The organism is Paenibacillus sp. J45TS6, from assembly GCF_018403285.1.
GTDB lineage: Bacteria > Bacillota > Bacilli > Paenibacillales > Paenibacillaceae > Paenibacillus.
The window spans coordinates 57,672-115,342 of record NZ_BOSJ01000007.1 but is presented as its reverse complement, the minus strand read 5'-3'; the positions used below and the strand labels follow the sequence as shown (position 1 = coordinate 115,342).

Here is a 57,671-nt window from a genome sequence, read left to right as displayed (position 1 = left end):
TCCGATATTGTTTTTAAGACTCCTAATCTCGACCTCTCCTCGATTCAGGTAGATTCGTTTGATTGGTTCAACAACAATGCATTAACGATTACACAGTGCCAAAAAGTCATCAATCAATTGTATTTGCAATTTCGATCAATCAAGACAAGTAAAACAACTGCGTTTGTTACATTCTTAGTCGAGCCGGAACTGGTAGAACCATTATCGACAGCACTGATTATTTCGGAATTGCATAGACAGAAAAATGAGAACTCATTTCTTCTAGAATCTTTCATTACGGGCACGAAAATTAAAACAGTGGCTACCTCAGGGAAATCCCGACATCAACATTTTTTTAAGTTGAATCCATCCCTTGAACCCTTTAAAAGCTTGAAGTTTAACAACAGTACCATGACTTACCTTTTCTATAGCATTAGTGATGAAGACGGGAATGATTCTGATGTGGCATTAGAACTAACTCAGAGGGTAAGGTCCCATAACAGGGCTGAGACCACGGCTATTTATGTTCAAGCTACAAACAAAGACGGAAGCTTGAATCAAGTATCTTCCAACCTTTTCCGGCGAGGACACTTTGGGTGGCTCTATAACTACTTGATATTATTGGCCAACGAAAAAGATGATATGCCCCGTACAATGGAAGATAAAACACTGGAAATTTCAGCTATTCGAAATCAATTAGAGAGCCCGGCTAACACCGAATTATGGGCTCAATTTCTCTTGCAGATAAGACAAAAACGAAGCTCTGTTATGTCGCGATTGGCAAAGCTAAGTAAAGAATCCCTCATTGAATTAATAGTAAAGATTTTTAAAGGAGAAAAGCCTTCAAAAACGGAAAACGCCCAGTGCATCACGTCTCCAAATTGTGAATACCCACGATTGAATTCGTGTTATTCATGCCCAAACATCATTCCCAAAAATTACTTATTTATCGAACTTAGTGGTGAATTTGACCGGTTAATTAAGTCGATTGAAACCACTGAGCATAGTGCCATTCGAAAAAAGGAATCCTATTTTCTTTTAAATTTACTCCTCCTACTTGACGAAGGAATCAACTTTTTCGGGGAGGAATATATTCAAGCTTTTTTAAACATACAACATGTTCGCGGGAAACTTAGCCAACTGGCAGACAAAATATATATTGAATAAGGTGGACCTTTTGGAATTTAAACTGTCTGAAGAATTGTTCGGAAATTCAATGGTAAGCGTGATCGAACAAATACATTACGATAAAATGGAAAACAAATTATATCTGAGCACTTTTTCAGCCCTAAAAGAAAATGGGTATATTGTGGCAGACTCTTTCAATGATCATATATGGATTATGCCGTGTAAGATAAAGGCAAATGATTTTCAACTTGTATTCGATCTCGACATATATAGTGACCTAAATGAAGCTGTCAAAGCCTTCATCACCTTACGGAGATCATCCGGGGTAAGTGCGCATAAGTGTTATGATGAAGTCCAGTTGCTTAAAAAAACCATAAGATTATCCAATGGTTTGAAACAAACGATTAAGGTGAAAGACAAGTTTGTATCTATGTCAGAACCACGCGCCTATTCCCTTTCAAATGTCTTGAAGAACTTCATCAGCTTTTTTTCCTGCGAACAAGGAGAGGAATTACGAAGGATCTGCGATACCGTTCCTTTCGCAACATATGGGAATAGAGATTTGCCGCACTTCCACGATGTACTGGTTTTCAATGATATTGTAAATGATTTTTTTCAGACCAAGCCAATAGAACAGACCCTAAAATTTATGCCCATTATGTTTTGGTGGCTTATCACAAATATCTTGCCTCAGAGACCAACAGAGCTACTGTTAATGAATATAGACTGCCTTGAACATACAACTGAAGGAACCATGTGGCTTAAAGTTCCCAGAATCAAAAATGAAAGTGATTCTCCGGATAGAGTTATTCAGTATGATTCAATCCAGATAGATACTAAAACCTACCGATTAATTTCTTTCTACAAAATGAAGCTAATCGAATTTGGTATTGAGGACGACTACCTTTTCCCTAGAGGGTTTTATCAGCTGTTCCGGAAAAGACCAAAACGTCAAGCATTCAATCGAATGACACTATACAATTTTGATGTGTTACTGCAGGAGTTTTATAACGAGGTCGTTGAGGGTATGTATTCAGAGACAAACCTTGATAAAATTAAGCCTGGAGATACCAGACACTTCGCAATTATCAATATGTTTTTGCAAGGCTTTAACATGCTTTCCATCGCAAGAATGGCAGGACATGATGTTATTGCCACACAGGATAATTATTATTCACATGCCGAACATTTTTCTCAATCGTATGTCTATATATTGGCTCAAAAGATGCTGGAACGTAAGGTTTCAGACACTATGCCTGAAGGATTTATTGGATGGAAACGGGATGCATATGATAAAGGGAAAATTTACAATAACCAGGACACATTGAAAATGTTAAAAGTAGACTACGGTTATTGTAAGGAAAAGAAAGAAATCTTCCCCTCCTCGTGTGTCGAAGACTGTAGGGTGTGCAGCAACTACGTTTTTAAACCGGATATTGATAACTACGAACACGGGATTGAATGGCTGCAGGACTATTCCGGTGTCCTTAATCAGCGAATGAATGAAGTACACTTAATATTGAAGGAACAGTGCAGTTCATCACTCCTATCGAACCATCCTGCTTCTGCCGAAATTTCAAAGACAAATTCAATGAAACTGGTAAAATACATGAATCAGAAAGCGATTATTGATTCGATCTTGATGGAGGAAGACAGGTATGACTAAAGAACAAGAAGGACAGGCTGGAAAAGGCAGACCTTCCAATTATACTGACGAACAACTCAAGGAAATGGCGTTGGACATTAAAAAGAAATATAAAGGACGAAAACTAACTTACCTTTTATTGGAGAAGGAAACCGGCATCGGAAGGAATACGTGGAGCAGACGTATTCCTGAAACGATAGAAGTATTAAATAATCCTGTTCCAAGGTCGATTGGAATATCCGAAAGTGATGATGTTTACTTTCCGAATATTGAACAAATTTTTGACCATTATAAAAATGATAAGAACAAAATAATCAGCGAGCTTTATTTCATCGAAACGGCATTCTACGAACTTTATAATACGGTTAAGAATCTGAAAGAGGAGCTGAATCGAAGAAAAGAACACAGTGTCGAACTAAAAATAAAAAACGATGAAATACGGCTGTTGCAAGCACAGGTGAAACATTATGAACAATTATACAATCAGCAGATGGTTTCAAGTGCCTTTTCTCACCTGCAGTCACAAAACCAGGTAAAAGACAATCTACTACAGTTTGATAAAAACAACAGGAAACATGCGAGTTTGGAAAATTTAGAAACCCTTTTTGAAACGGAAGGATCTAATCCCTCCGAAAAAAATACAAGTCTATCTAAAATGGAAACCAGGTTCAGTAATATATTCAAAAAGGACCGTTAGGACCTCAAATTGTCGAGAAACCCAGACGTCTTGTGCCAAGACTATGGGTTTCTCTTATTTGGGACTGAGAAAAAGCAGGGGTGAGGGAGATTGCCCCTGCGTTACCCTCCTCGTGCATGTGGTGGACCTCCGTCATGCAACGCCACACCGCGCGCTGGACCTGGCGCGCGTGAGAATGGGACTTAAAAATAAAGTCTTAGACTGCCGCTGGTTTATTCAACTAACGTTTTCTCATTAATTGAATAAGAACAGCTTTTACCATGCGGAGAGCTTTGTCCTTGTGTCATTTTCGTTGGTTATATACTTAACTTTCTCATATCTTTTTTCTACCGCGTTTTGATATATCAGGTTAAGCATTTCGGTGTCCTTACAATAAACGGCGACATATGAAGAATCAACGACAAGCACAATCAACTGACACTGACTATTTAAGAATTCTTCATAAGTGAGTACATCTTTTGTGCTTTCACCTTGTGGGTATGCCTTAAAATCCGCGAAAATTATATATGAAAAGGTTGATTGAAGTATTTTGCTAAGGTCTTCTCCCTTCATTCCATACATCTCACCATGGAACAAAGGTTCCATGACCCCCTCAGTGAGTCGATATGCTTCTTCTCCTCCGTTGTACCAATCGAAGTTGCTTATGTTGAAAGGTTTCAGTGCTTCTCCGAGATGACTTCCCCATTCGTTAGGTACCTCAAACTGGATTCCTCTTTTCATATCTACACTCCTTTAGATTGTTAAACTATTCTGCCCGTTAGCTTAATGTGACATGTTACCCAATCTATAATGGGGACAAATTCTTGCCCATTTCCGTAATCGGTACTAGTTCTTGTCGTGGACACGGGACACGAACTTATACTCTTATCCCCTATAATAGCGATTTTCAATAAGCGATTCTTGATTCTGTTCCTCGAAAAAAAACGACAAAAAAACGTCCTGTGTCCAAGACATGTGAACAGAAGACGTCTTTTGGGGTTCCATAAAAAAAGAGAATCCCAGTTTTCATATATTAACCCTCCCAGCGGAGGAATTCCATCTGACAGTGCCTTTGGCTTTGCGAAGCAAAACAACGAAACAGTCAGCATGGAAGCCCGGAGCGCCTGCAACAGTCAGATGGAATTCCAGAGCGCCCGAATACCGGAGCGTTATGAAAATGGCGCCACTTCCGGCGTATATCCTGAAGGGATATTCGTCTCCGCAGACCGTTCTGTAATTACCTGCGGATACATTTTGTTAGGATCAGGTTGAATGATCTCATACTTGATGATCGCTTTGCCATTCTTACTAAGTTCTACATCTTTAATCTCAAGACCATAACCGGGATTAGGCAGTTCCAGACTAATTTTCACTTTCACCGTCTTCTCGTCTATCGTTTGGGAAGAGACCTCGGGTATCATTGCCTGCTGACCGCTTCCTGGCACAGTTCCCGGTGTTTCATCTGAGGAGCCGCCATTTCCGTGTCGATCGATGAACTCTCTTGCCTCATAGACCATTTCTGCCGCCTCCATTCGAGTGAGCGTATCATGAGGCCTAAATTGTTCCTCATTACTTAGGCTAATTACCTTCATATTCAGTAAATTCTGAATCGAAGATATATATTCAGGTTTGATCTCTTGCTCATCTTTGATGTGGTTGTAGAGTAAGATAACAGGATATTCACCTGTAGTGTTTATCCCTTCGAACAGGAGATTTGCAAATACTTCTCTCGTAAGAGCCTCTTCAGCGTCTCTCATTGCCGGTATGGACAAACCCTCTGCTCTTGCCGCATCATAAGCTGCGTGATACCATTTCGGGTTTCCCGACTCCGTCTTTTCATTTCCTGCGCTCAGATCAAATGCATTTACAATCATCTGAATACCCTGAGCTTCTGTTAAAGTACCAGCGGGATTGAACTTATTTGAAGACACTCCCTTCACAATCCCTTGATCTCGGAGCGCCTGAAGCATCTGAACTTGTGTATCTGATGTAACATCGTTAAAAGCATAAACAGACATTCCTCCAAGAACAAAGGTCAAACTTAAAGCTACAACTGAAGTTTTAACGGTTAAACGTTTCATCGTAACCTACCTCCATCATTTATGAACCTTTAATTCAATCACGTGAATCGATTTCCTGATTAAAGCAACTAGAAGTAATATGAAATTGATTCGTATATGTTCTATTCTCTAAACGAGAATGCTCTGAAATATGTTTCATTTGCAAATTCATTTGTGTAAGTCTACTTATATATTCCCCAAAGAAGAGATATCTCATTACAATCTTTTTAGCCCTGGGTTCGCCCTGCAATACAACTGTTTTTTAACCACTAAATGGTTTGACAATAATGCAAGTTTACTTAAGAATAAGATTATAATGTGCATCAAAATACATACATTAGAAAGGGCACGACGCTTTTTTAACAGAACAGCGTCCTGCCCTTTTGTGTCCACAAACACTGATTAAGGAGATGAGTGATCCGTGAATGATCGAAGTTTACTTCGTAACTATGTACAGTCCTACTGGCCTTCCTACCTTAGTGCCATTCTGCTGATCATAATCTCTAATGTTGATCAGGCTCTGCTCCCTCGTGTGGTAGGCCAATTTACAGACGAACTGCAAAGACAAACGCTCACCATGGATAAAATCATTCGCTATAGCTTACTGCTACTCATTATTGCAGTCTCCTACAATGCTTTATTCGGACTCGGTCAGTTTATGATTATGCGGCTCGGCAGAAGATTCGAGTTCATTACCCGGCAGAAACTTTTCGGTAAATTTTCGGAGCTCAGTGAAAAATATTTTGCAAAACAAGGTACAGGCAAGCTTCTCAGCTATGTAATGAATGATGTCACTTCCGTCCGAGAAGCCATATCTAACGGGATCAATCAGACTACGAATGCTGTATTCCTGCTGCTGTCTTGTGTAGTCATGATGATGATTAGCGGAATTCCATTTACGCTCATTGCGATTAGTGTAGGTCCTCTGCTGGCTATTCCTTTTCTAGTAGTGTACTTCGGACCACGTATTCGCAAAAGGTCAAAAGCTGTTCAGGAAGCGCTTGCATCAATGACAGAATCAGCAGAAGAACAGCTTGGCGGGATTCGTGTTACCAAAACGTTTGCAACGGAAGAAATCTCTCGGATCCGTTTTGGTGCTTCTGTAGATGCCATAAGGGATAAACAGCTGAAGCTGGTACGTCTCTCGTCTCTTTTCCAGGCACTGCTTCCGCTGCTCGGAGCATTTTCTCTCGTAGTATCTATTGTGGTAGGCGGATACATGACGATTCAGAACACAATCAGTCTTGGTAGTTTTGTAGCTCTGACCCTGTACTTGCGTATGATTATGGGCCCTCTCCAGCAGATCGGGAATGTGATTAATATGATGCAGCGGTCCGGTGCTTCTCTTGAACGTGTCAACAGCCTGCTCGCTGAAATTCCCGATGTACGGGAAACTTCGGATGCAAAACCGCTGAAGCAGGTAGAAGACATTCAAATTCAGGAACTATCCTTCAAGTATCCAGGCAGTAAAGAGTTTGCTCTTAAGGATATTAATCTAGTCATACCATCAGGAAAAACGGTCGGCATTGTTGGACGAACAGGCAGTGGAAAAAGCACACTCGTAAAACTATTACTCCGCATCTATGAACCTCCTGCCGGCACAATCAAAGTCAGCGGAACCGATGTCCGCAGTCTGACACTGGAAAGTTTGCGTTCCAAATTAGCTTACGTACCTCAAGACGGATTCTTGTTCAGCACAACGATTCGTGACAATATCGCATTCAGCAATCGAACGGCTACGATCAGTCAGGTGGAAGAACCTGCGAAACAAGCGATGATCTTCGATAATATCATTCAGTTCCCTAAGTCATTTGAAACTCCGCTCGGCGAGCGAGGTGTCACCTTGTCAGGCGGGCAAAGGCAGCGAACAAGTCTCGCCAGAGGACTGATGAAGAATTCACCTTTACTTATTCTGGACGACAGCATGAGCGCAGTGGATGCCGTAACCGAAACCGGTATTCTAAACCAATTAAAAAAAGATCGTAAACATAAAACGACCTTGATCATTTCGCACCGGATCAGTGCCGTGAAACATGCGGACGTGATTGTCGTTCTTGAAGAAGGACGGATTATGGAGCAAGGTACGCATCAAGAACTGATGAACCTCGAAGGCAGGTACGCTTCTCTTGCGCGTATACAGGAGGAGGGATTGCATCATGTCTGATACGATGATAAGAGAGAAACAACCCCGTACCCATTTGGATCTGGGCGAAAATCAGAAAAAGAAATCAAGTGCATTCCGCTCCATATTACGATATGGCAGGCCGCATCGTTTTACTTTTGTTCTCATCTTTTTCTGCTCCTTGCTTGGGATTGCTGCTGAACTTTCACAGCCGTATCTCATTAAAGTCGCTATCGATGACCATCTAGCACTTGGCCGAACTGGGCTTACTTTTCTCATTCAAATTGCCCTTGTCTATCTTGTCTTGTCAGTCATTAGTTTTGTATTCACTTATATTCAAAATAATCTGCTGCAGTATGCAGGACAAAACATTGTAGCTGCACTCCGTAAAGATCTGTTCACTCATATTACGAAGATGTCGATGTCCTTTTTCGATCGCAAACACAGCGGAAGCCTTGTCACCAATGTGTCGAGTGATACAGAAACGATCAGTTCTTTCTTTACACAGGTACTGCTCAGTCTGATACGAGATGGCATGATGCTTGTGATGATTATTGTTTTTATGTTCCAGCTGGACGTTACACTTGCTCTATATTCTGTAGCTGTTCTTCCGTTCATTGCCCTTGTGGCCGTCTTGTTCCGCAAATATCTACGTGAAACCTATCAGCAAGCAAGAACCCGCTTGTCGAGACTGGTTTCCTTTATCGCGGAGAACTTATCCGGCATGTTTCTCATTCAGGCTTATCATCAGGAAAAGGAACAAATGAAACAATTTAACGAGCAGAATGGGCAATACTTTTCGGCTAATGTAAGGCAGATTCGGTCTAACGTCATTTTTAACCGAACCTTTGATATTCTAGGGAATATTGCCCTTGTACTTATGATCTGGTTAGGCGGTAAAGCAGTCCTCGGTTCCTCACTGGAAGTCGGCGTACTCTATGCATTCATCAGTTATATCCGTCAATTCTTCCAGCCGATCAACCAAATTACGATGCAGTGGAATACATTCCAGTCCACTACGGTCTCCATGGAACGAATCTGGGCAATACTCAGCACGGATCCTGGAGTGAGAGAACCGGATACAAATAAGGCAGTCACCCTAACAACAGATGATGTGAACGGACGAATTGATTTTAACGATGTCTCATTTGGTTATCTTGAGGATCAGCCTATCATTCATAACCTGAATCTGACTGTACATGCGGGTGAGATGATTGGAATTGTTGGAACGACCGGTGCGGGTAAAAGTACAGTCATCAGTCTGCTGAATCGATTCTATGATGTGAATGAGGGCAGTATCGAGATTGACGGTGTTGATATTCGTAAAATGCCGCAAGAAACGCTGCACCGAATTGTCGGGCTGATTCAGCAGGACCCTTTTCTCTTCTCCGGCTCGATCATTGATAACATCCGGCTGTTCCGAGAAGATGTGCCCAAAGAGCAGGTTATCGAAGCCTGCAAATTTGTAGGGGCAGATTCCATGATTCGCCGTTTAGCAGATGGATATGATACGCATCTATCCGAAAGAGGCAGCGGGTTATCTGCAGGAGAACGGCAGCTGATTTCTTTTGCTCGTATTGTCGTGTTCCAGCCGCGAATTCTCATACTGGACGAAGCAACAGCGAATCTGGATTCACATACGGAACAATTAGTTCAGAATGCGCTCTCTTCTGTAGCTGCCGGGCGAACTACCATTATCATTGCTCACCGATTATCGACCATCATGCATGCGGACCGTATTCTTGTTATGCAAGAAGGCCGAATCGTAGAATCCGGCACCCATAAAGAACTAATGGAGCTGAGAGGAACGTATGAAGATTTATATCAACATGCACTTGAAGCAGGACGTGAAACGATATTTGAAGAAAAATCACGAAATGACGCCGGCTAAACTCAGCTTCGTTCGTACGTAAATACGCAAATAGTAAGAAGATGCCTCAGCAGCTACCATGCTTCTGGGGCTATTTTATTTTTAAATGAGAGCATTACGGAACCTTGGGCTTACACCTTATCTCTTTCCTAAGTCCTGTTTTCTGCTAATAAACCCATTTCCCGTTGCCAACCGGATGATTCTAACATTAGAATTATTGGGTAAATAAACCATATATTGATAGAGCCCTTCTTCTGTTTAATATCTTTGATGAGGTGAATGGTAGTGACAAGAATTGTAGTCCCCCCGGAACGTATTCTCGAAATCTCCAAACAATTTACGCAAGCATCCGAGAAAAGTAAAAGTATGGTGGCGAGTCTGAACGCAAATATTCTCTCCTTACAAAGCCAGTGGTCTGGCATAACTCAGGAACGGTTTTATCAGGACTTCCAGACCGCTCGTACCCAGATGGAGACATTTACTTCTAGAGTATCTTCGATTGGTACCGATCTTCATTCTATCTCTGTTAAATTTGCGGAAGCAGATGGTTCACAAGATACCGGAATCACGTCAGAAGGAAATAGCAAAGACGCATGGCAAGAACAAACGAAAGAGACCCTTTCGGATGCATTTGACAATGGTTCGAGTGCATGGAGTACCGTCAATGGTTTACGCGGAAATCTAGCTATGGCTGGGACTGCATTATACAGTGGACTAGCGAGCACACTCGTCTTAACAAAGACCGTTGAATTCAAACGGAGTGCTAAAAATCCAACCCGAGCAGTCATCCATAATGCAAAATGGGTAAACGGAAAAGGACCCGATACCTTCCTAAGAAATATGGCAAGAAGAATAGATAAACAATTTCGTCAGCCCGGTCTTGTCATGAAGGGATTGAAAGGATTCGATAAATGGGCCGGAAACCTCAAAATAGGGAAAATCGGGCTCGGTCTTAGTAAAGCAAGCAGTTTTCCAGAGTGGACTCGTAATGTGGTAGCTGGAGTACAAAAAGGCCAGTATGGAATGAAGATTTCAGCGATTCCAAAAATGATCAGCAAGAAACTCTTTCCTATTAACGTAGGACTTAATATTTTTGATGAAGGTATCAAAACCGCTGGGAAAATAAAAAGCGGAACCCTCACCGGAACAGACGTTGCCATATCTGCCTCCAATGTCGTTATTAAATCAGCAGCTGCAGGCGCAGGTGCCATTGTTGGCGGAACCCTTGGAACTGCATTTGGACCGGTAGGAACGGCAGTAGGCGCTTATGTTGGAGGTGCTGTGGGGTCATTCGCCGGTAAACATGTGGCAAGTGCAGCCGAAGGTGCCATCCGCTGGGCTAGCGGATTATTTAAATAATCCAGAAATACGAAGTTATCGCAAAGACCGGAGGTTGACCCATGCAATCGATATCCTATCGGCGAAAACTAGCTTTCGGTAAAGCAATGGGTTCCCTCATTCTCATTTCCGGCTGTTTTGTGCTCGTTTATGCCCTTTTTGAAGATAACCTGGGTATAGCCGAAGCCATTTACTATACTAGTGGTATGCTGATTGGTTTCTGGTTTTTCGGTCCCCAGTTCATTCGACTATTGATCCTGACCTTCTTTAAGAGACCTTTGTTCTCTTACGATCAAAACAATATCGTGCTGAATGACGGGACCCTCATTCCCTGGAGTTCAATTCAGAAAATAGAGCTTCACGATTCTTCCATGAACAAGTGGGCGCAATCAGTCCCTCCTTTCTATCGATTGAAGCTAAAAAATAGAGAACATGTGGATATTAACACCTACCATGTATTAAGTACTGACGAACTAAAAAGAACACTGAAAACACTTCGCCGTGTGCATAATGGGGCAAGTATAGAATAAATATACCCCATCTCATAAGAAACTGGAGGCTAAACCCATGCATTCGATATCCTATCGACGAAAACTAGCTTTCGGAAAAGCAATGGCTGCTCTCATTATTATTTCCGGCTGTTTTTTGCTCGTATATGCCCTTACTGGTGATAACCTGGGTATAGCTGAAGCCATTTACTATGCCAGTGGTATGCTGATTGGTTTCTGGTTTGTTGGTCCTCAGCTCATACTGATGCTGCGCTTTAGTTTCTCTAAGAAACCATTGTTCTCTTACGATCATAACCATATCGTGCTGAATGACGGAACCCTCATTCCCTGGAGTTCCATTCAGAAAATAGAGCTTCACGAATCTTCCATGAACAAGTGGGTGCAATCGGTCCCTCCTTTCTATCGATTGAAGCTAAAAAATAGAAAACATGTGGATATCAACACCTACCATGTACTAAGTACTGACGAACTAAACAAAACACTGAAACTACTTCGCGGTGTCCATAATGGGGCAGGCACAAAATAAGTACAAAACAAAAATATACAACTACATACCTGCCAATGTTTCCAATATTATTCATTATCACAGTTAATAGGAGGAATTATGGACAAACCACTAATTACGTTATCCATAGAAGAGTTTGGCTTTGCACTCGCATCAATGGGAGCAGAGGACGTAGCTGCCGGCTTACTGAAGCCGATGTACGGAGAACTATCAGAGCGTGAATGGGAACTGATCCTTCAGGCTGCTTCTCATAGTCTTCTTTCCAAAGGACTTATTGTCAGCTTAGAAGAGATGGAAATTGAATTCGTACCCGATCTGCTGGAAATGCTCATTCATTTTGCAAGAAGCCGCAGGATGCTCCGGGGCTATTCGCTTATGAATGATCAAGAAAAAGTGCTCACGATTCATGCTGGAGAAGAAGAACAGCGTGGTCAATACTTGTACCATCTCGCAGTAAATCAGCGAATTCATCTGTTTACTTGGACGGAACCTTCCGAATGGGAAGAAGAGTTATATCGATTCTATCTCAGTCAGGAGCGTTTACTTCCTGCAAAATCGACCAAGCTTCGTTTATCTGAGTCCAGATGGAATGCACTCACTGCTATTTCGCCGGATACAAACGTCTCCACTCTCTTAAGTGGATGGGCGATGACCGATCCTGAACAACAATTGATTCGGGCCTGGAGTTCTGCCTTCATAAAATCAGGAAAAAATCTAGATAATCTTAGCATTCTTCATTATGGTGATGAAGAAATGCCAACTCCAGAGCAGATGCTGTTACTGCTAAATGTAGAAGAGCATTTTTACAGTGTCCATAATATTCAGCCTGATCCTACGTCAGAGCCTGTCATTGAAATTGAGTGTTCCACCGAACACACACTTCGTAAGCAACTGAGAGATCTGATTGACAAGTTTGCAGCGCCTTCTTTTCAGCGATAATTCGATCTCTCCCTCCGATCCTTAGATCACAGTCCCAAATGTGGTATAGAAAATATCCATGTTTGGAAAAATACTGTTGATGTTCGTGTAAAGGAGGTGTTCCCATGCGTAAATCATCAAGCAATGAACCAACCAAAGCAGAGGTTAGCAATACGAAGCTGAATAAGCTGCCTGTACCAGGAGCTTTCGATACTGAGTTTTCTGCTGAAGAAGCGGCTGAAGTATTTGAAAAACAACCCTCCGCACAAAAGAATGAAAAACAGAATTAATTTGTATACTTGAACAAAATACGGATTAAAGATAAGCTTCGCAGCTGCTTCCGGTCGGGAGTACTGCGGAGCTTATTTTACATAGCTGACAGAACTGAATTTTATTAAAAATTAGTTATTGACCTATACGTTACGTATACGTTTAGGATGAGATTTGTAAGGAGGATTCATCATGGAATACACCGTTCATCAATTGGCAGAATTATCTGGGGTCAGCGGGCGCACACTCCGGTACTACGATCAGATTGGACTATTGCCGCCAGCCCGAATTAATTCTTCCGGCTATCGAATTTATGGAGAGAAAGAGGTGGACCGGCTTCAGCAAATCTTGTTCTATCGTGAGCTGGAAGTGAGTCTGGATGAAATTCATAAGATTCTGGAACATCCTGATTTTGACCCCGTGATTGCTTTGAAAGCACATTATCATAAACTCACTCAAAAACGTGATCATCTTGAACAATTGCTCCATACGGTGAAGGTAACTATTGAGAGTAAAGAAGGAGGAATAAAGATGCCAGACAAAGAGAAATTTGAAGGGTTAAAAGCCGAGCGAATTCGGGAGAATGAACGTAACTACGGTGCTGAGATCAGAGAGAAATATGGAGACCGCGAGATCGATGAAAGCAACGCCAGATTAAGAGGAATGAGTGAACAAGATTATCACCATATGCAGACTCTTGAAGTCGAAATCATTGATTCACTGAAAAAAGCACTTGAGACAAACAGCCCCGCATCTGAAGAAGCAGAACAGATAGTACAGAAACATAAACAGTGGCTGATGTATTCGTGGAGCAAATTCTCCGAAGAGGCATATCAAAACCTTGCCGATATGTATGTAGCAGATGAGCGGTTTACTTCTTATTATGATGATAAGGCAGGCCCCGGCGCAGCCCAGTTTCTAAGAGATGCTATACATCACTATGTAAACAAGTCTTAGAGTACGATTCTATATATTCTGTGGATTAGAAAAACCTCTGCCCCGAGAGATTCCCGGAGCAGAGGTTTTAATAAAAAGAATAAATAGTGTGTACTTCTTATACACTCACTTTGAGCCTGATCACGTTCCAGCTGGCTTTTCCAAGTTGTGAAGAAACGGTTGTTCCGTCTACCACTGCATTTCCATTCGTATGCGGAGCTACGCGGTTTGGATTCGCTGCTGTATTCACTGCTTTCAGATCGTCTGACTCCAGTACCGTGTGTTCGATCAGACGGCAGTCACCGAAACTGCGCAAATCTACTTCTACAGGAAGCGACTCTTCCAAATGACGATTGACAGCGAAGATCGTGACTTCTCCCGCCTCTTCGTTATGTATCGCAATTGCCTCCAGATACGGAACGTCCGTAATTTCTTTTGTATCATACTTAGGTGATTGGATCAGCGGAACGAGTGCCTGACCACGGCCGTACACGGATGTATGGAGATACGGATAATAGATTGTTTGTTTCCATGCTGCGCCGCCATTCTCCGTCATGATCGGAGCAATGACATTAACAAGCTGCGCGAGGCATGCCATTTTTACACGATCTGCATGTTTCAGCAAACTGATCAGCATACAGCCTACAAGCAGTGCATCCTCATGGTTATATACATCTTCTAATTGAGGAGGTGCAATTCCCCAAGGTTCGATCTTTCTGTCATTATCATTGGAGTGGAACCATACATTCCATTCATCAAAGGAAAGGAACATCTTTTTCTTACTGCGTTTTTTAGCTTTGATATAATCACAAGTTGCCGTTACCGTTTCAATAAATTGATCCATTTCTAGTGAACGTGCCAGGAACTGAGCTGAATCTTGTTCCCGATTTCCGTAATATTGATGCAAAGAAAGATACTCTACATGATCATACGTATGGTCTAGTACCGTTGCTTCCCATTCAGGGAATGTCGGCATATGAATGCTCGAACTGCCGCAGGCAACAAGCTCTATGGAAGGATCGACCAGTTTCATTACTTTCGCAGATTCTAAGGCGATTCTGCCGTACTCCTCTGCGGTTTTGTGACCAATCTGCCACGGTCCATCCATCTCATTGCCAAGACACCATGTCTTTACATTATGCGGCTCTTTGTACCCGTGTTTAATACGCAGGTCACTATAATACGAGCCTGATTTATGATTGCTGTACTCTACAATATTACGTGCTGCATCAATCCCGCGTGTACCCAAGTTCACTGCCATCATGACTTCGGTATTGGCTTTCTTCGCCCAATCCACAAATTCATTAAATCCAAAAGCATTTGTTTCTGTTGTTCTCCAAGCAAGCTCCAGTCTATGTTTCCGTTCCTCTTTGGGACCTACACTATCCTCCCAGTTGTAACCGGATACAAAATTCCCGCCTGGGTAACGTACAATCGGTACCTGAAGATCCTGAATTAACCCAAGGACATCCCCACGGAACCCAGACTCATCTGCCGTTTCATGCCCAGGTTCATAAATCCCGCCGTATACAGCACGTCCTAAATGTTCAATAAAAGATCCATAAATACGTTTATCTACTTCCCCAATTGTAAAATCTTTATCTACAACCATCTTTGCCTTGTTTCCCATGAGCTTCTCACCTCTTTAAATTAATAAAAAAATTAATTCTACTATAAATTGTTACCGCTTACTTTATATTAAAATCCAATTATAGTATAAAATCAACCCTCTTAAATCTATTTTTTCAAAAAACATTGGATTTATATGAATGCTAATTCTATAATAATTGATAATAACTATTGAACGTTCAGGGGAGAATCTAAATGATTAGAGCAAATACAGATGAAAAGTGGCTTCCTCTTTATGAAGCTCTGGCTAGCAATGTACGTCTTTCCATAATCAAATTACTTGCGGAGCAGCCGCTCAATATCAAAGAGATTGCAGCAAGATTAAACCTAAGCAGTGCCATTGTTACGATGCATGTTCGTAAACTGGAGGAAGTCGGCATAACGGAATCCAAGATGATTCGAAAAAATGGCGGCACACATAAAATCAACTCCCTTTCTGTGGACTGGATTGAAATTACGATGCCGCAGAAAGCGCAAAATTCTCGTCAATATCAAGAAGTGTCCATTCCGATTGGTCATTATACGGAATGTGAAGTTCACCCTACTTGCGGGCTGTCTACTACGGAAAAAGTAATCGGTCAATATGATGACCCTCGTTACTTTCTTGACCCCGAACGAGTGAATGCACATATCCTCTGGTTTGGTAAAGGGTATGTAGAATACAAAATCCCAAATTACGTATTACAAGGTCATTCACTCACCGAAATTGAACTTTCCTTCGAGATTGGCTCAGAAGCGCCAGGTGTGAATCCAAACTGGCCGTCTGATATCAACTTTACGCTAAACGGCGTGAAACTTGGAATATGGACAAGTCCTGGTGATTCAGGACATGGGCGGGGTGTATTTACACCAGATTGGTGGCTCGATGATGTGAACCAATATGGACTTTTGAAGATTATTAGAGTAACCCCTATGGGTACTTTCATCGATGGACAGCGAATGTCGGATGTAACCATCACAGATATTCCGGTGAACCGAAATCAATGGACTTTTCGTCTTGCTACGGCGGAAGACGCCAAGCATGTGGGTGGACTTACCTTATATGGTGAGGGTTTCGGAAACTACAATCAAAACATTATTTTGCGGTTCTATCATGAGTGAGCCTAGAATAATGAATAAAAAGACAACTCTTCTTTGTTTGAAGAGTTGTCTTTTTGGTTTATTGTTATAGTGCGCTTCCTCCGAATAGGAAACGATACTGCCAGTGCTTCCCTGTAATCGTATCGACACGAACACCGCCGGAGTCAGTGGAATACGTATGCAGCACTTTATTATCTCCAAGGTAAATACCTACATGAGTCACAGTCTCTTTACTTTTATCAATCCCAGAGTAAGAAGAAGAACTTGAACCTTTATAGGACATAAAGAACATTAGATCTCCACGTTTTAGACTAGAGATGCTGCTCTTCGTCTTTCCTTTATTTTTTACATAAGTAGCTTGTTTGCGAGAATCCGTTGGGAGCGTTATATCCGCACCATCGATAAAAGCACGTCGTACAAAGGAAGAACAATCGAAATATTTCGTACTGTTTCGGTCTGCACCATACTTGTATGGTGTACCTAGATATTTCATGCCGGCAGAAATGACTTTCTCCACGGTTGCGCTGCTGGATGAACTGCTCGATGAGTCGTTACTTCCACTTTGGGATGATCCACTAACTGTTTTTGTATATTTAGAAGAGGAAGAAATATAACCCGTAACACCCTTAGAATCTTTTACTTTCCAATAACTTGAGTTAGTTTTACTAACTAGTGTAACTTTCTCACCTTTTTCAAGCATCCGGATAACATCAGAAGAAGTACTTGGTCCCTTTCTAAAGTTAACACCGTAGATTACTTCTAATGTTGTCGTTGCCGCGTAGGCTTGATTTACAAAAGCAGGCATGTTCACTGTTCCAAGTAACAGGACTGCCGCAATGGATGCAGTAAGTATCTTTTTTGTAACCTTCATGTCGTAATCCTCCTAGAAGTCATAAGTTTTTGTCCATTCTAATGGCTTCAGTGACCATTGACTTGTCCCATTTTAGGCGAGGAAACAATCTTCATCATCAGACTTTAGTAACAAATTCGAATTGATATATGTAGTTCTTAATACCTATAAAATTATAGTGCGCTCTCCGGAAATATTCCATGAATTTACTGCTATTTTTATCTAATAAAATGAATTAAACCCTTTATAAATCAATAAAAATAAACGTTATAAAAATAATATATTGTACAGTTCTTTATACCTATGTATCCCGTATCTGTTCTCACCAATGGAAACAATTGCTAGTAATTTTGGAACCGGTTCATCAAAGGTTACAAGAAGTTCAATATTGATTTTAACCTTTTTGTAACTATTTATTTCTCTGAGCCGCCACGTTACCAAATTGTTAATTCTTAACGGGAAAATCTTTTTCATTTGAATTTAATCTTTGTTCATTACAATAAGGAAATGGGCAAGTTTCCTTTGCCCAGATTGGAGGTTAATTACCCTGAAGAAACCAAGAATTGAGGAGCTGACTCCTTTTAGGGGGCTTGCCTTTCTAGCGATTGTCATGCAGCATAGTCTGGCAGAATATATTTACCGAGCAGATATCCTCCCCGCGGATTCCATCATGCTCATGTTCATATATCATCTTACAAGATTTGGAACGCCGACTTTCGTTTTTCTATCCGCCGTGCTTCTGTTCTATAATTATGAGCAAAAACTGCACTACCCTTCTTTCATTCGTAAACGGTTTGGCGATATCTATGTGCCGTTTATTCTATGGACTTTGGTATACTGGCTGTCGGTTCGTTTGACGATGTATACCAATTGGCTGGATGCAGGAACCTGGAAGAGTCTGGTTAGAGAGTTGTTTGCACCACAAGCTGGGTATCACCTATGGTTTATTATTATGGTCTTTCAGTTCTATCTGCTGTTTCCATTGTTTCGCAGGATTGCAATTCAGATCAAAAACAGGCTTAAAAAAATGGATTGCAAACAACAAAATAGAATAGTCTTCGCAATCTTGCTGATTAGCGGTCTTGCCTATGGCTATCTTCTATATCTGTCCTATTATCGTATGGGACAGTGGGCAGTAACCCCAGGAATAGGACAGACTTTGCTTAACCATCGTACTAGTATTTTTGTTATGTATATCTTCTATTTCATTCTTGGCGCTGTCTGTGCATTCATGCTTGATCGGTTCCGGAGCGTTATGGTAAAAATACTGCCTTGGAATGCCCTGCTATCCATCCTTCTCTTTGTGTATCTTGCCTATGATGTACTGCGGGGTTCTGGAGAAACGATGAATTTAAATATCTCCACTTATCTAAAACCAACAACATTTGTACTCATCTTATCGCAAATGTTTCTGATCTACGGTATCTTGCATCTTCTATCTGTGAAGAGCAAATTCTATAAACTCTTTACATGGATTGGTCGATATTCCTTTGGTGGATATCTGGTACATGCACTCGTGATTTACTGGATTTCGTTCTTTACAAGACCGCTTCAACTGGCAGGTTACCATCTTGGATTCACCTTACTTACCTTCGCACTAACGGCCGTGTTCTCTCTTTTCATTAGTTATGGACTGTCTTGTCTGCCATTTTCTCGTTACTTGGTGGGACTTGGACGGAGAAGAATAACTACCACGAAGCTGGATAAGATCGAACCTGGAATGAAGGCACCTGCCACCAATTCTTTAACAGAATAAACAAATAGAGAAAGCCTCACTAGAGTTATGCACAGGTGCATAACTCTAGTGAGGCTTTTCCTCGTTAATTATGGATTACACCATTTTGACCTAAATATGGTCCTGATGAAAAGAACAATAGGGATTCTGAAATGGATTCATTTATTTACTTAAGTATATATTCAATCTGCTGCAGTACATCTGCTGAAAGCTTTATGCCGGAAGCTTTGACATTCTCCGCAACTTGTTGCGGGCGACTTGCTCCGACAAGTGCACTAGCTACATTCTTTTGTCTTAAAATCCAGGCAATCGCCAGCTGGGACATAGATATCCCGAGTTCCTCAGCGATTCTGCCCAGCTGTTTTACTTTTGCAATCTTATCTTCTGTTATCCCATCACGAACGAAATCCAGTTTTGCCGCGCGGCTGTTCTCAGGAAGTTCTGTAGCCGAATTATATTTCCCAGTTAATAAACCTTGAGCCAGGGGCGAAAAAACGACTTGTCCGATTCCTTTTTCCTCGCCGAATGGAATAATCTCATCTTCAATGGATCGTTCAAACATATTATACATGGGCTGATTAACGACGATACGGTCCAGCAGATATTGGTTTGCGATGGTGTGGGCTTCTGCCATTTGAGCTGCCGTCCATTCGCTAACACCGATGTATAGAATTTTACCTTGGGTAACCAGATCATCCAGCGCACGCAAAGTCTCTTCGAGCGGTGTCTCCGGATCAAACCGGTGGCAGTAGAGAATATCAATATAGCTAAGTCCCAAACGTTTTAAACTCGCGTCTGCCTGTTCCATGATATGCTTGCGAGATAATCCTTGATCATTGGGTCCTTCTCCCATGGGGAAATACATTTTTGTAGCAAGAACGTACGAATGTCTTGGATAAGGAGCAAGGCTTTGCCCTATCAGCTCCTCTGCAGCCCCTTGTTCATATACATTTGCCGTGTCGAAAAAATTGACTCCTAGATCGTACGCTTCCTCAATGGCGAGAATGGCATTTTCCCGTTCCACGTATCCTCCATATGTAAGCCAGCTTCCAAGACTGATTTCACTAACCTTCAGTCCGCTGCTTCCTACTCTGCGGTAAAACATCCCATATCGCCTCCTACTCCCCATTTTAGTGTAGAACATCGACTCCTGAACAGACTTAAGTGGAGCTAATTCTATTTCATCGATCTTATGAAATCTGCAATTTTACTTATCACGATATCCATCAGATATCCCACCCCAAACCACACGAGTAAACTGATAAGATAGATAAGCACCATATAATGAAAAGCGGAGTTAATATCATTAATGAATAAAAATGGTGGGCTCGTAAAAAAGATCATCAAGTTTTTATCATCAATATTCCAAGCAACATCCAGTTCCGTCCAGTCTAACAGTGCAATACAAAAATATAAAAACGGTAAGATATATCTGAATCGAATTATCTTTTTCATAAAACCCCACCTCAATTAGCAGTATAAGGAAAAATACTAATTCCAGAAGCGGATACTGTCAAGCAAATCTACTCATTCTAAACCATTACATAAATAAAACGACCTGTTCTTCCCCCGCTAAGGAGTGGAGAACCGGCCGTTTTATTTTGTGTATATACGGTAAAGTAGATGAGAGTCTTGTTCAGCTTTTTTCGGGAGACAAGGCTTCATGGCCTGGTCTTGGATTCATTTTCATTTTACGATGAATGAACTTCGTTAGATCTGGTGTCAATTCTTCTTTCAGATGATCAATAAGCTGCTTCTCACTGATCCCTTTCGCCTTGGCAATCTCCGCTAACGACTTCCCTTGCTTCAGCTCCTGATCAAGCTGACTTGTCGTAATTCCAAGAAACTTGGCTATAGATTCCCGGTTAATCTTACTTTGTCCTTTGCCGCGGCTAGTATGTTTCTGTTTCAGCTCACTAATCGGTGTATGAATCACTTTATTTAATCTTTCGCTTATCGATTCTTTCATCGAAACCGCTTGTTCTTTGGACAAACAGCCTGCACTTACTGCTTCATCGACACGCTGCTCCACAGCTGGCTTTAATTGCTCTTCAAGCTGCTGACTTGTCATGCCTTTCGCTTTCGCAATCTCAGCAATTGTCTTTCCTTGCTGCATCTCTGCCGCAAGCATCTTGATATCTATCTTTAGAATCTTAGCCGTCTCTTCCATAAAATACAGGTAATGACCTGTATGTCCACAGTCCGCCGTATTCTGCTTCTCGGTCTCCGTAAGTACAACGTCAGGCTGCGCCATTACATAACTGCCCTGTCCCATGAGTAAAGATCCAAGCAATGCTGCAGATGCAATTCTAGCGAGATATTTCTTCATCTGTATTGTCCACCTTCCTGGTGCTTATATTACTTACACCTTGTTATTGTGGACGAACAGACCCCTTTTTTATCCATTGCAAGAAAAATAAGTAGAAGTAAGCTTGTTATACTCCTGATGGAAAGCGGATTACCGCTTCTGTTCCTACTTCTTTTTCACTGCTATATTCAATCGTGCCCTCCATCGCTTCAATAATCCGGAAGGTCACCATCATACCGAGTCCTGTTCCTTTTGTTTTATTAGAAAAGTAAGGCTCACCCAGTCTCACAAGTTCCTCTTGGTTCATACCTATTCCATTATCTTGAACATGAATCACGACTTCCGTTTCTTTAAGATAAGCTTTAACCTTCACTTCTCCACTGCCTTGCAGTGCCTCAATGCTATTCTTCATAATATTAATAAAAGCCTGTTTGAACTTGGAAGAATTGCCGCGGATCCACAAGTTATTTGGGATGTCCATGATGATGATGCCTCCCTCGAGGTTCGCCATCGGAATAAGGACTCCTTCAATATGATTGAACTCTTCAGATAGATTAATAAGTGCAATATGATCAAATTCAGGCTTCGCAAAAGTTAAGAAATCATTAATGATGTCCGATGCCCTGTCCAGTTCTTCTAGTGCAATGCCTACATACTTTTTATTCTTGTCATCATCCTGCTTGCTCATTAGCTGCAAGAATCCACGTGTGACCTGCAGTGGGTTACGCACCTCATGAGCAACTGAGGCAGCGAGTTCGCTGATGATTTTGATTTTCTCAGAGCGCTGCAGTTCATTACTAACCGCCTCCAGTTCCTCTGTATAACGCACAACTTCTTCATACTTGCCAAGCAACCGTTGACCTTTCACCGTCAAAATCGAGCAGACGAAAATAAAAATGGTCCATTTCGATATATCTAACTCATACCAAGGTACGGAGTAATATAAAATCCATTCTGTTATGGTGGTGAGTGCAAATAAACCAAAGCCAACGGAAAGTAAGGTTGCCCCCTGTTCACCTCTTATCGCCTCTTTGATCGTCACATATAACAAGACTAACAGTTCCAGTACATAAATCACCCCAAAAACAGGACCTGTTATAAACTTCATAAAGAGGAACATTTCTGGATATAGCAGACTTGCTACCGTACAGAATATATAAAATAGGGTATAAGCCATAAGATAGTTTCTCAGCTTGCGAATGATTGCATTTGCCTCATCAGAAGTAAATATTTGTTCAAAGCAGTAGGCAAGCACAGGCAGTTCTATGGCAAAACAAATTAAAAAGGAATAGTAAAATAGCTGCGTCATATCCGGATAAAAAGTATAAATTGTGCTGGAATTCATCGAGATGGTAAATCCTAAACACCCAATTAGTATGGATATTCCAAGCCATAACTTATATTTTAACTTATACATAAACATCGAAAATGCGATGATGACAACTGACAAAACGAGCAGTATACTCCCAAGGACCAGTTCATCTATCCCATCGCTCACATATTTCTTATTCAGGTTGGCAGAAGAACCGATCCATATCGCCGGATCGACACCGACTTTAAAATAATCACTATGGGTCCAGATAACAATTGTTCCCCCGGCATCTTGATCATGTAAGGGTATCAATAACGGGTTTCTATTAAATTGATGCTGAGTCCCTTGCTCATACAAAATCTGTCCATCTTTATAGACTCTAATCTGCTGACCATAGATACGCTCAAAAAAAATGGCCATATTATCTTTTACGTCCTCGGGCAGCTTTATTCTGATCCAGGCTGTATGCGGCGAGGACGTCAGTTGTTGTTCTATGGAGGAACCAGCTTGAATGGTTGTCCACTCATACCTTCCAGAAACCAGCTTATCCACCGTATTATCTGCCGGGTTCTGAGGCCAAACCATCTCCCATGAAGTTAATTTTCGGGGCTCATCTTCCTCTGCTGCATGACTGACGGTCGGTGGTAATAAGAAGAGTACCGATAGTAAACACAAGATGATAACAGCCGATACCCTAGGAACAATCTTCATTATTCACACCTCAATAATTCAGTTAGTATGATGAATTCCTTTTCTTGAATTTATCTTAAAAGGATTAAAACACATCTTTATTTTTCCATAACGTCTGAGTTGATTTCGCTTTTTTTTCTTCTCGTCTTTGTGCTCGTTCTTCCTCATATTGATTCGTAATCATTTCTACAATCTTACGCTCCATAGGTTCTCTGTACTCTTCCCATACCAAACTCTCTTCATCTTCGTATATCGTCCATATGTCTGAAAATAAATAATCCCTGATCTCCACAACTTTGCCATTCCATATGCCACCGGTCCAATATAAACCGCTTGGCGTACGAATGACTGTTCTTGAAAAACCAGGTGTTGATGCTTTTTGTCCAATTCGAATCGTTTCTAACATATTTCCAAAAGTAAACCACTTCATTGCTGACTTCTCCCTTTCTCTGAACATATTCCTCTTTACTTCATTACCTCTGTTCTTCCCCTGTTTCAAGCTGCCTCAAAGAGGTTTAAGAATGGGCAAGAACGTACTGTGAGCATAGGTTATGAGAAGATAAGGAGGAGACGAAAATGAATGAATCACATCGGAATGTAGAGGTTGAACGAAGAGATGTTCAGAAAAAATCCGATTCTAGTTTAGTAGCATCAACTTTCATCAAGTATGCGGCTTACATCATTATTTTCTTTGGACTACTGTATTTCCTCGTAAAATATGTATTCCCTATGTTCTAGAAGGACAGTATATAACATCCACATCGGAAAGGAGAATTCATGATGGATAATAGACCTAGAACAAGCGAAGCGGATTTTGCTTATGACCGGTATAAGACGTTAAATCAAGAGACAGAAAATACGGATATGATACCAGAAGATGATCTGGATTATGTGAATACGTATACTGAGCAGACGATTAGTCTTGATGAAGATACGGACCCAGCAGATGCGGAGACAGCTGAGCAAGGAGTTATGCAGGATCTTCGCCCCATTTCTTTGGCAGATGACACTGCGGAAGAAGAATCTAATATTCCTAACGAAGAACTTCTTCGCTCTTCCGAGCCGGATCTTGCTGCTGTACCCGATGCAGATGAGATTGCAAAAGACAGTCCCATTGATCCCGTATCCCCTGATCCCGATGCCATGCATGGAACCGATCTGATTAATGGAGTAGGCAATCCTGATCAAACCTAAAACCAGAGCTCGTCTCTAAACTCATTTTTGTAAACTATTTAAAGGTATTATGAAATTGATTCATTTAAATAGTATAAACGAATATTCCACATCTTGGTTACTGTTTTGTTCCTAAAATAGTAAAATGAGAGAAAAAGCCCTTTCCATCTGGATAGGGTTCTTTCCTGTGTGTCCTGTTTTGGGGTATGATAATCATATTCGACATAAATCAAGGAGGAGCTTGTATGTTCGTCAGATCAAAAGGTTTCAAACTTCTATTTATTGTTTCCGCCCTTCTGCTTGTACTTGCGGGTTGTGGACAAGATGAAGTGCAAAATGATGAGCTTGAATTCGGAGGCATTGGCATTCCAAACGAAGATGCTTCTCATCCGGTCGCAACCATTGAACTGGATAATGGCAAAAAGATCGTCTTAGAGTTGTATCCGGAGGTTGCTCCTAATACAGTGAACAATTTCATCTCGCTGGCTAACAGCGGATTTTATGACGGTACGATCTTTCATCGTGTGATTCCGAATTTTATGATTCAAGGTGGAGATCCGGAAGGTACAGGTTCAGGCGGCCCCGGCTATAGTATCAAGGGTGAATTCACAAGTAACGGAGTGAAGAATCACCTGCTTCATACCCGAGGTGTCATTTCTATGGCTCGTTCAAATGATCTGGATTCCGCAGGCTCACAGTTCTTTATTGTACAAGCCGACTCCGAGCATTTAGATAATATTTATGCTAGTTTTGGTAAAGTAACAGAAGGTATGGATGTGGTTGATGAAATCGCAAGTCTTGAAACAGGAAAAAATGATCGGCCCGTAAATCCACCAGTTATGACAAAAGTAACCGTAGATACGCTGGGTGTAGATTATCCGGAACCGGAAAAGATTCAATAATGAAAAGACCGACAAGCATAAATGGGTTTTAGTCCCCTACTCTATGCTTGCCGGTCTTTTTTTTAACAATGCCATGTATGTGTTACACGAGAAACAAATATTTTAAAACAAGATGCGAACCCAACCCATAATCGAGATCCAGAGCGGTATACTGAGAATGGTGCCCCACATTAACCCTTTCAGCAGCTGTGTATTATTCACTTCCAATATCAACGACCCCTTCACTGTTTAATTAGTCGTAGTATCGGTATTCAAAATAAGCTGTATACTCTGTCTTCTCTTCTTGTTTCTATATTTTACACTATTTCAAAGAAAGCGCTATCATTATTTCTTATAACTATTCCATTGTTCTCTTTTTTAGACTATGCTTTCGTGAAGAAACGGTGTATATTTCAACCAAGAATCAGTTTCAACACGTTACGATTCCTGTTATACTTTTTACAGAAGCGAAATGGAGGGATCGTCATGGTGAAGAAAAAGAATGGAACAAGACCTTCACAGTCTGCACAGCGGTCTTCTGCTCATGAAGGAAGTGCAGCCACACTAAAAGATTTGCTTAGTGAAGAAGTTCTCGGGAAGCTCAAGGCACAAGCATCCGAGATCAAAGCAGCTGAAGCTGCTCGTCAGGAAGAGGCCAAACGTATTGCAGAAGAGAAGAAAAAAGCAGAACAAAAACGACTGGATAACGATTTTGAACACCTGCTCGAGAATAGTTCGATGGAATGGCAAAAATTCAAATAAGACATGCCTGTTTGTAAATTCATCTATAGGTAGCAAAACCTAAATCCCTGCACGCTCTTTTTTACAAAGAGAATGCGGGGATTTTGTATTTATTTTGATTATGATTCAAATATCCTCTGGCCGGGGTATTTACCGTACATAAGAAAACACATTAGATCAGCACTCACATAGATTCTAAAATTAAGGGAGGAAAAGAGAATGACACTACGTCTAGAAAACAAGCTCGCAATCGTAACTGGAGGAGGTTCCGGTATTGGTCAGGCATCAGCCATTCGATTCGCTAAAGAAGGAGCTCGTGTATTTTTACTGGACCGGACGGTTGAAAAAGCTGAGGAAACAAAACAAATAATCGAGAAAAACGGCGGCCGCGCTGACGTAGTCGAATGTGACATTTCTGAGCCCAAAATGGTGGAACGCGCAATGAAAGAAGTAGCTGAACTTGCAGGCGGCCAGGTCGATGTTGTTTTTGCCAATGCTGGAGTAAACGGCAAGCTCGCCCCTATTGAAACGATGGAAGTGGAAGATTGGGATCAAACGATGTGTATCAATATGCGCGGAACATTCGCTACCGTGAAATATGCAATTCCTTATATGAAAGATAACGGAGGCAGCATTATCATTAACAGTTCCATTAATGGGAACCGGGTCTTCTCGAACATTGGTTTCTCCGCATACGCTTCAACAAAAGCGGGGCAAGCTGCATTTATGAAAATGGCTGCACTGGAGCTGGCGAGATACAAGATCCGTGTGAATTCTGTTCACCCAGGTGCAATTGACACAGAGATTGACGGTAAGACGACTCGCTCTGAGGACTTGGAAGAAGTTCAAATTCCTGTCGAGTATCCTGAGGGCGGTCATCCTCTCGCTGGTGAAGCCGGTAAGCCGGAACAAGTCGCAAATCTAGTATTGTTCCTTGCTTCTGATGAAGCCTCTCACGTATCGGGTACGGAAGTTTATGTAGATGGAGCCGAATCCCTGCTTCGAGGTTAAACTCAAGGTTACCTATATTTTATATGAATCCTCCGGATCTACTGCAAATCGGCAGAGATCGGAGGTTTTTTTGTACCTGCTGTTCTTCTATTGAGCCAATAATAACGATGCAGTTCCCATATGAAATGAAACATAACAAAAGTAAGCATAGAGTAAACACACATGAGTACGATCGTAACCACTTCTTCTGTTACAAACATGAGCGAAAGATTCGCAGCCAGATAACCAACCCCCGTTAATACGGCTATGGATACCCTTGGTATACTTCTCTCCTGCTTCTTCATTTTACCCGGTGATTTGAGCTTCCTGAGATGAGACTTGATGTAGTGGTATAATGCAAAACCGTAGGCAGCAAAAGAACCGATAGCGTACATTGGTGTTTTAAAATCGAGCCCTGCGTAAGCAAACTTCTGAGTCACAATGACGAAACCGAGCGAACTGACAATACCGAATACACCTCTGAATAAGACGTAGTTCAGCTGAAGCTTACGCGGGGCAGCAATCAAAGCAAAAGCCCATATATTCATAACAGCAAGCGGCGGTAACAGGATATAGGCAAATATCGGTTGATACGGTACGCCTAATACAGGGATGACCAAAAATAAATTAAGGAAAAATAGTACGAGAATCCCTGCATTCAGTCTAATCCCGCTTACGGGATACAGGGTGAGGTACTCACTATTTGTTTTTCCCCATTCCATATTTCCATCTTTCTTGTTAGAACCCGATTTCATGAACATCGTCCTCCCTGCTCTCCTCTACCCGGTTCACTGCGCCCCAAGGAAGATAGAAGAAAAGTACATACAGCATAAGAAAAAGAATAAGCGCTAGTATTTCTTCCATTACGATATAAAACGGATAGGGACCCAGCAGATCCAGGATAGATGGCGTATCCGGCTTATGTGAGAGGAACATGTAATTCGCTCCTGTCATCTGATTGATCAGCCACACGAAACCGGCCGCCACATTGAGCATGACAAAACCGATCGGTACCGATGTAAATGATAATTTTTCATTCTCGATCCACGACATATAAAGAGCAGACAAAATAATCGCTCCATGGGCGATAAAAAATTGAATAAACCGGAAGTGCGGAAAAGCATAAGCTAAGTTAGGGGTGAGCAAGGCAGCCAGTGCTCCGCATATTCCCGCATAAAATACAAAAATATACAGGATTCTGCTTTTCGTGAACAGCATCAGAATCGATAAAATAAGCGTAAGGCTGCATAGTTCAAGCGGCAACGTATTTTTTATATCCCATAGTCCAAAAGCTTGATACCATATTTCGAGCGTGAGTTGCGATAATATTAATATGGCAGCAAGACTCCACCTTAACAGTTCTTTCAGCAGAGGTGATCGGCGTAACCGAAACCTAAATAAGAACAATAATAAAAGCAGCGCGAAAATAATGAGAAGCACAGTAACATGAGAACCTGACATATACTCAAACGTCCCGGCATGAAAGGGATCAAATATAGACGAATCACGTGAGATGAAATACACTCTGCTCCCCCGATCTTTTATTTACATTGGAATAAATCTCTGAGAGCCAACCGAAATAACGGAACAGATAAGTGGCTGTACGCTAAAGGAAATATTACACAAATAATCAGCAAAATGGAATCGATTCAGTCCCTTTTTTGTTATTTGACGAAGTATGTATATCTATGAATTAGGCGGTCTGGTATCCTCGTCACTTTGGTAGATTCATTGCATATCATATTTTATAGAGATAAAAAGACTGCGCTTTCATTTTATTACCAACTTTAGGTCTGATTGATGTATACTATTATTGCTTGGTGGAAAGATGATATTTTACAATAAACTATCGCAAGCTATATTTTACATCATAATAGCTTCCTACTGGAGGGAACGTTTGTGTCTGAAACGGTAAGAGTTGAACGAGATTTTATTGGTGAACTGAGTATTCCTGCGTCTGCCTACTATGGCATTCAAACGATGCGGGCGGTAGATAATTTCCCTATTACCGGAGTACCTATTGAAAAAGAACTCATATTTGCTCTCGCCGCTGTGAAGAAAGCCGCAGCGATGGCTAACATGGATATGAAAATGCTGCCGCCGAAAATCGGAGAAGTGATTATCAAAGCAGCAGAAGAAGTAATGCAAGGTCAACTTCTGGATCAGTTTATCGTTGATTCCATTCAGGGTGGTGCAGGCACCTCCATTAATATGAATATGAATGAAGTCCTTGCCAATCGAGGACTTGAGCTTCTATCTAAAGTGAAAGGCGATTATTTTCACTGTAACCCGAATAACCATGTAAATATGTCCCAATCTACCAATGATGCAATCCCAACAGCCCTGCGGATTGCAGCCTATCGTCATGCAATGACGCTTTTACAGACGATGGAGCAGCTTCACGGCGGGTTTGTCCAAAAGCAGGTAGAATTCGATGATGTAGTCAAAGTGGGAAGAACGCATCTGCAGGATGCTGTTCCGATTAGACTGGGACAAGAATTTGGCGCCTATGCGAAAGTGCTCTCTAGAGATATGGAACGACTTCAAGAAGCGTCCAAACGTCTTCTTTCCATTAATATGGGAGCAACGGCTGTTGGTACGGGGCTAAATGCAAAAACGGCGTATATCCAAAAAGTGACCGAACATCTCGGTGCGATTACAGGCTTACCTTTATATACTGCAGAAGATCTGGTAGATGCTACACAAAATACGGATGCGTATCTGGAGATGTCCGCTGCACTCAAAGTATGTGCCGTTAATATGTCCAAGATTTGTAACGACATTCGGCTTATGGCCTCCGGTCCAAGAGCAGGTTTCTCAGAACTTCTGCTTCCGGCAAGACAACCAGGTTCCTCCATCATGCCAGGTAAAGTAAATCCCGTGATGGTTGAAGTCATGAACCAGATTTCATTCCAGGTCATCGGTAACGATCATACGATCGCGCTGGCCTGCGGTGCAGGACAGTTTGAACTAAACGTAATGGGTCCGGTTATTGCCTTTAACCTGTTGCAATCGCTCAAGATTATGAATAACGGAATGGATGTATTCCATCGGTTTGCCATTAAGGAACTGGATGCGAACCGTGACCATATTAAACGAGTGCTGGACCAAAGTTTCACCATGATTACCGCGCTGAATCCGCATCTTGGGTATGATGTGGCGGCTGGAATCGTGAAAGAAGCGCTTCGTACCAAGCAGACGATTACCTCCATTATTTTAGAACGAGGACTGCTGACAATCGAAGAACTCCAAGAAATTATGCATCCGGAACAAATGACGACACCAGGTATTGCAGGTGAACGTTTCCTTCATATGGGATAGGTCACGCTAGAATGAACATTAAGAAGCCATGTTTCCTCTGTAGAGGGCATGGCTTCTTTTTTACACGGATTAGATTAGGAATTTAGTATTTTTCAGAGACAAGTTTGGCTTGTGTGAACAAAAGTAAGTAATCCCGTCCGCCTGCTTTGGAGTCTGTTCCCGACATATTAAATCCACCAAAAGGATGCACGCCTACTAATGCGCCCGTGCATTTTCGGTTGAAATACAAGTTACCTGCAAAAAAGACGGATCTGGCTTGTTCCAGATGAGTCCGGTTTCTGGAGAATACCGCGCCGGTCAGCCCAAATTCCGTATTATTCGCATACCGCAGTGCTTCTGAGAAGGATGAAGCCTTCGTAAATGCTACGACAGGGCCAAAAATCTCTTCTTGCGATACACGCGAAGTAGGACTTACCCCCGCAATGATCGTTGGTTCGATGAAATACCCATCATTAATCTCTGCCTTTCCTCCAAGGACAATCTCCCCTTCTGTTCTTCCGATCTTGATGTAGTCTTGAATTTTTCGAAAAGCATGCGGATCAATCACCGGTCCGACGTTTGTCTCCGGCTGCAGCGGGCTGCCTACTTTGAGTTTCCGAGTAAGCTCAATGACCTTGGACAGCACTTCATCATATACGCTCTCATGAATAATCGCTCGTGAGCAAGCAGAACACTTCTGTCCTGCAAAACCAAATGCGGAGGCAGTAATGGCTTCTGCCGCGGCAGTGAGATCACTCCCTTCATCTACGATAATCGCATCCTTGCCGCCCATTTCCGCAATCACTCGCTTCATCCATCTCTGTCCGGGGGCTGTTTTTGCAGCCCGTTCATTGATCCGCAGCCCCACTTCTCTTGAGCCTGTGAAACTAATAAACCGGGTCAGTGGATGATCGACAAGGTAGTCACCGATTTCGCTCCCCGCCCCGGGTATGAAATTCACAACCCCGCTTGGTACCCCTGCTTCGATCAGGAGCTGTACAAACTTTGCGGCAATAACGGAAGTCGTACTGGCTGGTTTCAACACCACCGTATTGCCCGATACAATAGCAGCCGTGGTCATGCCTGCCATAATCGCAAGCGGGAAGTTCCAAGGGGGAATGATCACTCCTACCCCCAGCGGCACGTAGTATAGCTCATTATCTTCCCCTTCAATATGAACCAGTGGCTGCGGCTGCGCTAGACGCTGAGCTTCCCTGGCGTAGAATTCCATAAAATCGATGGCTTCTGCCGTATCTGCATCTGCCTCCCCCCACGTTTTCCCCGCCTCATATACCATCCAGGCAGAGAATTCATGCTTTCTCCGGCGAAGCAGTGTTGCTGCTTTGAATAAGTATCTCGCCCTCTCCGTGAAAGTCGTATAGCGCCAATGTTCAAATACCGCTTGGGCTGTGACAATCGCTTGCTCTGCCTGCTCCTCACCCGCCTGAGATAAACTCCCAATCACCTGATCTTTCTGGGAAGGATTTATGGAGATGGCTTTTGTTTTGGTCTCAATTTCCTTACCGCCAATGATCAGCGGATAATGCTTGCCAAGTTCGGATTCAACCAGCCTTAGCGCATTTTTAAACAATGTCTGATTTCCTTCAGCACCAAAGTCAGTAAAGGGTTCATTTTGAAATGGAACGGGCATATTTGTGCCTCCTTCTAATTACTGGTCAGGCTTGTTCTCAATTGGCTAGCGTATGAGCACCCTGCTTTGTTGTAAGCGAAATGAGAAGAGTTCTGTATTTCATATGTATTCATCTTGACTTTCCCCCATACATATGAAACGTAGAAGGAGAGTTGATACCCATGAAAATAGGAACCGAACTATACCGAAAAACCTTACTCACCGTCTCCGGTAATCCCCTAGTGGAGAAGTTGACCTTACGATACGGCAAGTCCTTGGCGAGAAAATTCATTGCCGCAAGTGATTTGGAAGGAGCCATTGAAGAAGTAAAGAAACTAAACAGTAAGGGAATCATGGCCACATTAGACCATTTAGGGGAAGGAATAACAAAGCTTGATCAAGCGTTAAGCTATCGTAACGAATACATTCGGCTTATCAAAGCAATTGCGGACTCTCGTGTAGAGGCGAATGTATCTTTGAAACCAACGCAAATGGGTCTCGCTCTAGATAAAGAGATTGGTTATGAACATATCCGTGCCGTGGTTCGGGAAGCAAAATACCACCGGAATTTTGTCCGGATTGATATGGAGGATTCGCCATACACGGATGCTACTTTAGAAATCGTATGGAAGCTCCACAAGGAACAGTTAACGAATGTAGGCACCGTGATTCAAGCTTACTTGTACCGTTCGGAACAAGATGTAGAGGATTGTATAGATCAAGGCATTCCCCTCCGGCTTGTAAAAGGAGCTTATAAAGAATCCTCTTCCATCGCCTATCAGAATACGAAGGATGTACTCTGGCAGTACAAACGAATCATCCAGATGCATCTGGATCACCATGTCTACACGGCTATCGCTTCTCATGATGACAAGATCATAAGATGGACGAAACAATATGCTCTAGAACATGATATTCCGAAGGACCGTTTTGAATTTCAAATGCTGTATGGACTTCGTATGCAGGAACAAGTGAAACTAGCAGAGGAAGGATATCGGGTGCGATGTTATGTACCTTACGGAACGATGTGGTATCCCTATTACACTAGGAGACTCGCAGAAAAGCCAGCTAATTTAATGATGGTACTAAGAAATATGGGAAGGTAAGTTAGTGATTCTTAGTCAATATAAAAAAAGCGAGTACTCCTTATTAAGACACTCGCTTCTTATATTTCGTTCAACAGGTCACCAGTCTTTCGGCTCACCCTAAAGGCTGACCGGAGTCAAATTGGAAAAATACGCTTCCTGCATCTTATCTAATTTTATAAGATGCGGTTTTAATAAACTTACTAATTGAGCTTTAGCATATTTCGCGTTAGAAAAAGAGTTAAACGAGGTGGTGTATTCTTCCTTTAGCATAGAAAGTATTTCGTCTATAGAACGCAGCTCACTAGCCATCGACCGTAAATATTCACGTGTACCTTCATCTATTACTTTGGGGCTGGATTTCCAATAATAAAAGCTTATCGTTCGTACAGAACTCCATACCCCACTAAAAGCGAGACCGAACATTTCATATTGTTCCTCTGAGATCATGGCAGAATTATTAACTACAATTCCTTGATCATTATCTTTCGAATAGTCATCGCTAAATTCAATAAGTGTCAGTATCTGCTCATCGATCTGCTCTGCCTCTGTTTTAGCAGTTTCAATGAGCTGTTGAACCTTAGCAGGGCTTTGATCTTTTGCTGTGTTGCTAATGTCTTCCAATGTTTCAGCAAGTGGAATCAGAGATACGGCATTCTTCAATATGTACGCGAAGCCAGAATCATTTTTCATTTGATACCGTGACTTTAGATTGTCGTACTTTTCTTCGGAGTCTTTATATACCATTGTAAGAACTACTGTATTCACACCCAAAAGTATAATTAAACCGATAATCGTAAATTTCGAAACCTTTGACATCGTATGATTTTCCTTTCTGCATAAGACTATCTTGTAAAATCTGTAGATTGATCAACGATAAAGAAGTCTGTGATCTGACCGTTGTTGTCCTTATCCAGCAATCCTCAAATCCGAATAAAAATCTTGGTTCAATTTATCTATATTTAGAATAAAAGGCTGTATTTCTTTTAAAAGATATCTTTTTACGTTACTTGGATAATTTGAAGAAGAAGCCATCGAAGTTGCCATCTCTTTTGATTCGGAAAGTTTTTCATTCATAGATCGCAGCTCACCTGCTAACGATAATAAATATTCACGAGTTCTATCATCTAATTTGGGATTCGATTTCCAATAACCATAACTAATGGTTCGAATGGGATTCCAGGTCAATCTATGAGTTAAAAAAGATAGATCTGGATCATCAGATTTTGTATCCGTTTCTCCACCCGTATTCATATATTCCTCAATAAATTTATCATTATACCCGCTAAATTTTATAAGCAGAAATAACTGCTCATCAATCTCTGTCGCTTGAATTTTGGCAGTTTCAATGAATTGTTGAACATTAGCAGGTCTCTCATTTTTCTTCGTGTTGCTTATAGATTCTAATGTGTCGGCAAGTGGAATGGATGATACCGTATGTTCCAGTATGTATAGAAAGGCAGTATCATCCTTTTCTTTGTACAAAGACATCAGAAGTTCATGCTTTTGGTTATTCTTTATTTCGGCATCTTTATATACCCTTGTGTAAATCATTGTGATTACACCCAAAAGTATAATAAATACGATAATGTATGATTTCTTTGACAACTTGTCTTCCTCCTGAGGTAAATTCACCCTGTTAAGGCTAACTTATTATCAGCTAAAAACAAAGCCAATATTTTCTATATTATTACCTATTCATTCTAAGATCGAAGCACTTTTGTTTACTAAAATGCAAACAAACCGGAGATAAGATATGCTCTTGATCCCGGTTTGTAACGTGGATTACTTAATTTATATCGGTTTTTACAGGCACACATATTTCGCAATAATCATCCAAGATCATATGACCCTTGTATCTTTCAATCATCGGTTTGTTATCCATGTGATATCCTCCGCTCTGTATCGCAGGGAAGATTTGATTCCAAGCTTTCTGAATATCTTCTGCTGTATGTTTTAGCTTAAAAATAGCATAGTCACCAGAAGGCAGCTCACTTTCACTAATGATATTATTCATTTGATAATCTTGGGGAATGACAATGCAAGCATCATATCGGCATTGTTCAGGAGGCGTTGTTTCGGGATTATCCTGCGAAATTCCGAACAGGACCGCAGATTCAGTGAGCAGGTTTTCTTCCTTTGCCCACTCCTTTAATCTTTGCATTCCCTGGTTGTTATCAGAACCATATGGGCCTACTTGTCGTACATAGGCAATGCGAACACTTGGCAGAGTTTCAATATCAAAATTCATTTCTTCTTTCCTCCTCTTTCAACTATATTAGGTGCATTTCGAATGCTATCATGATATAAAAATTTATTCATATGTTTTTTTGAATGAATTGAATTTTCCTAAAGCCTGGGGGCTGATTACATCCACTTAAGTACATAGGTAAAATAAAAAAAAGACTGCAGGCAACTAGTTTAAACTAGTTTGTCTACAGTCTATTGCACACCTCATGTAAGAGGTGCCCTGTCATTTTAATACCAGTCAGTTAATCGGGTTTGATCAAAATCAACGCCGTACACCACATCATTTTCTATGATCTTCCAAGATTCCGCATTGACTACACAATGAATAAATGTAGATTTAAACACTTCAATCGTTGCAGGTACGGCCTTGATGACTCTTTCGATCGGTGAACCTTTGCCTGAATGGAAAGCTTCCACAGCCACTTCATTCGCTGCATTAGAAGCGAGGTCAAAGCAACCTTGTAATTCATTTATTATAAATTGATCCAAATGGTTTGGAAACTTCATATATGCATAGATCGTTAGTTCAGAGTCACGTCTTTTTAAACAAGGGTAAGTGAATTTCACTTTGCCAAATGGGGTTTTAAAAGCATTTTTACATGCTGCAATTTTAAATTCTGGAACTTTGATGGCAAATAACCTCTTATTGATCTGTTCTATTTCCGTTAATGGCTGAAGGGCAGGAAGAACGAACTCACTTTCATTAGGTACCAATTCATACTCGATATGTTCGGGGTCTGGCGTTGTGATAAAGAATTGCGGCATCGCCGCCTGAAGCTCTTTTTGAATATCAGAAGGCAGATCAATCAGATCAACGGCATCTCCGTGGTCTTCCACTTCCTCATAAGGAATCGGTTTATCTGATCGATAAAAATTGTAGGCCCACTGCGCTTTTATACGGTTCATGTATATCCTCCTCGTGCTTATCTCTAGGCTAATGTATGCACTCTCGACGCCGTATGTGAATGATGTACAGATAGATGGTTTGCTATGGTACACTTAAGCAGAAGGAAAAGATAGGAAGTGTTATTATTTGACCGGTTTTATTGGATTTTTGTTCATCATTTCAGGACTCATTGTAGCAATCTCTCCTTATTCAGCATGGTATTTATCTTATGGTTGGAGATTTAAAGATGCAGAACCGAGTGAGTTAGCATTAAGTACAGAGCGAATTGTCGGCATTGTCCTCGTAATCGCCGGGTTTATTACGGTGATATCCAGCTGTTCTGCGGGAAGCGCGGATCGAAATTGGCCAGATCAATTCAAAGAGAAACTTACTGCAGGCGAGGTTCAAGAAATATCCATTGGTTTCGTAACTCCTGTAACCCTGACAACTGAAGAAACAACCGAAGTGGTCCGTATGATGGACGAAGCAGAACTCATACCTATGGATTCAAGTAATGTGTATGGGGCAAACAATTCGGGTTTCATTAAGTTCACAAATCAGACCACTGTAGAAATCGAGTTTTTCGGTAATTCTGGCAGGATTGAGTTACACCCAAATCATATGGATAAAATATATATCATTGATAGCGAAGATCTAGAAAAGTGGTATACGGCGAATTATTCAAACAAGTAATCGTGCAAAACTGTTGCAAACTTTAACTCATTGGTAAATAGCGGTACACTAGAGAAGAGAAATGTAGTAAAACGGATCGCAAAAAAAGGAGATGGCCCGATATGGATTTTCAAACCAAGCTAAATAATTATGCAGAACTACTCGTGAAAGTCGGGATAAATGTACAAAAAGGGCAAACCGTCGTCCTGAACATATCCATTGAATTACCTGAACTGGCTCGTGCTATCGTCAAAAAAGCATACGAAGCGGGTGCCTACAAAGTGAAAGTCAACTGGTCAGATGATGAAGTATCCCGTATTCACTATGATATGGCATCTGAGGAGTCTTTCCTGGATGTACCAAAACATACAGCAGCAGAACGTATCGAACAAGCAGAGAATGGTGCTGCTTTTATTACAATCAAGTCCGATGATCCTGATCTGCTCGCAGGTGTATCTTCTCAAAAAATCATTAACGCGAACAGAACACTCAGCACTGCACTGACACGTTTCCGTCAGCTGACTCAATCCTTTAAGGTAAGCTGGTCCCTTGGAGCTGCTCCTTCTAAGGGATGGGCTGCTAAAGTATTCCCTGACCTGCCGGAAGATCAGCAGATTGCGAAGCTGTGGGACGTTATTTTCCAAATGGTGCGTGCCGATCAGCCTGATCCGGTTGGTGCTTGGGAGAAACATATCGCAACACTCAAAGAAAAAAGCAATTACCTGAACCAAAAACAATATAAAAAACTGCGCTACGTTGCTCCAGGTACAGATCTTACGATGGAACTTCCAGAGAATCATATCTGGCTTGGCGGTAATAAGGAAAATGAAAAAGGGGTCTGGTTCGTACCGAACCTGCCGACAGAAGAAGTCTATTCTGCTCCGCTGCGTACGGGTGTGAACGGAAAAGTATCCAGTACGAAGCCGCTCAGCTACAGCGGGAACATCATCGACAACTTTACATTTACGTTTGAGAATGGACGTGTCGTTGACGTGACGGCAGAAAAAGGGGAAGAAACGCTGAAAGGTCTCGTTAACATGGACGAAGGCGCTCATTATCTGGGTGAAGTTGCCCTTGTACCGCACCATTCTCCAATCTCAGACAGTGGAGTCCTTTTCTACAAAACATTGTTCGATGAGAACGCAAGCTGCCATCTCGCGATCGGAAGTGCCTATTCTGCATGTATCGAGGGTGGAACCGAAATGACTCCTGAGCAGCTGAATGAGCATGGTCTGAACACGAGTACAGTTCACACCGACTTCATGATCGGCTCTGCCGAACTCGATATCTATGGTGTTACTGCGGACGGAACAGAAGAACCTGTATTTAAAAAAGGAAACTGGGCGTTTTAATTCACGCACATAACAAAGAAGAGGTTGTTCCTATTCACCGTATGGTGATTTCGGGCAACCTCTTCTTTTTATTTCAACACCCTATACTTCAATTTAACAATGTAAGGGACAATACTTTATTTGGAAAAGAATCGTTCTCAGACTCTTCCGCAATCCATAGTAAAGTGTATGATCTACACTCTGGATAGCCCCGCCTTCGTTAGAGAGATCGATGCATTTTTAAAAGATGCTTCCCCAGTCGTGCCGGTCTTGAAGTCCTCTACTCCCTCTAGCATAATCAGAGGCTGAGATCTTTCTGCCATTGTACGGAGCACATACCAAAATTCCAAATCGCCCATGCCCAATTGATGAAGCGTATTGCCTACTTTACGAAATAGACCATCAGGAGAATGCTCTCCAGCAGCAATCTCTTTCATAACCTCCCGCTCCACACTCCCTATTCCATCAGGTTCTGACGACAGACGAGAAAGGTAAGCAAGATACGCTTCTTTTGCAAAAGGTAAAGCCGAGGTATCGCCGTCCAATAAATGCTGCAGCTCATCTAAATCTCTTGATGCGTATGCTTTCCACAGTGCATCACCTAGCTGAAGTTCCTTGCTGCTTACCAATTGCCACGTACCGGATAGTGTCAGCAGCTGTTCAGTCGTTAACTGACCTAAGCCGCGGAACCGCTCAATACCTGGAAATTCGCCAATCGTAAGCAGATTAAGCTTCGTATTCCCCAGATCTTGATGAGCGAAAAAGGACAACAGATAACAAAGCATCGTCTGATCGAATAGATCATGTTCGAACCATAATACTACCTCGTCGTATTGCCGGAACTTAGCAAGTTGCTCTTCCTGCTGCTTAGAGGTCATCCTATATTGTTCAGCTGGAATGCCTAAATTCTGCTCTAAGTACTTCGCCCGCACAGTGAGATGAGCATCCGTATTCATCTCCTCGAATACAGGTCCAACCGTATAGATCTCTCTCCAGACCAGAATATCACCTTGTAACGACCCTTGCTTCAGCTTCTCTGCAACGACATCTCCATTCACAATATGCAGCATTTTTCTTCCTCCCTCATACAAGCTTGAAATACAGAGCTTTTGATAACTCACCGCATGGGCCATCCCGCTGAAATGTCGCACGAGCTCCTGAAATGCTTCCGGGTCACCCTGTTGCGCCTTTATTATCTATGATTGCAAAATGAATCTCCTCTCCTGACGTCATTCTCCTGCTAGTTTTCTAAATAATAGACATTATATAGGATGCATTTCCACACCCTCCCACATAAAATTGTAATATAGCTACCACACATTATGGAATCTTATAAATGAGGTGATTCCCATGATTATTGGAGTACCGAAAGAAATAAAAAATAATGAAAATCGTGTTGCTCTCACCCCGCAAGGAGCGGCTGAATTCGTTCGCAAAGGACATCAGGTTTTCGTGGAATCTAGTGCAGGTATAGGCAGTGGCTTTACGGATGCAGAATATGTTGCTGCAGGTGCTGAACTGACAGATGTAACCTCTCTGTGGAATCAAGCGGACATGATTATGAAAGTAAAAGAACCTCTGTCCAGTGAATATGGATATTTCAGACCTGAACTTGTTTTGTTTACCTATCTTCACTTAGCGGCCGAGCCTTCCCTAACCCAAGCGCTGATCGATAGCGGCGTTACCGCCATTGCTTATGAAACGATTACGGCAGGTGGAACACTTCCGCTCCTCACACCCATGAGTGAAGTGGCAGGCCGTATGGCTGCGCAGATCGGTGCACAGCTGCTTGAGAAAAATAAAGGTGGAAAAGGAATTCTCCTATCCGGTATCCCTGGTGTAAGCCGCGGGAAAGTAACGATTATCGGCGGAGGTATTGTAGGAACAAATGCGGCCAAAATCGCCATCGGACTTGGAGCGGATGTTACGATCATCGATTTAAATGTAAATCGATTACGAGAATTGGACGATCTGTTTGGGAACAGCATTCACACCTTGATATCTACGACAGCAAATATTGCTGATGCGGTTGCTTTTTCTGATCTGCTGATCTGTGCGGTACTCATTCCTGGCGCAAAAGCTCCTCGTCTCGTTACCGAAGACATGGTTAAACGCATGAGCCCAGGTTCCGTTATTGTCGATGTAGCGATAGACCAAGGCGGCATTGTGGAGACCATTGATCACATAACTACTCATGATAACCCAACGTATGTTAAACACGGCATCGTTCATTATGCAGTTGCGAATATGCCTGGTGCGGTCCCTCGTACTTCTACCCTCGGTCTTACCAATGCAACTTTACCTTATGCACTGAAGTTCGCAGACCACGGAGTCCTGGAAACGTTGAAGCTTGACCCTGCCGTACGTGCCGGACTTCATGTTTTCCAAGGACAAGTTACTTTCGAAGCAGTAGCAAGAGATTTAGGTTATGATTATACGCCGGCAGACAAAGCGATCACTAATGCATCTTCAACTTAATAATACTGTTTTTACAGAAAAAAAGAGATTGCTCTCGTAAAATTCTACGTAAACAATCTCTGATTTGTTTCTGCTATCGAATCGTTATACCCCCTATTTTTACGATGACATGTGTGTCCCGGAAGCAGAAAGTTCTTCTTCTCTCATTAGAGTACTTGCGTTCATCTGCATTCCCTGTTTACGATCTAGACGATGAGACACCGCAGTAATCACAAGGGCAATGAGCGTAAACCCGGCGGCTACCCAAGGCAGTGCACCAAGCCCGCTAATATCAATCATTAACCCGCCTACAAAAGAACCGATCGCTATCCCCAGGTTGTTTGCTACCGGCATGAGTGAGGTCGCGAAATCCTTTGCTTTTGGAACATACATGTAGGCAAGATCAATTAAATACAGCTGCGTGGAAGCATTCAGAATATAAGAAGTCAGCGCAATGAGAATCAGACTAATTAATCCGATGACCGGCAGTGCAGCCGTCAGCCCGAATAGAATAAAAATAACGGCTTGCAGGATAAATACAATCCTCAGCTTTCCTACATAATCCCCGGAAGCAATTCTTCCGCCAATTAGATTACTTACAATCGTAACTAGACCATAGGCGAATAACACCGTACTGAACAAGCTGCTTGGCAGCTGCATGACCTTACCCATGATCGGTGTAATATAGGTAAATACGGTAAAGATCGCTGCGGTACCCATGGCCGGAATAAAGAACGCAAGCAGGATCCGATAGTTAGTAAGGAGAACGAACTGTTCTTTCGCCGATACATTCACGATGGGTATATCTCTCGGTATGTAGATCCAGTTCAGTAAGAGGGCACCTGCCCCAAGAATAGAAACCAGAATAAATGTGGCTGGCCAGTCAAAATGTTGACCTACAAGGGTACCGATCGGTACACCAAATACATTCGCAATCGTAAATCCGCCAAGAATATAGGAAATTGCTCGTCCGCGCCTTGCTTTTTCCACGTAATCACTTGCTACCGAAATCGCGAGCGATAAAGAAAGGCCACACAAAATGGCAGTCACTACTCTCGTCCCCATGAGGAACGCAAAAGAGGTAGAGACCGCACTCAGCATATTTAGCACAATAATGAGCGTAATTCCTGTTAATAGAAGCAATCGTTTAGGCAAATGACCTAAGACACTCAGGATAAGCGGTGTTCCAATGGCATAGGCAAGCGCAAAACCAGAGATCAAAATACCTGCTGCTGCAAGCGTTACCCCAAAATCACCTGCAATCTCACTTAAAAGCCCCACGATGACATATTCTGTGGTTCCCAGAATAAATGCCATGAAAGTGAATGAAAATATCAATCCTTTTTCCTTTGGATATGGCATGGTTTTCTCCTTTATGTATCTAAATCTGTTCTTCATACAGCTTACGGCGGTAGTCTTCGATTCACAATGAAACATATTGCTCGTTTTTGTTACAATGTTATATATCTTGCTATTTTAGAGAGGAACGGATTACAAATGCCTGACATAAATGCGGGGATAACTGGAACCTATAAAGTAGACTTGGATGATCGCCTGCTGTATACAGGACACGTGAGCAATAACCCCGACTGGCAGTTTCCAAGCCATAAGCATGAAGATCTGTTTGAGATACTGGTCATTAAAGAAGGAGAAGGCAAGTTTACCATTGGAGATATAGAGTATGATGCAGCCGAAGGTGACGTCCTTATTTACAATAAAGGGACTCTTCATGCCGAGAAGTCTTCCAAAGATAAACCCATATATATTTGCTATTGCGGCTTTCACTCCCAAAAGGAATGGATCATTCCGCCGGATTGTGACCCTGTTATTCGTGCTAACAGCTATTCCGCTGAAATGATCACCCTGATGGAACTCCTATTCGAAGAATCTACGATTCGGGACGAAGGGCATGAACAGATCTGCCAGCACTTGCTGCAGTCGATCCTGCTTCTTGCTTCTCGTATGCTAAGCAAGCAGACCCGCTCGCCAGACACCGGCAGACAACAGATAGTCCTTGATATTAAAGAATATATAGATATGAACTATACCCAGCCTCTGACTCTCAAAAAAATGGCTGACCATTTTAATATAAGTCCGTATTATTTCGCTCATTTATTTAAAAACCGTTACTCCACCTCCCCCATTCATTACATGATTCAGCGAAGGATGGGAGAAGCAACACGGCTCCTTGTACAAACAGAGATGAAAGTATGGGAAATTGCCAAATTAACAGGATATGAAAATGCGAATTATTTTTCCATACTTTTTACGAAAGTGGTAGGCATGTCCCCTCGTCAGTATCGTGATAACCATAAGAAAACTTTATCTTACCCCTCCAGAGAGTAGCCCTCTTGCTTCGCTGTAGGTAGAATAAACAACGACATCGACATACCAAAAAGACACTGGACATCATCCAGTGTCTAGTCACTACACCGCCCGCGAGCTGCAAATTTCACGAAAATTGCATTCTCCGCACACTCTTCTTGACGGCATCGGTGTAAAGAAAGAGATGTCTTTGGGACGATTATAGTAATCATCCGCAAGACAGGATTTCATTTCTTCAATATATCGTAAGGTCGATGCAGATACTTTATCAATATCTTGCTGCGTAGCCTGATAGGTTTCACACTCGCCTGTGAGCAGATATTCAACTCTCATCTCGATGTGTTCGTACGGAACATTATAGTGCTCATGAACATAAAGCGCATAGAGATATAGCTGATCTGTAAAATCATTCTCTTTGCCAGTCTTCCAGTCTACAATGACAATATGTCCCTGTTCATTTCGGTACAGGACGTCCATCTTCACGTACACCCTCGTATCATGCAAAATCATATGATCCCATTTCTCGATCTCCATAATATGGGCTGCGCCGCTCTCTACTTCTTTCCATGTTCTCGTATGATACAGCTTGTCAACGACCGTTTGCATACGGGACTTAATAGAAGAAATTCGGTCTTTCAGCTTGTCATCTTCATCATAATAGATTTCGGATAACATGGTTTGATATTTAGGACGAAGATGCCAGCCAGTCACATCTTGCGACTCTTTGTACGCCTGGTTAAGCAGTTCTCTCATCTTTTGGTGTAAAAAAGAAGCCTCCGGAACCTTGCGTTCCTTATCCCAGCTGCGAATCACGGACTCGCACATCTGATGAGCCAGATTCCCAAATACGAGATAGAGATTGCTGAGCTGTTTTAAACGGTAGGTCTGGACTTGGTCCGGTTCTGCCGTTTCTAATTTCCACCCATTATGAGAACCGTAATAATGGTAATAATATTTACGAAGACAATCATCAAATATGGCGGCTCTAGAACCAGAGTATGACCAAGGAGGATACGTTGTTATCATAAGCATCTTCTGCCTTTCTTTGCAATCTGTCATCGCTTTGTTGTATTGTATTTTATCATAGAATAGTAATAGAAACCTACGGCGGCCTACTCCTGTTTACACCGTTACTAAACAGAACAGGGCTCGAAATATGAAGGGGTTGTCACGTACATGGATCGTTACCCAAATCACCATTTGGAATTACCCGATCTAGAGAAAATTGATTCTCTCTTGAGTCAGGTTGATATCATCGGCAGCGATGATAATGAACTTGTGAGTATTACAAATAAAGCTAGCGGCGTACAATGTATCGGTGTTGGAACCGACGCAGCTGTATTTACGATCGAACAATATCCGCAATTTGCATTTAAAATATATTCTCCTGAAGCGATGGAAAAGAAGACGATTGAAAAATCAGTCTACGACCGGCTTGCCGGCTCTCCTTTTTTCGCTGTCTGTTATGGAGAAGGTGATCGTTATCTTGTGCTCAGTATGGAAACAGGGCCCACACTGGAAGATTGTCTTATGGAGGGAATTCCAGTTCCTGAACAGGTCATTCTTGATGTAAAAGAAGCCCGTGCGTATGCGGTAAGTGTAGGGCTTAACCCGAGAGACATCCACCTAAAAAATGTAGTCAATCAGAATGGTCGCGCCAAAGTGCTCGATGTTTCTGAATATGTAAAAGAAGGGGATGACCAGCGGTGGGATCATCTCGTTTGGGCTTATTACCATGTGTATCCACGGTTTAACCAAGTTAAGGTCCCGCGGTGGGTCATCGATACCGTGAAAAAGTGGTACCATCGCCGCAATAAAGCTTCCATGAATCTAGAAGATTTCGCTGCAAGAGTAACTCGTTTATACGATAAAATGTCACGTAAAAAATAATTTTAAATCCCTGTAGCAAAAAGACTCCCTTTCTGTTTAAGGGAGTCTTTTTGGCGCATATCGCAGGAGCATGTCCTACTAGATTAAAAGCCGAAATGTAATGTCTTTCCTGTCTCTGCGAGGGTTTTAATGTTACTAAGAATCATCCACCAGTGACTCTTTGTGCTTTCGTAAGAGGGATGATTTTCGCTCCACTGATCATTAATTAAAGTCAGTTTCGTACAGTCCCCAACCGGAACAAACAGATACGTCATTCGTGAGGCAAGCTCCTCGTGATTCTCCTTGTAAGACGGACCCGGATGTTCTAAGCAGCTAAACTTAACTCCAGGTTCATATGACAATACCTCTCCATATAGATGAATGGTCCTCTTCCCGTCCTTTCCCGGACCTACATATTGAAAGGAAGACCCGGTCTCAAAAGAGGATTCAAGCGTACATCCATAGAATATTTTCTTAGTATTTTCAGGCTGAAACAGGGTATCCCATACTTGGTCTGGGCTTGCTCCAATATAAAACTCGTAATGCAAAACTTCCACTATAAATCACTCCCTATCTCATTTTTCACACAGCAGTGTAGTCCGCTTTTTGTCGTTATTTCTTTGAAGTTGTACTTCCATCTTACTCGCTTGATCTACTAAAAGTATTGTAAAAACGCGACTCTTCGCTGGAGGAGAACCTTATGTCTAAATCAATAGATCAGCGCTCTCTCGGCCTGCTTCATCATGAATACGGCAAGCAGCACTTTACTCTGAAACGTTACCATCCTCATGAAGAACTCAGCCGGTTTATTAAACATTACTGGATCGTAGAATGGAACCTCCCTCCTGGAGAGATGTTTACTCAAGATGTCATTCCTAATCCTTGTGTAAACTTGGTCATTGAGCGAGGACGCACCTTCTTTTTTGGTCCTTCATCTACGAAGTATGGTCATCAGCTAAGAGAAGAAGGCTGCGTATTTGGCATCAAATTTAAGCCGGGCGGCTTCTATCCGTGGATTCAAAAACCGATTATCGGTTTAACTCATGCCCCTATTCCTGCTGAGTCTCTACTTCCACACTCTAATCAGGAGCTGGAGTCTATGTTTCTAAACAGACAGATATCCCATAATGAACTTGTCCAGCAAATGGATCAGCTGCTCCTTCCCTTGCTGCCGTCTGTAGACGAGATGGGTCTCGAAGTAGAACGTATTACGACCTATATACAAGATCATCAAGAAATCACGAAGGTAGATGATGTGTGCACTTATTTTCAAATCAACAAACGAAAGCTGCAGCGTCTTTTTCAGCACTATGTCGGTCTAAGTCCAAAAACAGTCATACGACTCTACCGTCTTCAAAATGCAGCAGAAATATTAGGCCAGGGAGACACGCTCCAACTTCTGAAGCTAAGTATGGATCTTGGCTACCACGACCAGTCTCATTTTATTAAAGACTTTAAAGCCGCTGTTGGAACAACACCAGAAGCTTATGTACGCAAAGAACAAAAGAGGATCACCCGGTCCTAGCCGGTGTGACCCTCTTTGTTGTTTCTGTTACTGCGTATTTTTTTATATCTGTTACTTCTTACCAATTATTACATTACAGTGCCTGTAATCGTAGTCCCGCTCTTATGGAGTTTGTAAGAATGGATCTCTCCGCTCCAGAAATGGAATTTCAGAATCACTTCTCCGTCTTTTACTTCATTAAAGAAATTAGGTTTCAGCGTAATTTTTCCATCCTCATAAGAAGGGCTGAATGTGTATTCAAATTCTTTAAAAGAAGTCCAATTCTGTGGACCTGCATTGCTTCCATCTGTATAAACAGCTTCCATCGTAGCAAGCAAATCGCCGTTGAATTGAACCGGAATTGCAAAATTATCCGTTGTTCCTTGTGCTTTCTGCAGCTCAGGTGTACTGTTTGTGATTACACGGAACTTCCAGTCTGCGCCTTTGTTGAACTCCGCAGTAATTACGGCATTCACTCCATACTCGCCTGAAGCTGTCAATTCTGCTAATTTTGCTGCTTTGATGGTGAGTTTCTCGCCAGAAAGAATATATTCTTTCCCTTTTTTCAGGTTCTTTCCATTGACACTCAGTTTCGTTAACCGATTGCCGTTCAAGTTCATTTGGATCTGCTGATCTTGCCCAGCTGCGCCTTTTTCCACAAAAATTAGATCCGTTTCAGCGGTAGCGGAACGTGTCTTCCGTCCTGCTTTCATCATGTCAAAAAGGTCCTGATCAGACCATTTGTATTCCGTTCTGCTAAAGTGCTGTCCGTTATCCCACAGCATATGTGTAATATTTTTTTCTTTTAGAACATGCGTAAGGTATTCAAAGAACTTCAGTTTTTCACCTTGTTCAATCGTATTCGTACTTTGGTCAAAACCAAGCAACCCGTACTCACCTAAAATTACGGGTATACCTTTGGCAACAAAGGTGTTGTATACGTTATTAAAAGTTTGATCGATATCATTTTTTGTATCCTCTTCGAAACGAGTGTAGCCGGCAATGTTCACACTAAATGGCCAGAAGCCATAGTAATGAACGGTTGCAATGATGTTCTCATCATTCAGTTTTGTAATTGTGCTAGACAGCGCGTCCATACGCTCTTGTGATGGAGATGCTTCAAGTGTAGATAATACGAGTGGACGAGTAGCGTTGATCCCGCCGGACTCACGGACTATTTTATGAAAAGATAAATTCAGCTCTTCGAGCATCTCTAGCTGTTTCTCTTCATCCGTTGTTCCGCCATCGGTAAAGCGCGGTTCGTTCACACTTTCAAACATCACCTTGTTAGACTGATTCTTGAAGTGATCGGCAATTTGTGTCCAAATGGCATTGTATCTTGCAAGGACTTCGTCATGTTTTTTCTCCATATGGCTGATCCAGACCCAAGAATCGTGATGAACGTTAATCATGACATACAGCCCTTCATCAAGAGCCCACTGGACTACTTCCTGAACACGGTTCAGATAAGCAGGGTCCACGGTATAGTCTGGCGCTGCTCCGATATGGGAATCCCAGGTCACTGGAATTCGAATACTTTTATATCCTTCATCTGCAATATTCTGAATTAATTCTTTCGTGATGCGTGGATTGCCCCAAGCCGTCTCATCTGCACCTACTGCATCCAGAGAGTTTCCAAGATTCCATCCTGGCTGCATATCGTTTACGTAAGATTGAAGCTTAGATTTGTTGCCTTTTGCTGCGTCAGCTTGTGTAGGGCTCAAGGTAGAAGAAAACAGGGAGAGAACGAGTGCAAAAGCCAGAGAAAGCGTAAGCGTAGATTTCCATTTTCGATTCAACCTTATACATCTCCTTTGGTTACACATATTTTGGAAGCGCTTCCCAAAAAGAATAACATATCCATACATTCTTCACTACCCTGCGAATTGGTGACCATTTCATATGTTAATTAGTGGAATTAATTTCAAATCTCTTTAGTTATGTATTCAATTATGCCTATGTAACTAAAAACAAAACCCTAAGATCATCGTAATTCTCATTACGTGGTCTAAGGGTTTGAGTAACTATATTCTAGTAAAACAACTCGAAAGTTCTAGTGTTCGAGGAACACGAGCTGGATGAAGAACAAAATTGCAAAAACATAGAAGATCGGATGTACATCTTTCCCTTTCCCGCGCAGCAGTTTCAGCAGAGGGTAGAAAATAAATCCTACGCCGATCCCTGTTGCAATACTGTGTGTAAGCGGAGTGAGAATAATGATGAGAAATGCCGGGAAAGCTTCCTCCACATCAGACCATTTAACCTGGCTGATTGCATTAATCATAAAGTAACCTACAATAATAAGCGCCGGAGCGGTAATTGCGGAAATGCCGGATAATACACCGATCAGCGGCGAGAAGAACAAGGTCAGTGCAAGCAGGATACTTACCACTACTGCAGTAAGACCCGTACGGCCGCCTGCTGCTACCCCTGTGCTGGATTCAATATAAGCTGATGTCGGGCTTGTACCGAGCAAAGCTCCTGATGTTGTACCTACCGCATCCGCCAGAAGTGCTCCGCGTGAACGCGGGAATTTACCCTCTTTGATAAGGCCCGCCTTCTCTGCTACCCCAAGCATGGTGCCTGTTGTATCAAACAAAGTAATTAGTAAGAAAGTAAAGATAACGGTGTAAAGTCCACTGGAGAATACACCTGCGATATCAAGTTGGAAAGCGGTTGATGACAGCCCTGTTGGCATCGATACGATGGATTCTGGCATCTGAAGCAATCCCATAAACCACGCAATAATGGCCGTAACTACCATCCCGATAAATAAGTACCCTTTTACGTTATATGACATAAGCACCACAGTAATGAGTAGTCCAATAATCGTAAGCATGGTCATTGGATCTGATAAATTACCTAGTGCAATTAGATTCGATTCGGAGGCAACAATAATTCCTGCATTTTGAAGTCCAACCGTAGTAATAAAAAGTCCGATCCCTGCCGTTATGGCATGTTTGAGGCTGCCCGGTATGGCATCTAAGAGCATATATCTAAAGGAAGTTAGCGACAAAATAACAAATAGCATTCCGGCAATGAATACTGCACCAAGTGCTACCTGCCAAGAAACTCCATATCCCGCTACGACACTGTATGCGAAAAACGCGTTAAGCCCCATTCCTGGCGCGATGACGATCGGATAATTTGCACCAAGTCCCATAATAAGTGTACCAATGATACTCGCAAGCACGGTTGCAATGAATACACCGTTAAAATCCATTCCCGTACTGCTGAGCATACCCGGATTCACGATGACGATGTAAACCATTGTAAAGAAGGTCGTAAGCCCCGCAATGATCTCCGTCGGGATGGTCGTGCCTCGTTCTTTTAATTTAAACCATTTTTCCATTGAAGCTGTGCCTCCATGACTTGTATTGTCATTCGAATCAAAACAAAAAATCCTAATTCTTCATATAGGATGACAAAATATAGGCTCCTATATTCGTAAGTAGGATATAAGTTACGAATGACTGAAGTGTAAATCATTATTGTATTGATTATTCATTCATTTATCCTGTCTACATTGTGTAAAAGGACAATAACAAGAATATTAAATATAACAAAAGAAGTCAACTATTTCACAAAAAAATCACGGTTAATCCCGAACTTTTACAGCCCCATATGCTTCCATTATTCGCTTTTGATGGAGGTTCGGATGAAAGAAGGCGGTACTTGTTTATATTTTTTAAACGTCCGGCTGAAGTAAGAAATATCATTGTACCCTGAAGCAAGGGCTACCTCTGATATGGTCATTTCTGTATTGCGAAGCAGATATTCCGACTTATTAATTCGGAACTGATTGATATACTCAGTCACTGTCTTGTTCGTCAATTCACTGAATAAGCGGCTGAAATGAAAACGGGATAACCCTGCCTTATGAGCCAGCAGCTCCACCGATAGTTCCTCCAGGTAATGCTCCTCGATATATTTAAAGATGGGAGCAAATCTCGTTAAATTTTTGGTGCGGCTGTTATATTCAGCACTCGGCATGTACTCTGCTATATGTCTACGGAACAATATCGTCAGCATCCGGTACATACTCGATTTAATGGCCATTTCATACCCAAGTTCTTTCCCCTGGAACTCTTGAAGAATTTGTTCAAATGCCGTGCGCAGTTCAGAATCATCAGGAATGTGGTTTTTGAACATGACATTATTTTGAGTCATCGGGGTAATGAACTTCGTCCCCACTGCATCAGGCGATGGGCTCTGTAGTAGAGACAGATCCGTGATCAGCGCATTATACAGTACGTGGCCCGATACATTGATTCCGTGGTGCAGGTCATTACTATTGAGGATGATAAGGTCCCCTTCTTTGACCTGTGTTTGCTCCGAATTGCATTCGATAATCGCTTCGCCTTGTGCAAAATATAAAATTTCCATATGTTCATGAAAATGAGGATGAAATAAGATTTGCCCTTTTTCGGTCGACTCACAATAATGGAGCTTCAGTGGAAACTGCGGATCAGGCATATCCATCGGTTCCCGTAAAGCAGCGTCTCTAAGCATAGGCCATCCCTCCACTCATCGCACATTTGTTCAAATAATCAGCAACGCTCTACATGGCTTTCCCCGCAGGGTCTCACTACAATAAAGGTAATTCTAGACGATAGAAAAAAGGAGATAATCCTTACACTTCTGTTGTCTAGTATATCCTATCCTAGAAATTGAAGGGAGCACAAATTTACATATGACAACACTTAAAATTGGTGTAATTGGTGCTGGGAGCATCTCGCAATATCATCTAACACCTTACAAAAACAATCCAAATACGGTTCTTCATGCGGTATGCGATATGAATGCCGAGCGGGCCAAACAAACCGCTGATAAATACGAAGCCCCACATGCCTATAGTGATTACAATGAACTGCTTGCTAATGAAGAAATCGATGCCGTCAGCATCTGTACGTGGAATGATACCCATGCGGAGATCGCCATTGCAGCTCTGAAAGCAGGTAAGCACGTTCTAGTGGAGAAACCGCTTTGCCGTACAGTAGAAGAAGCTTATAAGATTCAACAAGCAGTACAGGAATCGGGTAAGATTCTGCAAGTCGGCTTTGTTCGCCGTTATGATCCTAACGCACAAATGCTTCGTTCTTTTATCGATAATGGAGAATTTGGTGAAATCTATTATGCCAAAGCATCATACATTCGCAGACTCGGCAACCCAGGCGGCTGGTTCTCTGATTCAAGACGTTCCGGCGGCGGCCCGCTGATTGATATCGGTGTCCACGTGATTGACCTCTGCTGGTATATGATGGGCAGACCAAAAGTGAAATCGGTTACAGGTAATACCTACCGCAAGCTAGGAGATCGCTCTAATATCAAAAATCTTTCTTCCTATAAAGCAGCCGACTATAACCCGAATAATCAAGATAATGATGTAGAAGATCTAGCAAATGCACTCATTCGTTTTGAGAACGGCGCTACCCTAATGGTTGATGTCAGCTTCACTCTTCATGCAAAGGAAAATGAAGGTTCAGTGAAACTATACGGAGAAAAAGGCGGATTCGAGATCGATCCAGAAGTTGTCATTGTTACAGAAAAGCACGATACGATCATCAACATCAGCCCGCAAACCGACAGCAAAGGATTCCAATTTGAAAAAGCATTCCAAGCAGAGATCGATCATTTTGTAGAATGCGTTCAGACAGGTAAACAGCCGATCAGCCCTGTGGAAGACGGCGTAGAAGTCATGAAAATTCTTCGTGGTATTTATGAATCCGCAAGTACAGGAAAGGAAGTATACCTATGAAACTTGGACTCAGTTCCTACAGCTTGTATCAAGCACTCAAAAAAGGAACGATGACGATTGCAGATGTCATTGATTTCACAGCCGATCATGGCGGAGAACATATAGAAATTGTACCGCTTGGTTATAACCTGACAGAACAGCCTGAACTAATTGATCTTATCGTAGCGAAAGCTGCGGAGCGCGGTATTGAAATATCCAACTATGCCATTGGCGCCAATTTTCTTGTAGATAGTGAAGAAGCCTACCAGCAAGAAATTGCACGCGTGAAAAATGAAGTCGATATTGCAGACAGGCTCGGCGTGAAGCTGATGCGTCATGATGTAGCTTCCTCTCCCGATGTATCTATCGCCAATTTCAATGCAAATATAGACCGGCTTGCTGCCGCTTGCCGGGAGATTGCGGAATACGCTGGCAAGTACGGTATTACAACAAGTGTAGAGAATCACGGCTATTTCATTCAGCACAGTGACCGGGTTCAGGCCCTGATTCACGCAGTGAATATGCCTAACTTCAAAACGACACTCGATGTAGGTAACTTCCTATGTGCAGATGAACAACCGCTCGCTGGTGTGAAGAACAACCTTCCTTATGCATCCATTGTGCATATTAAAGACTTCTATGTACGCCCTGCCGGCCAGAATCCAGGCGATGGATTTTTTAGATCCACTGCCGGTAACTACCTGCGCGGAGCAGTGGTGGGTCAAGGCGATATCCCGATGCGCGATGTTATTCAATTGGTAAAGGCCTCGGGTTATGACGGATATCTCAGCCTTGAATTCGAAGGCGTTGAGGACTGTGAATTTGGAGCACGAGTGGGTCTTGCCAATGTGAAGAGATTTTGGGACGAAGCTTAAGCTTTCGTAACTCACGGAATAAGTACAATCAATAAGGAGGCTTCAGTATGTCTTTTACAAATAAAATCGGCGTTATGTCCGACAGTTTTCAAGTCGGACTGCGAGAAGGTTTGAAGAAGTCCAAAGAAGTTGGTGCAGAAGGTGTACAAATCTATGCCGTATCCGGCGAGATGTCACCCGAGAACCTTTCTACTACTGCACGTAAAGAACTGAAAAGCTATATTGCAGATCTCGGACTTGAAATATCGGCTCTCTGCGGTGATCTTGGCGGTCATGGATTTCAAGATGCTGCGGCTAATCCTGAAAAAATTGAAAAGTCCAAACGCATTCTTGACCTCGCTGTAGAACTGGGAACGAATGTGGTCACCACACATATTGGTATTGTTCCTGATGATGTAAACGGTCCGATCTACGCTGCGATGCAGTCTGCCTGTGAGGAACTTGGCCTCTATGCGAAGAGTATGAACGCCTACTTTGCCATTGAGACGGGACCTGAGCGCTCTGCTCATCTCAAAAACTTCCTTGATACACTCAGTACGAACGGCGTATCCGTTAACTTTGACCCGGCAAACATGGTCATGGTAACAGGCGATGATCCCGTGGAAGGCGTCAAGATCCTGAAAGATTACATCGTCCACACCCATGTGAAAGACGGCAGACAAATAAGACCTATTGATCCCAAAGAGGTCTATGGTTACCTTGGATATGAAGGCATGACACATGAGAAAATTGCAGAAATGGCTTCTTCCGGTGCCTCTTTCCTGGAGGTTCCACTAGGCGAAGGCCAAGTTGATTTTGATGCGTACTTTGCTGCGCTGCAAGAGATTGGATACAAAGGCTATCTCACAATTGAGCGTGAAGTGGGTGCTTCACCAGAAGAAGATATTCGGAAAGCCGTTCAGTTTATTAAAAAGTACCGCGGGTACTAAGGAAACCATATTAGGATGCTGGCTTTTAGGCGTGCTATTTGGGCAAAGAGTCTCAAGCGAATCACTCTTTGCCCCTTTCGTCAACTTCGCCGTGAACATTTGTAGATACAATAAAGAGATCTGTCCATCACGGGCAGATCTCTTTATTAATATTCTTAATAGAACCGATAGAGACGTACCCCATGCGGCGGCACAGTGGCCTGAAGCACACCTGCCGTAAGTTCCGCTGGTGCTCCGCTCCACAGTTCAGTGCCAGCAGTGCTGCCTCCCAGGCCAATTTGCTTAATATCTAAGTCTAGCGGAAGCAGGCTCTCACCGATATTAAATAGGGCAGCGTAGCGAGTGCCTTCGGTGCCTTCGGCCGTCCAGACGATGAGATCTCCTTGGTGTAATGCTTCTTTGGCTCCGCGGCTCTCCTGATGCATGCGCAGAACCTCACGGTTCGTAAGCAGCGATAGTGTCCAGTCGTCGCAGTCCCGTAATTCGCCGCCAAAGATGAGCGGTGAGCGGAAGATGCTCCAAAGCGACATCATTGTTAACTGTTCGTCGCGTGTAAATCGGGTCCAGCGGTCCGCCCCTCCGCCATCCACCGAGCGAATGCCGATGTGACCGAGCGGCAGCATGTCGCAGTCAGGCCAGGAACCTGCCTCTGGTATGCCCTGCCATGCCCGGCACCGATCGAACATATCCAAAAGGAGCGGCCACTGATCCCAAAAGTCATCTGTGACACGCCACATGTTCGCATGCGAGGTAAAAAACTCTGCATATTCCACCGGAGCAGGCCCAGGAGATAGGCTTAACACCATGGACCGACCGCTGTGTTCGATCGCTTTTGCAATCATAGCGATCTCCGGCTGATGGGTGTCATAGAGCCTGGAAGCTGCAATATCATCCACCTTTACCAAGTCAACGCCCCACTCTGCGTACAATTCAAAGAGAGAATTGTAATAAGCTTGTGCCCCTTCCTTCGAAGCATCCACGCCATACATATCCGTATTCCATGGACAGATCGAGTTCGTATGCGCAATATCCCGTGCGGTCGCCGTCGTACCGAGAATGGAAGTGCCAGCATGGGCCGCTTGCCGAGGTATGCCGCGCATAATATGAATACCAAATTTAAGTCCAAGGCTGTGTACATAATCGGCTAACGGCTTAAATCCTTGTCCGCCTGCCGCAGAGGGGAAGCGGTTCTCAGCAGGCATGAGCCGGGAATATTCATCCATTACGAGTGGAACAAACGGCCGGTATTGTGAGGAGTTCGCATGAGGCTCGTACCACTGAATGTCGACGGTAATGTAGCTCCATCCGTATGCTTTGAGATACTGTGCCATGTATTCCGCATTGCCCCGAATTTCCTCTTCTGTTACGGCTGCACCGTAGCAATCCCAACTATTCCAGCCAAGCGGCGGCGTAGGCGCTGCAAGCTTATGATCCATTTTAAAAGCTCCTTTACTGATTAATATTGCTCTTGCTATGTTTAGCATAGTAAAGGAGATTAGCAATATCTATAGTAATCTTGAAAGCCGGATAGTAAAATATTGCGGTCAGTCAAAAAATAATTTGCGATAAGCAAGGCAGTCGCCCCCACTTCGAAATTCTCCTGGTGTAAGGCCTGCCACGCTGCGAAACGCTTTAATGAAATAACTTCCGCTCGAGTAACCAATCCGATCGGCAATCGCCTCCATGCTAAGGTCAGTTCCCCGAAGCAGCTCCATCGCTTTCTCCGTACGGACACGCGTCAAATAAGCACCTGGCGTCAGGCCCGTGCTAGCCGAAAATCGGCGGATCAAGTGATATTTCGACAGAGAGACATACTCGGATAGCTGATCGATACTGATCATCTGTGAATAATTGGCTTCAATAAATTCAGCTGCATACCTTACATTTTCAGGCCAGTTGTCCCTGTTCCGCAAAGTTGTTACCTGCAGTCTAGCTAGTTCTGTCATGAACTGATAGACGCAAGACGATGCGATCAAGGGATCGGTAATTCTGCCCGCTGCCGCATCCGCCACGATCATTTGTAATATCCGAACAGGCGCACAATCCATAGGCAGATGCAGTGTCTCCCCCGCTTCACCCATAAACTTACGCCAGTGGGGTAAGATCAGATTGGGCCGGAATAGCAGGAATAGAAAATCCCAAGGCTCTTTTGATTTCGGGTGATAATAATAGCGGTGAGGTCCTGGAATTTCAGCGAGAAAAGCTTGTCCAGCGGTGATATGGTGAGTTTGGTTCCCAGACTCATATACCCCTTCGCCATTAATCGTATACTGGAACAGCAGGAGAGGCCCATCGGTCCGCTTCTGTCCGTCCCAATGATAAGAAGGATCGGTGATCGAATCATAACCGGCTGCAAATAACACGCACAGCTGAAGCTCCTTATCTTCGGCGAATCGAAAACCATAGGTACCTTTGGGAATGTTCATAAATATCCTCCTTATAGCGAAGATGCTCTAGTAGTAAGAAACAGTATGTAACTAATCATATGACGTAATCTTTGTTGTCGCTATAAAAATACACTATAAGCAAAGATGTTAAGAGGTCCTCAAGGCAATCGTTCCATTTCTAATATGGCAAATAAACAATCTATTTAAGGCACTATAAATAACGAAGATATTTATAGTATGTATAATTATGGTAGAGTGTTATTGATAGAATCAACTTCACAACTCATTAAAAGGAGGAAAACTGATGCGTATGTCATTTACCGTCCTGATTCTTTTGTTCACTCTCATCCTGTCTGCCTGCACATCTAATGATAGAGATTTAGACGAAGCGATAAAAGTAGCTAAAGTATATAAAATCGCCGAGCTTGAAGCCAATCAACCAAAACCAAATGGAGAAATATCAATGGAGGCTATTGAAGCCAAGGAAGAGGCTATTAAACCGCTGACGAACACTAAATTCTTTGAATCAAATAAGATGAGCCGAGTGTATTCTCGTTCACTCCTCATTGCAAAGATCAAAGAAAGCAAAGTTGTGGTAAGTGATTTGAAATTCACCTCGAAAAATCAGTCGGAGAATGAAATAGAACTCGAGTATTCCGGTCTTATGTCATTTGCCAAAGAAAAAATTGAACTTGAAGGGATTATTACATTATTAAAGGAAGAAAATGAATGGAAAGTAAACAATGATGTGTACAACTTCGAGGATCTAATATCGATCATTGACGAAAATATAGATAATTAAGAAAGGTAGATTATATGAGCCGCTCTGTTTTGTACTATCTGTGGGTAGCTATCATCGGATATCTCTCCGGACCTACCCTCTATACAGCTGTACTGCGATTCTTCTACCAGGAGCCGCTTAGTCAGCAAGAACTGTCAGCTCTTCTAACTTGGTCCATCCCTACCTTCTTCACCGTAGGAATCTTGTTATATCTACTATCCATCATCCTTCTCCGCTCCTTACGTATCTATAATCTACTCACCCAGACGGTGCTGTTTATTCTGGTTGGTATTCTGCCCGCTGCTCTG

56 protein-coding genes (2 of these 56 cut by a window edge) are annotated in these 57,671 nt (G+C 42.4%); 31 read left to right on the top strand and 25 right to left on the bottom strand.

Going from position 1 to position 57,671, the window contains the following annotated elements:
• The 3 genes in view from KJS58_RS12470 to KJS58_RS12460 are tightly spaced (at most 1 nt apart) and all read left to right on the top strand, a layout consistent with a single transcriptional unit that may run on beyond the window.
• A protein-coding gene (locus tag KJS58_RS12470) for a helix-turn-helix domain-containing protein (RefSeq protein ID WP_160036988.1) crosses the window boundary here: on the top strand, window positions 1-1,146 show its 3' portion. It extends 1,662 nt beyond the left edge of the window; 1,146 of the gene's 2,808 nt are visible here — the last part of the coding sequence; its start codon lies off the left edge, out of view; it ends in the stop codon at window positions 1,144-1,146.
• A gap of 1 nt (window position 1,147) precedes the next feature.
• On the top strand, window positions 1,148-2,773 hold the full coding sequence (locus KJS58_RS12465) for a site-specific integrase (protein WP_236570672.1): 1,626 nt from the start codon (window positions 1,148-1,150) through the stop codon (window positions 2,771-2,773).
• Entirely contained in the window at window positions 2,766-3,449 is a 684-nt protein-coding gene (locus tag KJS58_RS12460) for a hypothetical protein (protein WP_160036990.1), read from the top strand. The genes KJS58_RS12465 and KJS58_RS12460 overlap by 8 nt, the downstream gene beginning before the upstream one ends.
• A 255-nt stretch (window positions 3,450-3,704) precedes the next feature.
• Here the strand turns inward: KJS58_RS12460 and KJS58_RS12455 are convergent, their stop codons facing one another.
• Window positions 3,705-4,169, bottom strand: coding sequence for a DUF2691 family protein (locus KJS58_RS12455; RefSeq protein ID WP_160036296.1), 465 nt, complete (start codon window positions 4,167-4,169; stop codon window positions 3,705-3,707).
• Window positions 4,170-4,597: 428 nt separating this feature from the next.
• Window positions 4,598-5,509: an S-layer homology domain-containing protein gene (locus tag KJS58_RS12450; protein WP_213532837.1), complete on the bottom strand. Its 912-nt coding sequence runs from the start codon at window positions 5,507-5,509 to the stop codon at window positions 4,598-4,600.
• Window positions 5,510-5,909: 400 nt separating this feature from the next.
• Between KJS58_RS12450 and KJS58_RS12445 the strand changes: the two genes are divergently transcribed.
• The 8 genes from KJS58_RS12445 to KJS58_RS12410 all read left to right on the top strand — a co-directional run bounded on the left by KJS58_RS12445 (window position 5,910) and on the right by KJS58_RS12410 (window position 13,977).
• Window positions 5,910-7,652 (top strand): ABC transporter ATP-binding protein, encoded by a 1,743-nt coding sequence (locus KJS58_RS12445; protein ID WP_213532836.1) that lies wholly within the window; start codon window positions 5,910-5,912, stop codon window positions 7,650-7,652.
• Complete coding sequence (locus KJS58_RS12440) at window positions 7,645-9,501, top strand: ABC transporter ATP-binding protein (protein WP_213532835.1); 1,857 nt, start codon at window positions 7,645-7,647, stop codon at window positions 9,499-9,501. Before KJS58_RS12445 ends, KJS58_RS12440 begins: the two co-directional genes overlap by 8 nt.
• 264 nt (window positions 9,502-9,765) lie before the next feature.
• Entirely contained in the window at window positions 9,766-10,839 is a 1,074-nt protein-coding gene (locus tag KJS58_RS12435; RefSeq protein ID WP_213532834.1) for a WXG100 family type VII secretion target, read from the top strand.
• Window positions 10,840-10,880: 41 nt separating this feature from the next.
• Window positions 10,881-11,348 (top strand): hypothetical protein, encoded by a 468-nt coding sequence (locus KJS58_RS12430; RefSeq protein ID WP_213532833.1) that lies wholly within the window; start codon window positions 10,881-10,883, stop codon window positions 11,346-11,348.
• A 37-nt stretch (window positions 11,349-11,385) separates the two neighbouring features.
• Window positions 11,386-11,853, top strand: coding sequence for a hypothetical protein (locus KJS58_RS12425; protein WP_213532832.1), 468 nt, complete (start codon window positions 11,386-11,388; stop codon window positions 11,851-11,853).
• A gap of 78 nt (window positions 11,854-11,931) precedes the next feature.
• Entirely contained in the window at window positions 11,932-12,771 is an 840-nt protein-coding gene (locus KJS58_RS12420) for a hypothetical protein (protein WP_213532831.1), read from the top strand.
• A gap of 104 nt (window positions 12,772-12,875) precedes the next feature.
• On the top strand, window positions 12,876-13,040 hold the full coding sequence (locus tag KJS58_RS12415) for a hypothetical protein (protein WP_191803848.1): 165 nt from the start codon (window positions 12,876-12,878) through the stop codon (window positions 13,038-13,040).
• Window positions 13,041-13,212: 172 nt separating this feature from the next.
• Window positions 13,213-13,977 carry a MerR family transcriptional regulator gene (locus tag KJS58_RS12410; RefSeq protein ID WP_213532830.1) on the top strand — a complete coding sequence of 255 codons (765 nt, stop codon included), beginning with the start codon at window positions 13,213-13,215 and terminating at the stop codon, window positions 13,975-13,977.
• A 97-nt stretch (window positions 13,978-14,074) separates the two neighbouring features.
• Here KJS58_RS12410 and arfA read toward each other — a convergent pair whose 3' ends face one another.
• Window positions 14,075-15,586 (bottom strand): arabinosylfuranosidase ArfA, encoded by a 1,512-nt coding sequence (gene arfA / locus KJS58_RS12405; protein WP_213532829.1) that lies wholly within the window; start codon window positions 15,584-15,586, stop codon window positions 14,075-14,077.
• 194 nt (window positions 15,587-15,780) lie between these two features.
• On the opposite strand from arfA, the gene KJS58_RS12400 reads away from it, so the two are divergent.
• A complete protein-coding gene (locus tag KJS58_RS12400; protein WP_213532828.1) occupies window positions 15,781-16,686 on the top strand; it encodes an ArsR/SmtB family transcription factor in 906 nt (301 codons plus the stop codon).
• Between the two features lie 64 nt (window positions 16,687-16,750).
• Here the strand turns inward: KJS58_RS12400 and KJS58_RS12395 are convergent, their stop codons facing one another.
• Window positions 16,751-17,536: a C40 family peptidase gene (locus tag KJS58_RS12395; RefSeq protein ID WP_213532827.1), complete on the bottom strand. Its 786-nt coding sequence runs from the start codon at window positions 17,534-17,536 to the stop codon at window positions 16,751-16,753.
• 466 nt (window positions 17,537-18,002) lie between these two features.
• Here KJS58_RS12395 and KJS58_RS12390 point away from each other — a divergent pair, with 466 nt between their 5' ends.
• Window positions 18,003-19,271, top strand: coding sequence for an acyltransferase (locus KJS58_RS12390; RefSeq protein ID WP_213532826.1), 1,269 nt, complete (start codon window positions 18,003-18,005; stop codon window positions 19,269-19,271).
• 145 nt (window positions 19,272-19,416) lie between these two features.
• Here the strand turns inward: KJS58_RS12390 and KJS58_RS12385 are convergent, their stop codons facing one another.
• From KJS58_RS12385 to KJS58_RS12365, 5 genes are all read right to left on the bottom strand, one after another.
• Window positions 19,417-20,355: an aldo/keto reductase family protein gene (locus tag KJS58_RS12385; RefSeq protein ID WP_213532825.1), complete on the bottom strand. Its 939-nt coding sequence runs from the start codon at window positions 20,353-20,355 to the stop codon at window positions 19,417-19,419.
• 71 nt (window positions 20,356-20,426) lie between these two features.
• The gene (locus tag KJS58_RS12380; RefSeq protein WP_213532824.1) at window positions 20,427-20,705 is read right to left on the bottom strand and encodes a hypothetical protein; all 279 of its coding nucleotides are present in this window, start codon (window positions 20,703-20,705) and stop codon (window positions 20,427-20,429) included.
• A gap of 181 nt (window positions 20,706-20,886) precedes the next feature.
• Window positions 20,887-21,579 (bottom strand): hypothetical protein, encoded by a 693-nt coding sequence (locus KJS58_RS12375; protein ID WP_213532823.1) that lies wholly within the window; start codon window positions 21,577-21,579, stop codon window positions 20,887-20,889.
• A 106-nt stretch (window positions 21,580-21,685) separates the two neighbouring features.
• The gene (locus KJS58_RS12370) at window positions 21,686-23,581 is read right to left on the bottom strand and encodes a sensor histidine kinase (RefSeq protein WP_213532822.1); all 1,896 of its coding nucleotides are present in this window, start codon (window positions 23,579-23,581) and stop codon (window positions 21,686-21,688) included.
• 64 nt (window positions 23,582-23,645) lie between these two features.
• On the bottom strand, window positions 23,646-24,017 hold the full coding sequence (locus KJS58_RS12365; RefSeq protein WP_249717247.1) for a hypothetical protein: 372 nt from the start codon (window positions 24,015-24,017) through the stop codon (window positions 23,646-23,648).
• A gap of 119 nt (window positions 24,018-24,136) precedes the next feature.
• Between KJS58_RS12365 and KJS58_RS12360 the strand changes: the two genes are divergently transcribed.
• The 5 genes from KJS58_RS12360 (at window position 24,137) to KJS58_RS12340 (ending at window position 27,366) form a co-directional block, all read left to right on the top strand.
• Window positions 24,137-24,298, top strand: coding sequence for a hypothetical protein (locus tag KJS58_RS12360; protein ID WP_201450680.1), 162 nt, complete (start codon window positions 24,137-24,139; stop codon window positions 24,296-24,298).
• Between the two features lie 42 nt (window positions 24,299-24,340).
• The gene (locus KJS58_RS12355; protein WP_213532821.1) at window positions 24,341-24,754 is read left to right on the top strand and encodes a hypothetical protein; all 414 of its coding nucleotides are present in this window, start codon (window positions 24,341-24,343) and stop codon (window positions 24,752-24,754) included.
• Window positions 24,755-24,978: 224 nt separating this feature from the next.
• The gene (locus tag KJS58_RS12350) at window positions 24,979-25,635 is read left to right on the top strand and encodes a peptidylprolyl isomerase (protein ID WP_213532820.1); all 657 of its coding nucleotides are present in this window, start codon (window positions 24,979-24,981) and stop codon (window positions 25,633-25,635) included.
• 465 nt (window positions 25,636-26,100) lie between these two features.
• Entirely contained in the window at window positions 26,101-26,376 is a 276-nt protein-coding gene (locus KJS58_RS12345) for a YqkE family protein (protein WP_213532819.1), read from the top strand.
• A gap of 198 nt (window positions 26,377-26,574) precedes the next feature.
• Window positions 26,575-27,366, top strand: a complete 792-nt coding sequence (locus tag KJS58_RS12340) for an SDR family oxidoreductase (RefSeq protein ID WP_213532818.1) — start codon at window positions 26,575-26,577, stop codon at window positions 27,364-27,366.
• Between the two features lie 38 nt (window positions 27,367-27,404).
• Here KJS58_RS12340 and KJS58_RS12335 read toward each other — a convergent pair whose 3' ends face one another.
• Window positions 27,405-28,100 carry a hypothetical protein gene (locus KJS58_RS12335; protein WP_249717245.1) on the bottom strand — a complete coding sequence of 232 codons (696 nt, stop codon included), beginning with the start codon at window positions 28,098-28,100 and terminating at the stop codon, window positions 27,405-27,407.
• A complete protein-coding gene (locus tag KJS58_RS12330) occupies window positions 28,084-28,806 on the bottom strand; it encodes a YwaF family protein (RefSeq protein ID WP_213532817.1) in 723 nt (240 codons plus the stop codon). The genes KJS58_RS12335 and KJS58_RS12330 overlap by 17 nt, the downstream gene beginning before the upstream one ends.
• Window positions 28,807-29,244: 438 nt before the next feature.
• Here KJS58_RS12330 and KJS58_RS12325 point away from each other — a divergent pair, with 438 nt between their 5' ends.
• Window positions 29,245-30,666, top strand: coding sequence for an aspartate ammonia-lyase (locus tag KJS58_RS12325; protein WP_213532816.1), 1,422 nt, complete (start codon window positions 29,245-29,247; stop codon window positions 30,664-30,666).
• An 82-nt stretch (window positions 30,667-30,748) separates the two neighbouring features.
• Here KJS58_RS12325 and pruA read toward each other — a convergent pair whose 3' ends face one another.
• Window positions 30,749-32,296, bottom strand: a complete 1,548-nt coding sequence (gene pruA / locus KJS58_RS12320; RefSeq protein WP_213532815.1) for an L-glutamate gamma-semialdehyde dehydrogenase — start codon at window positions 32,294-32,296, stop codon at window positions 30,749-30,751.
• Between the two features lie 161 nt (window positions 32,297-32,457).
• Between pruA and KJS58_RS12315 the strand changes: the two genes are divergently transcribed.
• Window positions 32,458-33,381, top strand: a complete 924-nt coding sequence (locus KJS58_RS12315; protein ID WP_213532814.1) for a proline dehydrogenase family protein — start codon at window positions 32,458-32,460, stop codon at window positions 33,379-33,381.
• Between the two features lie 99 nt (window positions 33,382-33,480).
• On the opposite strand, the gene KJS58_RS12310 is transcribed toward KJS58_RS12315, so the two are convergent.
• The 4 genes from KJS58_RS12310 to KJS58_RS12295 form a co-directional block, all read right to left on the bottom strand.
• A complete protein-coding gene (locus KJS58_RS12310) occupies window positions 33,481-34,179 on the bottom strand; it encodes a hypothetical protein (protein WP_213532813.1) in 699 nt (232 codons plus the stop codon).
• Between the two features lie 90 nt (window positions 34,180-34,269).
• Entirely contained in the window at window positions 34,270-34,968 is a 699-nt protein-coding gene (locus tag KJS58_RS12305; RefSeq protein WP_213532812.1) for a hypothetical protein, read from the bottom strand.
• A 181-nt stretch (window positions 34,969-35,149) separates the two neighbouring features.
• The gene (locus KJS58_RS12300) at window positions 35,150-35,611 is read right to left on the bottom strand and encodes an AraC family transcriptional regulator (protein WP_213532811.1); all 462 of its coding nucleotides are present in this window, start codon (window positions 35,609-35,611) and stop codon (window positions 35,150-35,152) included.
• 227 nt (window positions 35,612-35,838) lie between these two features.
• Window positions 35,839-36,516: a hypothetical protein gene (locus KJS58_RS12295; protein ID WP_213532810.1), complete on the bottom strand. Its 678-nt coding sequence runs from the start codon at window positions 36,514-36,516 to the stop codon at window positions 35,839-35,841.
• 127 nt (window positions 36,517-36,643) lie between these two features.
• Between KJS58_RS12295 and KJS58_RS12290 the strand changes: the two genes are divergently transcribed.
• Window positions 36,644-37,189, top strand: coding sequence for a DUF6199 family natural product biosynthesis protein (locus tag KJS58_RS12290; RefSeq protein WP_213532809.1), 546 nt, complete (start codon window positions 36,644-36,646; stop codon window positions 37,187-37,189).
• A gap of 101 nt (window positions 37,190-37,290) precedes the next feature.
• A complete protein-coding gene (locus KJS58_RS12285) occupies window positions 37,291-38,520 on the top strand; it encodes an aminopeptidase (protein ID WP_213532808.1) in 1,230 nt (409 codons plus the stop codon).
• 173 nt (window positions 38,521-38,693) lie between these two features.
• Here KJS58_RS12285 and KJS58_RS12280 read toward each other — a convergent pair whose 3' ends face one another.
• On the bottom strand, window positions 38,694-39,569 hold the full coding sequence (locus KJS58_RS12280) for a DUF1835 domain-containing protein (RefSeq protein ID WP_213532807.1): 876 nt from the start codon (window positions 39,567-39,569) through the stop codon (window positions 38,694-38,696).
• A gap of 280 nt (window positions 39,570-39,849) precedes the next feature.
• Here KJS58_RS12280 and ald point away from each other — a divergent pair, with 280 nt between their 5' ends.
• Window positions 39,850-40,977: an alanine dehydrogenase gene (gene ald / locus KJS58_RS12275; RefSeq protein ID WP_213532806.1), complete on the top strand. Its 1,128-nt coding sequence runs from the start codon at window positions 39,850-39,852 to the stop codon at window positions 40,975-40,977.
• A gap of 99 nt (window positions 40,978-41,076) precedes the next feature.
• On the opposite strand, the gene KJS58_RS12270 is transcribed toward ald, so the two are convergent.
• Window positions 41,077-42,294: an MFS transporter gene (locus KJS58_RS12270; protein WP_213532805.1), complete on the bottom strand. Its 1,218-nt coding sequence runs from the start codon at window positions 42,292-42,294 to the stop codon at window positions 41,077-41,079.
• 159 nt (window positions 42,295-42,453) lie between these two features.
• Between KJS58_RS12270 and KJS58_RS12265 the strand changes: the two genes are divergently transcribed.
• A complete protein-coding gene (locus KJS58_RS12265; RefSeq protein WP_213532804.1) occupies window positions 42,454-43,302 on the top strand; it encodes an AraC family transcriptional regulator in 849 nt (282 codons plus the stop codon).
• A gap of 81 nt (window positions 43,303-43,383) precedes the next feature.
• Here KJS58_RS12265 and KJS58_RS12260 read toward each other — a convergent pair whose 3' ends face one another.
• Window positions 43,384-44,304, bottom strand: coding sequence for a PD-(D/E)XK nuclease family protein (locus KJS58_RS12260; RefSeq protein WP_213532951.1), 921 nt, complete (start codon window positions 44,302-44,304; stop codon window positions 43,384-43,386).
• 153 nt (window positions 44,305-44,457) lie between these two features.
• Here KJS58_RS12260 and KJS58_RS12255 point away from each other — a divergent pair, with 153 nt between their 5' ends.
• The gene (locus KJS58_RS12255; RefSeq protein WP_213532803.1) at window positions 44,458-45,171 is read left to right on the top strand and encodes a serine/threonine protein kinase; all 714 of its coding nucleotides are present in this window, start codon (window positions 44,458-44,460) and stop codon (window positions 45,169-45,171) included.
• 83 nt (window positions 45,172-45,254) lie between these two features.
• Here the strand turns inward: KJS58_RS12255 and KJS58_RS12250 are convergent, their stop codons facing one another.
• Window positions 45,255-45,707 carry an SRPBCC family protein gene (locus tag KJS58_RS12250; RefSeq protein WP_213532802.1) on the bottom strand — a complete coding sequence of 151 codons (453 nt, stop codon included), beginning with the start codon at window positions 45,705-45,707 and terminating at the stop codon, window positions 45,255-45,257.
• A gap of 143 nt (window positions 45,708-45,850) precedes the next feature.
• Here KJS58_RS12250 and KJS58_RS12245 point away from each other — a divergent pair, with 143 nt between their 5' ends.
• A complete protein-coding gene (locus tag KJS58_RS12245) occupies window positions 45,851-46,675 on the top strand; it encodes an AraC family transcriptional regulator (RefSeq protein WP_213532801.1) in 825 nt (274 codons plus the stop codon).
• Between the two features lie 68 nt (window positions 46,676-46,743).
• On the opposite strand, the gene KJS58_RS12240 is transcribed toward KJS58_RS12245, so the two are convergent.
• The 3 genes from KJS58_RS12240 to KJS58_RS12230 form a co-directional block, all read right to left on the bottom strand.
• The gene (locus KJS58_RS12240) at window positions 46,744-48,480 is read right to left on the bottom strand and encodes a cellulase family glycosylhydrolase (RefSeq protein ID WP_213532800.1); all 1,737 of its coding nucleotides are present in this window, start codon (window positions 48,478-48,480) and stop codon (window positions 46,744-46,746) included.
• A 227-nt stretch (window positions 48,481-48,707) separates the two neighbouring features.
• On the bottom strand, window positions 48,708-50,006 hold the full coding sequence (locus KJS58_RS12235; protein ID WP_213532799.1) for an NCS2 family permease: 1,299 nt from the start codon (window positions 50,004-50,006) through the stop codon (window positions 48,708-48,710).
• 281 nt (window positions 50,007-50,287) lie between these two features.
• Complete coding sequence (locus tag KJS58_RS12230; RefSeq protein ID WP_213532798.1) at window positions 50,288-51,166, bottom strand: AraC family transcriptional regulator; 879 nt, start codon at window positions 51,164-51,166, stop codon at window positions 50,288-50,290.
• Window positions 51,167-51,347: 181 nt separating this feature from the next.
• On the opposite strand from KJS58_RS12230, the gene KJS58_RS12225 reads away from it, so the two are divergent.
• From KJS58_RS12225 to KJS58_RS12215, 3 genes are read left to right on the top strand one after another with little or no spacing between them, the layout of a single operon-like run.
• Complete coding sequence (locus tag KJS58_RS12225; RefSeq protein WP_213532797.1) at window positions 51,348-52,412, top strand: Gfo/Idh/MocA family protein; 1,065 nt, start codon at window positions 51,348-51,350, stop codon at window positions 52,410-52,412.
• The gene (locus KJS58_RS12220; RefSeq protein ID WP_213532796.1) at window positions 52,409-53,266 is read left to right on the top strand and encodes a sugar phosphate isomerase/epimerase family protein; all 858 of its coding nucleotides are present in this window, start codon (window positions 52,409-52,411) and stop codon (window positions 53,264-53,266) included. Before KJS58_RS12225 ends, KJS58_RS12220 begins: the two co-directional genes overlap by 4 nt.
• A gap of 47 nt (window positions 53,267-53,313) precedes the next feature.
• On the top strand, window positions 53,314-54,195 hold the full coding sequence (locus KJS58_RS12215; RefSeq protein ID WP_213532795.1) for a sugar phosphate isomerase/epimerase family protein: 882 nt from the start codon (window positions 53,314-53,316) through the stop codon (window positions 54,193-54,195).
• A gap of 155 nt (window positions 54,196-54,350) precedes the next feature.
• Here KJS58_RS12215 and KJS58_RS12210 read toward each other — a convergent pair whose 3' ends face one another.
• Together KJS58_RS12210 and KJS58_RS12205 are read right to left on the bottom strand one after the other, a co-directional pair.
• On the bottom strand, window positions 54,351-55,631 hold the full coding sequence (locus KJS58_RS12210) for a glycoside hydrolase family 27 protein (protein ID WP_213532794.1): 1,281 nt from the start codon (window positions 55,629-55,631) through the stop codon (window positions 54,351-54,353).
• 108 nt (window positions 55,632-55,739) lie between these two features.
• Window positions 55,740-56,621: a helix-turn-helix domain-containing protein gene (locus tag KJS58_RS12205; RefSeq protein ID WP_213532793.1), complete on the bottom strand. Its 882-nt coding sequence runs from the start codon at window positions 56,619-56,621 to the stop codon at window positions 55,740-55,742.
• Window positions 56,622-56,886: 265 nt separating this feature from the next.
• On the opposite strand from KJS58_RS12205, the gene KJS58_RS12200 reads away from it, so the two are divergent.
• Window positions 56,887-57,384 (top strand): hypothetical protein, encoded by a 498-nt coding sequence (locus KJS58_RS12200; RefSeq protein WP_213532792.1) that lies wholly within the window; start codon window positions 56,887-56,889, stop codon window positions 57,382-57,384.
• A gap of 14 nt (window positions 57,385-57,398) precedes the next feature.
• Window positions 57,399-57,671 carry the 5' portion of a hypothetical protein gene (locus KJS58_RS12195; protein WP_213532791.1) on the top strand. It continues 216 nt past the right edge of the window, so 273 of the gene's 489 nt are visible here — the first part of the coding sequence; the start codon lies at window positions 57,399-57,401; the stop codon falls past the right edge of the window.

Coding starts and splice junctions, on each gene's coding strand:
- KJS58_RS12360 (WP_201450680.1), top strand. CDS start 24,137: ATGAATGAATCACATCGGAATGTAGAGGTTGAACGAAGAGATGTTCAG.
- KJS58_RS12200 (WP_213532792.1), top strand. CDS start 56,887: ATGCGTATGTCATTTACCGTCCTGATTCTTTTGTTCACTCTCATCCTG.
- KJS58_RS12215 (WP_213532795.1), top strand. CDS start 53,314: ATGTCTTTTACAAATAAAATCGGCGTTATGTCCGACAGTTTTCAAGTC.
- KJS58_RS12220 (WP_213532796.1), top strand. CDS start 52,409: ATGAAACTTGGACTCAGTTCCTACAGCTTGTATCAAGCACTCAAAAAA.
- KJS58_RS12365 (WP_249717247.1), bottom strand. CDS start 24,017: ATGTTCAGAGAAAGGGAGAAGTCAGCAATGAAGTGGTTTACTTTTGGA.
- KJS58_RS12345 (WP_213532819.1), top strand. CDS start 26,101: ATGGTGAAGAAAAAGAATGGAACAAGACCTTCACAGTCTGCACAGCGG.
- ald (WP_213532806.1), top strand. CDS start 39,850: ATGATTATTGGAGTACCGAAAGAAATAAAAAATAATGAAAATCGTGTT.
- KJS58_RS12400 (WP_213532828.1), top strand. CDS start 15,781: ATGATTAGAGCAAATACAGATGAAAAGTGGCTTCCTCTTTATGAAGCT.
- pruA (WP_213532815.1), bottom strand. CDS start 32,296: ATGCCCGTTCCATTTCAAAATGAACCCTTTACTGACTTTGGTGCTGAA.
- KJS58_RS12375 (WP_213532823.1), bottom strand. CDS start 21,579: ATGAAGAAATATCTCGCTAGAATTGCATCTGCAGCATTGCTTGGATCT.
- KJS58_RS12425 (WP_213532832.1), top strand. CDS start 11,386: ATGCATTCGATATCCTATCGACGAAAACTAGCTTTCGGAAAAGCAATG.
- KJS58_RS12355 (WP_213532821.1), top strand. CDS start 24,341: ATGGATAATAGACCTAGAACAAGCGAAGCGGATTTTGCTTATGACCGG.
- KJS58_RS12420 (WP_213532831.1), top strand. CDS start 11,932: ATGGACAAACCACTAATTACGTTATCCATAGAAGAGTTTGGCTTTGCA.
- KJS58_RS12440 (WP_213532835.1), top strand. CDS start 7,645: ATGTCTGATACGATGATAAGAGAGAAACAACCCCGTACCCATTTGGAT.
- KJS58_RS12330 (WP_213532817.1), bottom strand. CDS start 28,806: ATGTCAGGTTCTCATGTTACTGTGCTTCTCATTATTTTCGCGCTGCTT.
- KJS58_RS12205 (WP_213532793.1), bottom strand. CDS start 56,621: ATGAACATTCCCAAAGGTACCTATGGTTTTCGATTCGCCGAAGATAAG.
- KJS58_RS12315 (WP_213532814.1), top strand. CDS start 32,458: ATGAAAATAGGAACCGAACTATACCGAAAAACCTTACTCACCGTCTCC.
- KJS58_RS12415 (WP_191803848.1), top strand. CDS start 12,876: ATGCGTAAATCATCAAGCAATGAACCAACCAAAGCAGAGGTTAGCAAT.
- KJS58_RS12230 (WP_213532798.1), bottom strand. CDS start 51,166: ATGCTTAGAGACGCTGCTTTACGGGAACCGATGGATATGCCTGATCCG.
- KJS58_RS12460 (WP_160036990.1), top strand. CDS start 2,766: ATGACTAAAGAACAAGAAGGACAGGCTGGAAAAGGCAGACCTTCCAAT.
- KJS58_RS12285 (WP_213532808.1), top strand. CDS start 37,291: ATGGATTTTCAAACCAAGCTAAATAATTATGCAGAACTACTCGTGAAA.
- KJS58_RS12350 (WP_213532820.1), top strand. CDS start 24,979: ATGTTCGTCAGATCAAAAGGTTTCAAACTTCTATTTATTGTTTCCGCC.
- KJS58_RS12265 (WP_213532804.1), top strand. CDS start 42,454: ATGCCTGACATAAATGCGGGGATAACTGGAACCTATAAAGTAGACTTG.
- arfA (WP_213532829.1), bottom strand. CDS start 15,586: ATGGGAAACAAGGCAAAGATGGTTGTAGATAAAGATTTTACAATTGGG.
- KJS58_RS12225 (WP_213532797.1), top strand. CDS start 51,348: ATGACAACACTTAAAATTGGTGTAATTGGTGCTGGGAGCATCTCGCAA.
- KJS58_RS12410 (WP_213532830.1), top strand. CDS start 13,213: ATGGAATACACCGTTCATCAATTGGCAGAATTATCTGGGGTCAGCGGG.
- KJS58_RS12385 (WP_213532825.1), bottom strand. CDS start 20,355: ATGTTTTACCGCAGAGTAGGAAGCAGCGGACTGAAGGTTAGTGAAATC.
- KJS58_RS12300 (WP_213532811.1), bottom strand. CDS start 35,611: ATGAATTTTGATATTGAAACTCTGCCAAGTGTTCGCATTGCCTATGTA.
- KJS58_RS12255 (WP_213532803.1), top strand. CDS start 44,458: ATGGATCGTTACCCAAATCACCATTTGGAATTACCCGATCTAGAGAAA.
- KJS58_RS12310 (WP_213532813.1), bottom strand. CDS start 34,179: ATGTCAAAGGTTTCGAAATTTACGATTATCGGTTTAATTATACTTTTG.
- KJS58_RS12340 (WP_213532818.1), top strand. CDS start 26,575: ATGACACTACGTCTAGAAAACAAGCTCGCAATCGTAACTGGAGGAGGT.
- KJS58_RS12245 (WP_213532801.1), top strand. CDS start 45,851: ATGTCTAAATCAATAGATCAGCGCTCTCTCGGCCTGCTTCATCATGAA.
- KJS58_RS12295 (WP_213532810.1), bottom strand. CDS start 36,516: ATGAACCGTATAAAAGCGCAGTGGGCCTACAATTTTTATCGATCAGAT.
- KJS58_RS12335 (WP_249717245.1), bottom strand. CDS start 28,100: ATGAAATCGGGTTCTAACAAGAAAGATGGAAATATGGAATGGGGAAAA.
- KJS58_RS12430 (WP_213532833.1), top strand. CDS start 10,881: ATGCAATCGATATCCTATCGGCGAAAACTAGCTTTCGGTAAAGCAATG.
- KJS58_RS12280 (WP_213532807.1), bottom strand. CDS start 39,569: ATGCTGCATATTGTGAATGGAGATGTCGTTGCAGAGAAGCTGAAGCAA.
- KJS58_RS12450 (WP_213532837.1), bottom strand. CDS start 5,509: ATGAAACGTTTAACCGTTAAAACTTCAGTTGTAGCTTTAAGTTTGACC.
- KJS58_RS12240 (WP_213532800.1), bottom strand. CDS start 48,480: ATGTGTAACCAAAGGAGATGTATAAGGTTGAATCGAAAATGGAAATCT.
- KJS58_RS12235 (WP_213532799.1), bottom strand. CDS start 50,006: ATGGAAAAATGGTTTAAATTAAAAGAACGAGGCACGACCATCCCGACG.
- KJS58_RS12370 (WP_213532822.1), bottom strand. CDS start 23,581: ATGAAGATTGTTCCTAGGGTATCGGCTGTTATCATCTTGTGTTTACTA.
- KJS58_RS12455 (WP_160036296.1), bottom strand. CDS start 4,169: ATGAAAAGAGGAATCCAGTTTGAGGTACCTAACGAATGGGGAAGTCAT.
- KJS58_RS12380 (WP_213532824.1), bottom strand. CDS start 20,705: ATGAAAAAGATAATTCGATTCAGATATATCTTACCGTTTTTATATTTT.
- KJS58_RS12210 (WP_213532794.1), bottom strand. CDS start 55,631: ATGGATCATAAGCTTGCAGCGCCTACGCCGCCGCTTGGCTGGAATAGT.
- KJS58_RS12395 (WP_213532827.1), bottom strand. CDS start 17,536: ATGAAGGTTACAAAAAAGATACTTACTGCATCCATTGCGGCAGTCCTG.